76 protein-coding genes (2 of these 76 cut by a window edge) are annotated in these 51,950 nt (G+C 65.0%); 5 read left to right on the top strand and 71 right to left on the bottom strand.

Annotation, left to right across the window (positions count from 1 at the left end; all coding sequences use genetic code 11):
* From miv_RS31870 to miv_RS31860, 3 genes are all read left to right on the top strand, one after another.
* Positions 1 to 127, top strand: the final stretch of a protein-coding gene (locus miv_RS31870) for a hypothetical protein (protein WP_207183895.1). The gene continues 1,823 nt to the left of window position 1, outside the view; 127 of the gene's 1,950 nt are visible here — the last part of the coding sequence; its start codon lies off the left edge, out of view; the stop codon is at positions 125 to 127.
* A 78-nt stretch (positions 128 to 205) separates the two neighbouring features.
* A complete protein-coding gene (locus tag miv_RS31865; protein ID WP_244749134.1) occupies positions 206 to 946 on the top strand; it encodes an MT-A70 family methyltransferase in 741 nt (246 codons plus the stop codon).
* Positions 943 to 1,272 carry a hypothetical protein gene (locus tag miv_RS31860; protein ID WP_207183894.1) on the top strand — a complete coding sequence of 110 codons (330 nt, stop codon included), beginning with the start codon at positions 943 to 945 and terminating at the stop codon, positions 1,270 to 1,272. The genes miv_RS31865 and miv_RS31860 overlap by 4 nt, the downstream gene beginning before the upstream one ends.
* Here the strand turns inward: miv_RS31860 and miv_RS31855 are convergent.
* From miv_RS31855 to miv_RS31635, 46 genes are all read right to left on the bottom strand, one after another.
* On the bottom strand, positions 1,241 to 1,495 hold the full coding sequence (locus miv_RS31855; protein ID WP_207183893.1) for a hypothetical protein: 255 nt from the start codon (positions 1,493 to 1,495) through the stop codon (positions 1,241 to 1,243). The genes miv_RS31860 and miv_RS31855 overlap by 32 nt on opposite strands.
* On the bottom strand, positions 1,496 to 1,702 hold the full coding sequence (locus miv_RS31850; protein ID WP_207183892.1) for a DUF7220 family protein: 207 nt from the start codon (positions 1,700 to 1,702) through the stop codon (positions 1,496 to 1,498).
* Entirely contained in the window at positions 1,699 to 1,977 is a 279-nt protein-coding gene (locus miv_RS31845) for a hypothetical protein (protein ID WP_207183891.1), read from the bottom strand. Before miv_RS31845 ends, miv_RS31850 begins: the two co-directional genes overlap by 4 nt.
* Complete coding sequence (locus miv_RS31840; protein WP_207183890.1) at positions 1,974 to 2,624, bottom strand: nucleoside/nucleotide kinase family protein; 651 nt, start codon at positions 2,622 to 2,624, stop codon at positions 1,974 to 1,976. Before miv_RS31840 ends, miv_RS31845 begins: the two co-directional genes overlap by 4 nt.
* Positions 2,621 to 3,055 carry a hypothetical protein gene (locus tag miv_RS31835; RefSeq protein WP_207183889.1) on the bottom strand — a complete coding sequence of 145 codons (435 nt, stop codon included), beginning with the start codon at positions 3,053 to 3,055 and terminating at the stop codon, positions 2,621 to 2,623. Before miv_RS31835 ends, miv_RS31840 begins: the two co-directional genes overlap by 4 nt.
* Positions 3,052 to 3,519, bottom strand: coding sequence for a dCTP deaminase (locus miv_RS31830; protein ID WP_207183888.1), 468 nt, complete (start codon positions 3,517 to 3,519; stop codon positions 3,052 to 3,054). Before miv_RS31830 ends, miv_RS31835 begins: the two co-directional genes overlap by 4 nt.
* A gap of 82 nt (positions 3,520 to 3,601) precedes the next feature.
* Complete coding sequence (locus miv_RS31825) at positions 3,602 to 4,288, bottom strand: hypothetical protein (RefSeq protein WP_207183887.1); 687 nt, start codon at positions 4,286 to 4,288, stop codon at positions 3,602 to 3,604.
* A complete protein-coding gene (locus tag miv_RS31820) occupies positions 4,243 to 4,623 on the bottom strand; it encodes a DUF2493 domain-containing protein (protein ID WP_207183886.1) in 381 nt (126 codons plus the stop codon). The genes miv_RS31825 and miv_RS31820 overlap by 46 nt, the downstream gene beginning before the upstream one ends.
* Positions 4,623 to 4,862 carry a hypothetical protein gene (locus miv_RS31815; RefSeq protein ID WP_207183885.1) on the bottom strand — a complete coding sequence of 80 codons (240 nt, stop codon included), beginning with the start codon at positions 4,860 to 4,862 and terminating at the stop codon, positions 4,623 to 4,625. Before miv_RS31815 ends, miv_RS31820 begins: the two co-directional genes overlap by 1 nt.
* Positions 4,859 to 5,164 carry a hypothetical protein gene (locus tag miv_RS31810; protein ID WP_207183884.1) on the bottom strand — a complete coding sequence of 102 codons (306 nt, stop codon included), beginning with the start codon at positions 5,162 to 5,164 and terminating at the stop codon, positions 4,859 to 4,861. The genes miv_RS31815 and miv_RS31810 overlap by 4 nt, the downstream gene beginning before the upstream one ends.
* A gap of 289 nt (positions 5,165 to 5,453) precedes the next feature.
* The gene (locus tag miv_RS31805; RefSeq protein ID WP_207183883.1) at positions 5,454 to 5,750 is read right to left on the bottom strand and encodes a hypothetical protein; all 297 of its coding nucleotides are present in this window, start codon (positions 5,748 to 5,750) and stop codon (positions 5,454 to 5,456) included.
* A complete protein-coding gene (locus miv_RS31800) occupies positions 5,747 to 6,079 on the bottom strand; it encodes a hypothetical protein (RefSeq protein ID WP_207183882.1) in 333 nt (110 codons plus the stop codon). The genes miv_RS31805 and miv_RS31800 overlap by 4 nt, the downstream gene beginning before the upstream one ends.
* A gap of 12 nt (positions 6,080 to 6,091) precedes the next feature.
* Positions 6,092 to 7,246 carry a hypothetical protein gene (locus tag miv_RS31795; protein ID WP_207183881.1) on the bottom strand — a complete coding sequence of 385 codons (1,155 nt, stop codon included), beginning with the start codon at positions 7,244 to 7,246 and terminating at the stop codon, positions 6,092 to 6,094.
* An 11-nt stretch (positions 7,247 to 7,257) separates the two neighbouring features.
* Complete coding sequence (locus miv_RS31790; RefSeq protein WP_207183880.1) at positions 7,258 to 7,740, bottom strand: lytic transglycosylase domain-containing protein; 483 nt, start codon at positions 7,738 to 7,740, stop codon at positions 7,258 to 7,260.
* A 39-nt stretch (positions 7,741 to 7,779) separates the two neighbouring features.
* The gene (thyA, locus tag miv_RS31785) at positions 7,780 to 8,730 is read right to left on the bottom strand and encodes a thymidylate synthase (RefSeq protein WP_207183879.1); all 951 of its coding nucleotides are present in this window, start codon (positions 8,728 to 8,730) and stop codon (positions 7,780 to 7,782) included.
* On the bottom strand, positions 8,727 to 9,074 hold the full coding sequence (locus miv_RS31780; protein WP_207183878.1) for a hypothetical protein: 348 nt from the start codon (positions 9,072 to 9,074) through the stop codon (positions 8,727 to 8,729). Before miv_RS31780 ends, thyA begins: the two co-directional genes overlap by 4 nt.
* On the bottom strand, positions 9,071 to 9,487 hold the full coding sequence (locus miv_RS31775) for a dihydrofolate reductase (RefSeq protein ID WP_207183877.1): 417 nt from the start codon (positions 9,485 to 9,487) through the stop codon (positions 9,071 to 9,073). Before miv_RS31775 ends, miv_RS31780 begins: the two co-directional genes overlap by 4 nt.
* A gap of 162 nt (positions 9,488 to 9,649) precedes the next feature.
* On the bottom strand, positions 9,650 to 10,438 hold the full coding sequence (locus tag miv_RS31770) for a hypothetical protein (protein ID WP_207183876.1): 789 nt from the start codon (positions 10,436 to 10,438) through the stop codon (positions 9,650 to 9,652).
* 3 nt (positions 10,439 to 10,441) lie between these two features.
* On the bottom strand, positions 10,442 to 11,194 hold the full coding sequence (locus miv_RS31765; protein ID WP_207183875.1) for a TerC family protein: 753 nt from the start codon (positions 11,192 to 11,194) through the stop codon (positions 10,442 to 10,444).
* Positions 11,195 to 11,251: 57 nt separating this feature from the next.
* Positions 11,252 to 11,686, bottom strand: coding sequence for a tellurite resistance TerB family protein (locus tag miv_RS31760; RefSeq protein ID WP_207183874.1), 435 nt, complete (start codon positions 11,684 to 11,686; stop codon positions 11,252 to 11,254).
* Positions 11,687 to 11,757: 71 nt separating this feature from the next.
* Positions 11,758 to 12,681, bottom strand: coding sequence for a hypothetical protein (locus tag miv_RS31755; protein ID WP_207183873.1), 924 nt, complete (start codon positions 12,679 to 12,681; stop codon positions 11,758 to 11,760).
* 11 nt (positions 12,682 to 12,692) lie between these two features.
* Positions 12,693 to 12,818: a hypothetical protein gene (locus tag miv_RS33800; protein WP_280529477.1), complete on the bottom strand. Its 126-nt coding sequence runs from the start codon at positions 12,816 to 12,818 to the stop codon at positions 12,693 to 12,695.
* Positions 12,819 to 12,822: 4 nt separating this feature from the next.
* On the bottom strand, positions 12,823 to 12,972 hold the full coding sequence (locus miv_RS31750; protein ID WP_207183872.1) for a hypothetical protein: 150 nt from the start codon (positions 12,970 to 12,972) through the stop codon (positions 12,823 to 12,825).
* Positions 12,972 to 13,538, bottom strand: coding sequence for a nucleoside triphosphate pyrophosphohydrolase family protein (locus tag miv_RS31745; RefSeq protein WP_207183871.1), 567 nt, complete (start codon positions 13,536 to 13,538; stop codon positions 12,972 to 12,974). The genes miv_RS31750 and miv_RS31745 overlap by 1 nt, the downstream gene beginning before the upstream one ends.
* A gap of 53 nt (positions 13,539 to 13,591) precedes the next feature.
* The gene (locus miv_RS31740; RefSeq protein ID WP_207183870.1) at positions 13,592 to 16,960 is read right to left on the bottom strand and encodes an adenosylcobalamin-dependent ribonucleoside-diphosphate reductase; all 3,369 of its coding nucleotides are present in this window, start codon (positions 16,958 to 16,960) and stop codon (positions 13,592 to 13,594) included.
* Positions 16,961 to 17,029: 69 nt separating this feature from the next.
* On the bottom strand, positions 17,030 to 17,236 hold the full coding sequence (locus tag miv_RS31735; RefSeq protein WP_207183869.1) for a hypothetical protein: 207 nt from the start codon (positions 17,234 to 17,236) through the stop codon (positions 17,030 to 17,032).
* 4 nt (positions 17,237 to 17,240) lie between these two features.
* The gene (locus miv_RS31730) at positions 17,241 to 17,597 is read right to left on the bottom strand and encodes a hypothetical protein (RefSeq protein ID WP_207183868.1); all 357 of its coding nucleotides are present in this window, start codon (positions 17,595 to 17,597) and stop codon (positions 17,241 to 17,243) included.
* Positions 17,598 to 17,651: 54 nt separating this feature from the next.
* A complete protein-coding gene (locus miv_RS31725) occupies positions 17,652 to 18,980 on the bottom strand; it encodes a hypothetical protein (RefSeq protein WP_207183867.1) in 1,329 nt (442 codons plus the stop codon).
* Positions 18,981 to 18,991: 11 nt separating this feature from the next.
* Complete coding sequence (locus miv_RS31720; RefSeq protein ID WP_207183866.1) at positions 18,992 to 19,522, bottom strand: hypothetical protein; 531 nt, start codon at positions 19,520 to 19,522, stop codon at positions 18,992 to 18,994.
* Positions 19,522 to 20,814 carry an AAA family ATPase gene (locus tag miv_RS31715; RefSeq protein WP_207183865.1) on the bottom strand — a complete coding sequence of 431 codons (1,293 nt, stop codon included), beginning with the start codon at positions 20,812 to 20,814 and terminating at the stop codon, positions 19,522 to 19,524. Before miv_RS31715 ends, miv_RS31720 begins: the two co-directional genes overlap by 1 nt.
* Positions 20,815 to 20,932: 118 nt before the next feature.
* The gene (locus miv_RS31710; RefSeq protein WP_207183864.1) at positions 20,933 to 22,057 is read right to left on the bottom strand and encodes an ATP-dependent DNA helicase; all 1,125 of its coding nucleotides are present in this window, start codon (positions 22,055 to 22,057) and stop codon (positions 20,933 to 20,935) included.
* A complete protein-coding gene (locus miv_RS31705) occupies positions 22,057 to 22,509 on the bottom strand; it encodes a hypothetical protein (RefSeq protein WP_207183863.1) in 453 nt (150 codons plus the stop codon). The genes miv_RS31710 and miv_RS31705 overlap by 1 nt, the downstream gene beginning before the upstream one ends.
* A gap of 5 nt (positions 22,510 to 22,514) precedes the next feature.
* Positions 22,515 to 22,721 (bottom strand): hypothetical protein, encoded by a 207-nt coding sequence (locus miv_RS31700; RefSeq protein ID WP_207183862.1) that lies wholly within the window; start codon positions 22,719 to 22,721, stop codon positions 22,515 to 22,517.
* A complete protein-coding gene (locus miv_RS31695) occupies positions 22,721 to 23,476 on the bottom strand; it encodes a trna delta -isopentenylpyrophosphate transferase (protein ID WP_207183861.1) in 756 nt (251 codons plus the stop codon). Before miv_RS31695 ends, miv_RS31700 begins: the two co-directional genes overlap by 1 nt.
* 20 nt (positions 23,477 to 23,496) lie before the next feature.
* The gene (locus miv_RS31690; protein WP_207183860.1) at positions 23,497 to 24,366 is read right to left on the bottom strand and encodes a YqaJ viral recombinase family protein; all 870 of its coding nucleotides are present in this window, start codon (positions 24,364 to 24,366) and stop codon (positions 23,497 to 23,499) included.
* Between the two features lie 43 nt (positions 24,367 to 24,409).
* Complete coding sequence (dnaQ, locus tag miv_RS31685; protein WP_207183859.1) at positions 24,410 to 25,108, bottom strand: DNA polymerase III subunit epsilon; 699 nt, start codon at positions 25,106 to 25,108, stop codon at positions 24,410 to 24,412.
* A 3-nt stretch (positions 25,109 to 25,111) separates the two neighbouring features.
* Positions 25,112 to 25,444 (bottom strand): hypothetical protein, encoded by a 333-nt coding sequence (locus tag miv_RS31680; RefSeq protein ID WP_207183858.1) that lies wholly within the window; start codon positions 25,442 to 25,444, stop codon positions 25,112 to 25,114.
* Positions 25,441 to 25,686 carry a hypothetical protein gene (locus miv_RS31675; RefSeq protein WP_207183857.1) on the bottom strand — a complete coding sequence of 82 codons (246 nt, stop codon included), beginning with the start codon at positions 25,684 to 25,686 and terminating at the stop codon, positions 25,441 to 25,443. Before miv_RS31675 ends, miv_RS31680 begins: the two co-directional genes overlap by 4 nt.
* Complete coding sequence (locus tag miv_RS31670) at positions 25,683 to 26,294, bottom strand: hypothetical protein (protein ID WP_207183856.1); 612 nt, start codon at positions 26,292 to 26,294, stop codon at positions 25,683 to 25,685. Before miv_RS31670 ends, miv_RS31675 begins: the two co-directional genes overlap by 4 nt.
* Positions 26,272 to 26,628 carry a hypothetical protein gene (locus miv_RS31665; RefSeq protein ID WP_207183855.1) on the bottom strand — a complete coding sequence of 119 codons (357 nt, stop codon included), beginning with the start codon at positions 26,626 to 26,628 and terminating at the stop codon, positions 26,272 to 26,274. Before miv_RS31665 ends, miv_RS31670 begins: the two co-directional genes overlap by 23 nt.
* 5 nt (positions 26,629 to 26,633) lie before the next feature.
* The gene (locus tag miv_RS31660; protein ID WP_207183854.1) at positions 26,634 to 26,864 is read right to left on the bottom strand and encodes a hypothetical protein; all 231 of its coding nucleotides are present in this window, start codon (positions 26,862 to 26,864) and stop codon (positions 26,634 to 26,636) included.
* A gap of 129 nt (positions 26,865 to 26,993) precedes the next feature.
* Positions 26,994 to 27,455, bottom strand: a complete 462-nt coding sequence (locus miv_RS31655) for a single-stranded DNA-binding protein (protein ID WP_207183853.1) — start codon at positions 27,453 to 27,455, stop codon at positions 26,994 to 26,996.
* 43 nt (positions 27,456 to 27,498) lie between these two features.
* On the bottom strand, positions 27,499 to 28,437 hold the full coding sequence (locus miv_RS31650) for a DUF7146 domain-containing protein (RefSeq protein ID WP_207183852.1): 939 nt from the start codon (positions 28,435 to 28,437) through the stop codon (positions 27,499 to 27,501).
* Entirely contained in the window at positions 28,421 to 29,941 is a 1,521-nt protein-coding gene (locus miv_RS31645) for a DEAD/DEAH box helicase (RefSeq protein ID WP_207183851.1), read from the bottom strand. Before miv_RS31645 ends, miv_RS31650 begins: the two co-directional genes overlap by 17 nt.
* Positions 29,942 to 30,349: 408 nt before the next feature.
* On the bottom strand, positions 30,350 to 30,727 hold the full coding sequence (locus tag miv_RS31640) for a DUF1376 domain-containing protein (protein ID WP_207183850.1): 378 nt from the start codon (positions 30,725 to 30,727) through the stop codon (positions 30,350 to 30,352).
* Positions 30,728 to 30,763: 36 nt separating this feature from the next.
* Positions 30,764 to 31,300, bottom strand: a complete 537-nt coding sequence (locus tag miv_RS31635) for a RusA family crossover junction endodeoxyribonuclease (protein WP_207183849.1) — start codon at positions 31,298 to 31,300, stop codon at positions 30,764 to 30,766.
* 308 nt (positions 31,301 to 31,608) lie between these two features.
* Here miv_RS31635 and miv_RS31630 point away from each other — a divergent pair, with 308 nt between their 5' ends.
* Positions 31,609 to 32,487 (top strand): hypothetical protein, encoded by an 879-nt coding sequence (locus miv_RS31630; RefSeq protein WP_207183848.1) that lies wholly within the window; start codon positions 31,609 to 31,611, stop codon positions 32,485 to 32,487.
* A gap of 390 nt (positions 32,488 to 32,877) precedes the next feature.
* Here the strand turns inward: miv_RS31630 and miv_RS31625 are convergent, their stop codons facing one another.
* From miv_RS31625 to miv_RS31530, 20 genes are all read right to left on the bottom strand, one after another.
* A complete protein-coding gene (locus tag miv_RS31625; RefSeq protein WP_207183847.1) occupies positions 32,878 to 33,069 on the bottom strand; it encodes a hypothetical protein in 192 nt (63 codons plus the stop codon).
* Entirely contained in the window at positions 33,066 to 33,353 is a 288-nt protein-coding gene (locus miv_RS31620) for a hypothetical protein (RefSeq protein WP_207183846.1), read from the bottom strand. Before miv_RS31620 ends, miv_RS31625 begins: the two co-directional genes overlap by 4 nt.
* Positions 33,350 to 33,586, bottom strand: a complete 237-nt coding sequence (locus tag miv_RS31615; RefSeq protein WP_207183845.1) for a hypothetical protein — start codon at positions 33,584 to 33,586, stop codon at positions 33,350 to 33,352. Before miv_RS31615 ends, miv_RS31620 begins: the two co-directional genes overlap by 4 nt.
* Positions 33,583 to 33,876: a hypothetical protein gene (locus miv_RS31610; protein WP_207183844.1), complete on the bottom strand. Its 294-nt coding sequence runs from the start codon at positions 33,874 to 33,876 to the stop codon at positions 33,583 to 33,585. The genes miv_RS31615 and miv_RS31610 overlap by 4 nt, the downstream gene beginning before the upstream one ends.
* A gap of 68 nt (positions 33,877 to 33,944) precedes the next feature.
* Entirely contained in the window at positions 33,945 to 34,205 is a 261-nt protein-coding gene (locus miv_RS31605; protein ID WP_207183843.1) for a hypothetical protein, read from the bottom strand.
* Positions 34,202 to 34,453, bottom strand: a complete 252-nt coding sequence (locus tag miv_RS31600; protein ID WP_207183842.1) for a hypothetical protein — start codon at positions 34,451 to 34,453, stop codon at positions 34,202 to 34,204. Before miv_RS31600 ends, miv_RS31605 begins: the two co-directional genes overlap by 4 nt.
* Positions 34,450 to 34,698, bottom strand: a complete 249-nt coding sequence (locus tag miv_RS31595; RefSeq protein WP_207183841.1) for a hypothetical protein — start codon at positions 34,696 to 34,698, stop codon at positions 34,450 to 34,452. Before miv_RS31595 ends, miv_RS31600 begins: the two co-directional genes overlap by 4 nt.
* Before the next feature lie 4 nt (positions 34,699 to 34,702).
* Entirely contained in the window at positions 34,703 to 35,635 is a 933-nt protein-coding gene (locus tag miv_RS31590) for a glutamate--tRNA ligase (protein ID WP_207183840.1), read from the bottom strand.
* 8 nt (positions 35,636 to 35,643) lie between these two features.
* Positions 35,644 to 35,826, bottom strand: a complete 183-nt coding sequence (locus miv_RS31585; protein WP_207183839.1) for a hypothetical protein — start codon at positions 35,824 to 35,826, stop codon at positions 35,644 to 35,646.
* Positions 35,827 to 36,006: 180 nt separating this feature from the next.
* A complete protein-coding gene (locus tag miv_RS31580; protein WP_207183838.1) occupies positions 36,007 to 36,396 on the bottom strand; it encodes a hypothetical protein in 390 nt (129 codons plus the stop codon).
* Positions 36,397 to 36,399: 3 nt separating this feature from the next.
* Entirely contained in the window at positions 36,400 to 36,600 is a 201-nt protein-coding gene (locus miv_RS31575) for a hypothetical protein (RefSeq protein WP_207183837.1), read from the bottom strand.
* The gene (locus miv_RS31570; RefSeq protein WP_207183836.1) at positions 36,597 to 37,031 is read right to left on the bottom strand and encodes a ProQ/FINO family protein; all 435 of its coding nucleotides are present in this window, start codon (positions 37,029 to 37,031) and stop codon (positions 36,597 to 36,599) included. Before miv_RS31570 ends, miv_RS31575 begins: the two co-directional genes overlap by 4 nt.
* Positions 37,032 to 37,055: 24 nt before the next feature.
* On the bottom strand, positions 37,056 to 37,820 hold the full coding sequence (locus miv_RS31565) for a hypothetical protein (RefSeq protein WP_207183835.1): 765 nt from the start codon (positions 37,818 to 37,820) through the stop codon (positions 37,056 to 37,058).
* Positions 37,821 to 38,079: 259 nt separating this feature from the next.
* Entirely contained in the window at positions 38,080 to 38,463 is a 384-nt protein-coding gene (locus miv_RS31560; protein ID WP_207183834.1) for a hypothetical protein, read from the bottom strand.
* A gap of 9 nt (positions 38,464 to 38,472) precedes the next feature.
* Complete coding sequence (locus miv_RS31555) at positions 38,473 to 40,137, bottom strand: hypothetical protein (RefSeq protein WP_207183833.1); 1,665 nt, start codon at positions 40,135 to 40,137, stop codon at positions 38,473 to 38,475.
* A 76-nt stretch (positions 40,138 to 40,213) separates the two neighbouring features.
* Positions 40,214 to 41,761, bottom strand: a complete 1,548-nt coding sequence (locus miv_RS31550) for a hypothetical protein (RefSeq protein WP_207183832.1) — start codon at positions 41,759 to 41,761, stop codon at positions 40,214 to 40,216.
* Between the two features lie 111 nt (positions 41,762 to 41,872).
* Positions 41,873 to 42,271 (bottom strand): hypothetical protein, encoded by a 399-nt coding sequence (locus miv_RS31545; RefSeq protein ID WP_207183831.1) that lies wholly within the window; start codon positions 42,269 to 42,271, stop codon positions 41,873 to 41,875.
* A gap of 236 nt (positions 42,272 to 42,507) precedes the next feature.
* On the bottom strand, positions 42,508 to 43,995 hold the full coding sequence (locus miv_RS31540) for a hypothetical protein (protein ID WP_207183830.1): 1,488 nt from the start codon (positions 43,993 to 43,995) through the stop codon (positions 42,508 to 42,510).
* Positions 43,996 to 44,079: 84 nt separating this feature from the next.
* A complete protein-coding gene (locus tag miv_RS31535) occupies positions 44,080 to 46,038 on the bottom strand; it encodes a hypothetical protein (protein WP_207184006.1) in 1,959 nt (652 codons plus the stop codon).
* 63 nt (positions 46,039 to 46,101) lie between these two features.
* Positions 46,102 to 47,718, bottom strand: coding sequence for a hypothetical protein (locus miv_RS31530; protein ID WP_207184005.1), 1,617 nt, complete (start codon positions 47,716 to 47,718; stop codon positions 46,102 to 46,104).
* A 206-nt stretch (positions 47,719 to 47,924) separates the two neighbouring features.
* On the opposite strand from miv_RS31530, the gene miv_RS31525 reads away from it, so the two are divergent.
* Entirely contained in the window at positions 47,925 to 48,365 is a 441-nt protein-coding gene (locus miv_RS31525) for a hypothetical protein (RefSeq protein WP_207184004.1), read from the top strand.
* Here miv_RS31525 and miv_RS31520 read toward each other — a convergent pair.
* The 5 genes from miv_RS31520 to miv_RS31500 form a co-directional block, all read right to left on the bottom strand.
* Positions 48,362 to 48,649 (bottom strand): hypothetical protein, encoded by a 288-nt coding sequence (locus miv_RS31520; RefSeq protein ID WP_207184003.1) that lies wholly within the window; start codon positions 48,647 to 48,649, stop codon positions 48,362 to 48,364. The genes miv_RS31525 and miv_RS31520 overlap by 4 nt on opposite strands.
* Positions 48,650 to 48,664: 15 nt before the next feature.
* Positions 48,665 to 49,078 (bottom strand): DUF7831 domain-containing protein, encoded by a 414-nt coding sequence (locus miv_RS31515; protein ID WP_207184002.1) that lies wholly within the window; start codon positions 49,076 to 49,078, stop codon positions 48,665 to 48,667.
* A gap of 85 nt (positions 49,079 to 49,163) precedes the next feature.
* Positions 49,164 to 49,430: a hypothetical protein gene (locus tag miv_RS31510; RefSeq protein ID WP_207184001.1), complete on the bottom strand. Its 267-nt coding sequence runs from the start codon at positions 49,428 to 49,430 to the stop codon at positions 49,164 to 49,166.
* 11 nt (positions 49,431 to 49,441) lie between these two features.
* The gene (locus tag miv_RS31505; protein WP_207184000.1) at positions 49,442 to 50,767 is read right to left on the bottom strand and encodes a radical SAM protein; all 1,326 of its coding nucleotides are present in this window, start codon (positions 50,765 to 50,767) and stop codon (positions 49,442 to 49,444) included.
* 89 nt (positions 50,768 to 50,856) lie between these two features.
* A protein-coding gene (locus miv_RS31500; RefSeq protein WP_207183999.1) for an ATP-binding protein crosses the window boundary here: on the bottom strand, positions 50,857 to 51,950 show its 3' portion. 706 nt of this gene lie beyond the right edge of the window; 1,094 of the gene's 1,800 nt are visible here — the last part of the coding sequence; its start codon lies off the right edge, out of view — the gene reads right to left on this strand; its stop codon occupies positions 50,857 to 50,859.

Genomic DNA, 51,950 nt, shown 5'->3' with positions numbered 1-51,950 from the left:
CAACCGAGGTCCGTCTACCTGGGCGGTCAGCCATATCGTTCAGTATGCTGACGGCTCACGCTCTATCATCACGCTTCAGCGTGGCCGTTGGCGTGCCGAAAAGCCCCGCATTAGGGTGAAGGCATGATGATGAGACGGGAGGCAAACCGTGTGATGGGTAGCGATGCCCCGTGTGGCCAGCCCGTCTCACCAACCTGAAACTCGCATGGACAGCGATGAAACTCAAGAACTGTTTTGCATGAAAGCCAATCCTGATCCGAACGATGCTGATCGTCCTGTTGCTCTGCCTGATCTCGCGCCGGTGCTGAACCCGGCCGAGCCGATCATCGTGCCGAACGCGCCCGAGTGGCCGCTCGCACCCCTCGAGTACGGGGCCTATCGGATGATCATGTGCGACCCGCCCTGGTCCTGGGCGGCCTATTCCGATCGGGGACTGGGACGCTCGCCCCAGTCGCACTATTCCTGCATGAGCCTCGACGACATCAAGGCCCTGCCGATCTCGAGCCTGGCGCATCCCGACGGCGCATGGTTGTGGCTGTGGGCGACCGCGCCCATGTACGACTTCGCCCGCGAGTGCGTGGACGCATGGGGCGCCACCTACAGCACTCAAGGCGTATGGGTCAAAACCACGAAAGCAGGGCTTCCCGCCTTCGGCATGGGCCACGTCCTACGCAACGCCCACGAGCCCTACATCATTGCCCGCTTCGGCCGGCCCAAGGTGATGAGCCGCTCGATCCGCTCCGTGATCATGGAGCAGCGGCGTGAGCACTCGAGGAAGCCCGAGGCCGCCTACCGTGATGCCGAACGCCTGGTGGGACCAGGTGCTCGCATGGCCGACGTGTTCGCCCGCCAGCTCAGGCTCGGCTGGGACGCCTTCGGTCTCGAGGCCGACAAGTTCGGCTCCGTCCAACCCGACCTCCCCTTCAACCAGGACATCATCCAGTGAACCCCGTCCCAGTGAACGTCGAGCACCTCGTCAGCGTCGCCAACCGCATGAACCGCAAGCTCCAGGCGTTCGTCGATCAGCCCGTCACCGTCGCCATGCAGCCGGCGATCGAGCGCGTGCTGCTCGACTACTGCCGCGAGCTGCGCGCCCTCTACGGCCTCGAGCTGAAGCCCGACGTCTCGATCGAGGTGATCGACAACGAGGGCCGGCCCTACGTTACCTCGCGGGTCGAGGTCGTCGACAAGGTCGAGGGCTCCGGCGACCGCCAGCGCCTCAACGACATGTACGCGGCGCTCACCCGCGAGATTGAGCCTCAAGAAGCCTGACCTGCTCGTCGAGCAGGGCCAGGAGCTGCGGCGGGTAAGCCCATTCCCCGCCGCGGCCACGCCAGCGCCGCCTCGAGCGACGCGACAGCTTCAGGCCGGGCGGCACATGGCGCATCGCCCTCATGATCGAGAGGATGCGGCGCACGTTGAACTTGCGCCACATCAGATCCTCGGCCGCGGTCGGCGGCTTGTCCCATAGTGGCGGATGGCCCCAGATGATCATCTACATCCTCGAGAAGAACCGGCGGATGGCGTAGCCCCGCACTAGGCTCAAGGCCGTGAACATGAGGGTGACGCCGACGTTCTGCATCGGCGTCGCCTTGATCCCCACCAAGGGATTGAACACGAAGGAACCGGCGAGCGAGATCACGAAGGCGATGCTCGTGTTGGCCAGGACCTCCAGGGCGCTCATGGCGCGGGTCTGACTCACGGCTTCAAGACCCGACGGGGAGCTTCCTCCCTGTAGCGCTGGAATGGCATCTTCTCGCGACCGGTCACCGGCGGGTTGTCGAGGAGATTGATGGCGGCGAGGAAGTTCGCCCGCTCCGCCTTGCTCAGGGCCCGTGCCTCGGTGAATGACAGGCCGAGAACCCGCATCAGGATGATGATCTCGGTCGCTGCCGTCACCGGGCCGCTCTCCGCCGGCCGATCGGGCGGCAGCACGACCTCATCGCTCGTGCTCGAGATGATGTCGTCGGGGTTCATGCCGCGAGCTTCCGGGTCGGGATGATGACGACGCCGTCGATCCAGCGGTCGTTCTTCGCCCGCGCGATCACCTCGTCGACCTGGGCGTAGAGCTGCTCGATGGTGCCGTCGTTGACGATCCGGTAGCCCGGGTTGAGCCGGTCGAGGCGCTCGGAGGGGTGGACGCCCCACATGTTGCCGGTGAGCTGGTAGAGGAGCCGGCCGAAGCGCGAGGTGAACTTGATCGGCCCGAGGCCAGGCCGCTCGATCATCAGGGTGATACCGCCGAGGCCCTTGATCGCCTCCTCCTCGTTGGGGAAGCGGACCGAGTCGTTCATCGCCCCCTTCCACGACTTGACGGTGTGGGTCCAGGCCATCACCCACAGATCCTCGGAGACGTACTCGCGGCCCCACTCGGTGCCGAGCGTGATCTGGAGGTGGCGGCCGGAGACGCCGAGCCCCGGGATGATCTCCTCCTTCTTCTTGCCCTCGAGGTGCTCGTAGATGTCTTCCGCCGAGTAGCCGAGCGAATCGAGCAGCACCGAGCACATCTCGCGCAGGGGCGTCGCGATGTGGTGGCGGCGGTAGCCGTGGACCTGCTCGAGGTAGTTGGCGACGGTGGTCTTGCCGGAGTTGGCAAAGCCGCTCAAACCGATGGCGGGGATCACGCTGCTTGCTCCATGGTTTTGAAGTAGTTGACCCCGTGCTCGACGGGCCAGTGGAAGGTGAGACCGCCCTCGACGCGCCAGGCGTAGGACGGAACCTCGTCGAGGTTCAGGTCGAGCCACATCGCCCAGTCCGACATGAAGGACGATGGGATCACGTAGTGGTGACCGTCATTGTCAGATACGGTCCGAAACGAGGTCCGGTTGCGGGCATCGCGAATTCCCTTCTCGACGTCGAAGCCGGAGATCAGCGCGTAGCGCAGGCCATCGCGGGTGAGCTGGGTGTAGCCGTCATCGCGCTCGGCGAGGCCCATCAGGATGACCTCGTTGCGAGCCTGCTTCGAGATGATGTCGCCGTCCCAGGTCGGTCCGTCGAGAAAGAGCTGGCGCAGGATCTCTGCCTGCACCGGGGTGGGTGCGTTGATGCTGGTCAACCGACGTTCTCCAGGGTTGCAGGAATGGCGGGCTGGGGGCCGGCGGCCTGATTCTGGTACCGGCCCTCGTAGGGCTGCTCGGTCGGCTCCTCGAGCCGCTCGAAGATGATCTGGGCGATCGGCGTGCCAGCCTTGATCTTGACCGGCCAAGGCAGGAAGCGGGTCAACTCAAGGGTCAAGAAACCCTTCCATCCCGGCTCGGCCACGGTGTTCTGCACCATGATGAACTTGCGGGCGTTCGAGCTCTTGTCGCAGACCCGGGCGAGCACGTCGGTCGGGATGTCGAAGTGCTCGATCGTCGAGGCGAGGCGGCCCCAGAACGGCCACAGCCAGATGTCCTGGGCGATGCGGACGTCGTAGCCGGCCGAGGACAGGCCGTAGCTGCGGCCCTCGAACACGCTGCGCTCGACGAAGGGGTAGATCGGGCGGATCGCCCTGATCGTCTGGGCGGGAAGGATCGCCATCAGGCGAGCCCCTCGGGGGTGATGATCATTTGCAGGAACTCCTGTCCTTTGCATTAATGCAAAACGGAGTCCGTGGAAAGCCCTATGCGGCGATCGACAGGACCTTGTCGACGTAGGTCTCGCTGCGGCGCACGGCCCGTCCGATCCAGGCAGACGGCTGGCGCGGGAAGGCCTGGTGGAGGTGCCTGATCGCCCGATGACGCACGGGGGCAAGTGCGAGCTGATCGTCCTCGCCGCGGATCGCCTCGACGGTCGTTCCGGCCTCGGCCGCGATCTCGGCGAGCACCGGCTCGGCCATGGCGACGGAGAGATTGCGCTGGCGGGGCGAAGGCGGCGTGATGCCCAAGGCCTCGCGACGCATCTCGAGGTCGAGACCCATCCGGCGCAGGCGCTCGCCGAGCGAGTGAACCGTGATCCCGAACACCTTGGCGATGTCGCCGACCTTCTCGCCGGAGAGAACCCGACGCTCGATCTCGGCCCGCTCCTCTTCCCGCCGTATCCAGTGGCCGGTCGACTTCTTGCTCCTCCAGGCCGAATAGGACCCCATGACACGATCCTTGGTGCTGTGGAAACAGGCGGCGATCTCTTCCCAGCTCACCCCGTGGGCGCGCATCAGCTCCATCGTCTCGAACTCTTCCTGACGCCAGGGATTGCCGGTGTGACGCCGGATCACGGCACCCATCTGTCGATCCTCCATATCTTGGCTTTCATGCAAAGCGCCGGTCAAATGAAGTCGCGCCAATTCCAGATCGGGATGACGCCCCAGCACTGGGTCGTCATATCGGCGGTTCCAGGCCCTCCTGGAAACGGCAGCAGCACGTCGGGCGAGCACTCGTGGAGCATCTGGTGGTTGCGCCGGTAGCCGGCTGCCTTGCCGTAGCGATCCCAGTCGGCGGGGATAGACCAGTTCGGCACGCCGCGACGGCGGGCCCATGAGCCCGCCAGGTGGTCGAGACCGATGAAACGTTTCTGCTCTTTGTCCCAACGTTTCTGACCTCCCTCGATCAGGACGTCGATGCAATGAGCAAAATCGATCCTCTCAAGGACCTTCTCGAGGGTTTCGACGTCGTCGTAGGTGCGGCCACCACTGACGAGAAGTCGCATCAGAATTTCGTTTTGCAGCCGGAACCGGACGACACCGTGCCGTAAGGGCACGTCGCGCCACGCGGCTTGTAGACGGCGGGCGGGCTGTCGGAGGACTTCGGCCGGCAGAACGAGCCGCTGCGGGTGTATCCGTCCGGGCAAGCGCGGCGCGGATCACCGGGAATCGGCTGCGCCTGCGCCAGAGCACCGGTAACCCCGATCAGGCTCGCAATGACGCTGGTGACGATGATCTCTCTCATTGGTCTTCCTCCTCGACTTCCTGGCGACGACGCGGTGCCGTCTGCTTCTTGTTGTCCTCGATGAGCTGATCGTGAAGGTCAAGCATCGACACGGTCGGAAACCGCGCCGTATCCGTCCGCCTCACCATCATGCTCTTGATGCACATTTTGTTCGGACCAAAGTGCAGGATGTCCACGAGCTGGGCCGGATCGTCGAGGTAGAACTCGACCTCCGTGTCGCTCGAACCACCTTCGCGTCCCGCTTCGTCCGGCGTCTGCTCGATACCGGTATCATACGTGACGGTTGCAACCCACTCCTTCATGGCGGACGACCTTGGCTTGTGCTCTGGGAGGGGGAACAGGGACTGGACTTCTTTCCTAACGAAGACAGTCAGCCCCAGGTTCATTCATTTGGAATTCATGCAAGGCTTACCCAGGCGGGCTGCCAAGTCGCTGTGATCCAACGCATTTCTTGGTACGCGGAAGCGTTCTAACGCAACCGCTCGGTGCATGCAACGCGCGACCTGCCCCATGGTCCAGACAAATCTTGTGGTGCCCTGGCATTTGTGCAAGGCGTGTCGCGCAAACCACGCCGGCTAATGCACCTTCTGGTTAGTTGGTGAAGCGAGAGAATACCGCGTCGGCCTCGCTCTGAGTCGGCGCCGGAGAAACATTCCGTCGCTCGGTCGCGGCGCGGACGGACTGCATCCTGGACCGGTTGAGGGTGTCGATCAGCGCGCGGTGGGCAGCGAGGTCGGCCTCGATCTCGCTGGTGAACAGTTTATGCCGGCCCTGGTCCATGACGAAGCAGGCGACCTTCTGGCCGGCGGGGGCGTAGCAGGCGAGGAAGCCGCCCGGGATGTCCCGGTGCGGAATCGCCGCCGCGTAGTGCATATCAGATTTCTTCATGGGGATTTTAATAGTCGCTGCATTGGCACAAGATGTCGCTTAAGAGAAAGGATCTGATCCTTGAATTTATTAAGTGCATCATATGCCGGTTGATCGGGATGGTGGTCGTCCGGCTGAAAAGGCTTCAACCTCTTTTCCAGTCTTTCTATCGGGTCTTTGAATATCGAGGCCGCAGCCTCGATACCCTCGTTGAAAGAAGTATCACGCACGATCTTCAAAAGCTCTGTCAGATACTTAGCGTCATGCGCGACAGTTTCCTGATCCCAATCGTTGTTGGACTGCCAGACGACGAATTGGTGCGCTCTCGATTTCAATTCATCGTCGGTCATGAAAGACTCCTCTTAGAAGCCAAGACCCCGCGAACGCGAGCCCTGCCTCAGCCTCATATCATAATCGGCGATGAGAGCGTCAGTGGGGATACGATCGTTGAGGTAGAACTGGTGGGTGGTCGCATCCGCCGGCCAGGGCTCGACGACTGCGCGCAGCTGAGGGAACCGCTCGTTGATGGCATCGAAGATCTCGATCGCCTCGTTGTAGCTGGTCGCCGCGATGTGCCGGCCCTCGGAGCGGATGTAGACGCCCCACAGGATGCTATTCGCCGATCCCTGCACCCAGGTCGGCTCCGGCTTCGGCTCCTCCTTGGTGTGGGTCTTGATCAGGCGCTGGATCGACATCGCCTCGTTGCGGAACAGCTGCCACACCCGCATGCCGTGGTTGCCGGGCAGATCGGTGGTGCCGTCGGGGTTGAGGTTGTAGCTCGACGCCATCTGGCGGGCGATCATCTCGACCGAGGGACGGCTCATCGCCTGGACGGGGATCTTGGCGCCCTCGAGCGCTTTCGCCATCCGGATCGAGATGTCGTCCTTGCCGATGTCGAACGGCTCGGCGCCATGCTGGGCGATATTCTGGTAGTCGTCGAGGACTTCCTGCATCAGCGCGTTCATGGCGCCGATCTTGTCGTTCAGCTCCTTGATCGTCTTCTTCGGGTCGCTGGCGCTGTCGGACTTGCCCGACTTGGCGAACCGGGGAGACTTCATCTCGAAGGAAACGTCGGCGAAAGACGGCATGGGATGATCCACGATCTGATCGAAGAGGGGGCGGGCGGCGTCGGTGAAATTGATGCTCTCGATGACCGGCGATGAAGAAGCGACGGCCGGACTGCTGATCCACCAGTCGGCGGCGCCCTGTTGGATCTCGTCGAGAACGACGTAGGTGGGTTGGATCGTTCCCAGAGGGCCTTGGACCGGGATTCCGCGATCGTTGACGGCCACGGGCTGGAAGCCGTCCTCGGGCTGCGGCTCGCCGTTCTGGCCAGGGACACCCGGATCTCCGACCGGACCTGTCGGCTCTGTTGGACCGTCAGCAGATCCGTTCGGCCCGGCGGGGGCAGGCGTCATCACGCCGCCGGTGTCGGTGTAATCGGGGCGGATCTCGGCCTCCCGCAACAACCTGGAGCGGAAGGCCTCGACCGCCTGTGAGATCGTTATTCTTGGCATGCGGTATTCCTTTAGCGAGTGGCGAAGCGAACCACCTGGCGCCCGTAGGCGCTGCAGCCGCGGCCAGATCCGCGGTTATAGGCGGTCGCTGCCTGGCAGGCGTTGCCGCCGAACTGGTGGTAGAACCGGGCGAGGTAGCGGGCCGCGCCGTCGGCGTTCTCGTGGCAGGAGCGGGGGTTGCGCACCCCGAGCGACCGGGCGGTGCCGGGCATCAGCTGCCCGAGACCGGTGGCACCAGATCGGTTGCGCGCGTTGCAGTTGTAGTTGCTCTCGACACGGATCACCCCGTGCAGCAAGGCCGGCGGAATGCGGTGGCGAACCGCGGCTTGCGTCACGATGGCATAGACCGAACCCGCCTCACCCCGGCGGGGCGGAAGAGGGACACGGCCATGGTGCGTCATCATCACGATGCCCTCGCCGTCGAAATCCTGCGCGATGGCAGGGGTGGCAGCGATCACCGCGAGGGCGGCAATGAGGTGGCGCAACTTGGTCATGTCTTATCCTTTGGCTTTCATGCAAAACTCGGGACGCGCCTAAACGGCGACCGGTGCCAGGATCGCGGGATGGGGGTCGTAGTTGTCGACCCTGATATCGTCCATGGTGTAGCTGAAGAGGTCGGTGACCTCGGGGTTGAGCCAGAGCTTCGGCAGCGGCCGGAAGTCTCGCCCGAGCTGCTCTGTAGCCTGTTCGACGTGGTTTGCATAGAGGTGCAGGTCGCCGAACGTATGGACGAACTTGCCCGGTTCCATCCCAACCTGCGCTGCGACCATATGAGTCAACAATGCGTAGGAGGCGATATTGAAGGGCACGCCGAGGAACACGTCGGCCGAGCGCTGGTAGAGCTGGCAGTCGAGATAGCGCCTCGGCACACCCATCTCGTCGAATTCGGCGTGGATGAACTCATCCTTCCCCAAATTCAGAGCGTCGATATAGGCGTGAGTGGGGACGCCAGCATCCTCAGCCCGCTCATGGACGGTCATCAGCCGGGTATTGAACTGGAACAGGCAGTGGCAGGGCGCCAGCGCCATGTCGGGAAGGTCTGCGACGTTCCAGGCCGAGACCACCAGGCGCCGGCTGTCCGGGTTGGTGCGCAGCTCGTTGAGCAGCCATGAGATCTGATCGATCGGAGCCTTGACCGTATTTCCAGCACCATCGGCGTACTCAACGAAAACCGTTTTGCTCCAGCTTCGCCATTGGCGCCCGTATATCGGCCCGAGGTCGCCGCTCGGCCGGGCCCACTCGCGCCAGATCGTGACGCCCATGTCCTCGAGGTCGTTGTTGTTCGTCGACCCCGAGAGGAACCATAGCAGTTCACCCACGATCGACTTCAGGTGCAGCCGCTTCGTGGTCACCAGCGGGAAGCCGTCGGCGAGGTTGAACACCGCCTGGTGCCCGAACACCGACAGCGTGCCGGTGCCGGTGCGGTCGTCCTTGCGCACGCCTTCCGACAGGATGCGCTGGATCATGTCATGATACTGTTTCATGCCGCCCTCTTGATGTGGTCGTAGATTTCGTTGCGGACCTCGAGGTCGAGGCCCATGCGAATCATCCGGTCGGACAGGTTGGTCGGGTTCCAACCCTGTTCCCGGGCGATCTGGCATGGCCTCTTGCCCGCCCAGACTTCGCGTTCGATCAGCGCGCGTTCCTCCCGCCAGCGCAGGCGGGTGGTGGAGACGAAGCCGCGCCGGTAGCGCGACACCGTCATCTTGAGGGACTCGACCGGGCGGCCGAGGGCTTCGGCGACTTCCTTCCACCGCATGCCCTTGGCCTTCATCAGAACGGCCCGCTCGAGCTCCTCCGGTGTGTAGAGGGGCCCGCGCTGGGTCATGACACCGCCTGGAACCGGCCGGGGGTGCCGCAGTCGGTCTGCCGCCAGATCGGAGGCATGAAGGTGTCAGCCGGACCGTCGTAGTCGACACGGGTGATGTGACAGGTCCGCACGAACGGCAGGAACGCCTGATAGGTACGGGCGCCTCCGGCGATGAAGATCATCTTGTCGGGGTTCTTCTCGACCAGGCTCGCCACCATCTGGCCGGGGTCGATCTCGCGGCCCCAGCCGAACACGGCCCGGCCGGGCAACGGCGGCAACAGCTCGAGAGTCTTCGAGCCGACGATCAGGACCTGGCCCATGGTCACATGGCGGAACCACCTGAGGTCTTCGCCGTCGTACCAGGGCAGAACGCCGTTCATGCCGATCTGACCGGATCGGCCGACGGCAGCGATGATGGCAACGTTGTTCATGCAGCATCCTCCAGAAGCTGAATCGAGACGGGGGCGAGGGTGGGAGCCGGACGCTGACGCTGAGCATCACGGCAGCGCTCGAACTGAACGCGACGACGCAGGCGAAGCACGCGCTTCTCCTGCTCGGTGAGCGGAAGGCGTTGACGCATCAAGAAATCCAGATCAGGCGGCGAGCGGAAGATCGATGGTTCGGGGCGCGCGGTAGTGGCCGGCCTTGTGCAGGGCCCTTGAGACCGACTGGGGATGGCGATTCATCACCCGGGCAATCCAGGTGACCGGCCGGTCGGGGAAGGTCTCGGCGAGCTCGACGACCAGGTGGACGCGGGCCTCGGCGAGCCAGTCGTCGAAGGTCTTGCCACGCAGCTCATCGAGCGTGACGCCGAAACGGTGGACGTTCTGCTCCAGGTAGGTGAGACCCGGCTCGATGCTTCGCTTCTCGCGCTTTTCCCGCGCTCGAGCGAAATCCGCCTCGTCGCGAGCCTTGGCCGCAGCCTTGCGCTTCTCGCGACGCGCCCGGATCTCGTCGAAGGCCCGCTGCTCGGCCGCCTGGCGCCTGGCCTCGCGAGCCTCCTCGGCCCAGCGCCGCTTGAGCTTCTTCGAGGGCGCAAGAAGACCCTCCTCCTGAAGCCGCATCCGAAGGGCCGAGAGCCTCTCCCGGTCGTAGCCGAGGGAGGCGTAGTGCTTCGAGACCGCGCTCTCGCACATACCGAGCTGCCGGGCCGTGTCGATCCGGCGCTCACCGGCGAGCAGGCGCTTCTCGATCTCGGCCGAGAGCTCCTGCATCCGGGTGACGCTGTCCTTGCGCTGGCCGCGCAGGTAGTAGACCACGGCCGACGACAAGGTCGAATGGTTGACGTCGAGCATCTCGGAGATCGCCATCCAGGTGACACCGCTCCGCTTGAGAGCGATGGCACCCCGAATGGTCTCGTTGCTGAGGTTCGGGGCGCGCATGGGTTACTCCGCGGGTGAGTGGACGGGATCGAGCCCGATCTCGTCGGGGCGCGAAAGGAGGTGGTTGATGAAGCCGGCGGCGAGAACGAAGATCACGCCAAAGACTCCGAACAGGTACTCGAAGAAATGAGGGAGGAAGGCGTGATGGAAGGTCGTCCCCCAGATCGGGTCTTTCACGATCATCTCACCGGCGATCCAGCCGAGCAGCGCCGCGCCGAGCCAGATCACCCAGGGCAGCCGGTCGATGAGACGCTGGACCAGGGTCGCGCCGAACACGACCAGCGGGATCGACATCAGAAGGCCGAACACCATCAGGGCGACGTCGCCCTTCGCCAGCGCCGCGATGGCCACGACGTTGTCGAAGGACATCGACAGGTCGGCGATGGTGATCATCACGACGGCCTGGAACAGCGATGTGGCGGCATCCTCCTCCTCGGCGACGTCGTCGGACGCATCCTTCAGCATTTTGAAAGCGATGTAGAGAAGCGCGAGACCACCGAGCACGTAGAGGCCGGCGAGCCAGTCGATGATCCAGGCGAGCGCGAAAGCGAAACCGATTCGCATTCCGACGGCGGCGAGCGCACCGAGGATGACGCCGGCCATGCGCTGGCGCTTGGGCAGGCCACGGGTCACCATCCCGATGACGATGGCATTGTCACCCGAGAGCAGGAGGTCGACGAGCAGGATACCGAGCGCGGCACCGAGAAACGGCAGGACGTGCGAGAGTTGGAAGCTGGCGAGCAGAGCGTCGATCATTGGGATTGGCTTTCATGCAAGAGAAAGGGCGGCCCGAAGGCCGCCCCGTGAGGTCGATCAGGCCGCGAGCAGCTTGGCCTTGTCGACGCCGAGAGCCTTGGCGATGTTCTCGAGCGCGACTTGCTCCTGCTCGCCGATGCCGCCCTGGTCGGCGACGTCCGCCGCGATCAGGAAGATGCCCTGGCGGATCTCCTCTGGCTTGGTGACGAGCGCCGCGATGGCGGTGTTGTTCTCGTTGCGGCCGAAGCGCGACTTGGCCTGGCGCAGCGCGTCACCGACGGCCTTCTCGATCTGGGCCGGGGTGAAGGACTTCAGCGAGGGGTGCGCGACCATGCCGTTGACGGCGGCATCCATCTCGGCGTCCTCGATCTGGCCGTCGGCCGCGATCACGTTGGCGACGGCGGCGGCGACGCCGTTCAGGGTCGCCGGAGCGCCGTCGATGGCGGCGACGGTCTTGCGGGCGGTCGAGAAGATGGAAGCGAGAAACGACATGTTGTACTCTCCAGATGTTCGCGAGGACATGACCCGGTCCTGCATTCGGGAACTTGCGGCCTCGCCCTTGATCAGGGGAGGATCTCGGGAATCTTGCCCAGCACCTTCACGAAGGACACCTGAGCCACCGACGTGCGGTTGTTCCACGCCCGGATCACCAGCTCGGCGACGTGATCCTCGTGCAGGGGCGCGCGACTGATGCGCGACTGCATCAGGCGGTTGCGGACCTGGAAGATCGGGCTGTGCTGATGCAGGCTGTCGCCCTGCAAGAGACTGCGGAAGAACTCGTTGACCTGGTCCTGGTCGGACGCCGCCATGCTGATGCGAACGTGCAGGGCGCCGAGCAGACCGGGGCTGCCGAGGAGCTTCGCACTCTGACGGTTGATGTTCTCGATCGCCGTCTCGATCTGCGTCAGGTAGCGATGAGCGACCTCGGTCGACTCCTTGCTCGAGGAGTTGTTCGGACGCCAGCTGCGGCCGGTCTCGACCATCGCCAGCACCGAGGCGATGCGCGAGACGTAACCAGAGTTCGGGATGCCGTTCATGGTCAGGCGGTCGCTCGGCGAGCGGCCGGACTGGTTGGTGTCGACGGTCATCCGGCTCTCGCGCTCGACGCCGAAGGCCATGTTGGCGATCACCGGAACCTTCGCCAGCACGATGGCGCTCAGCCGGTTCTGGCCGTCGTTGAGAAGGCCCTCGCGCGACACGATGATCGTCTCGCCGTTGCACTTCCACTTTCCCGCGAGAATGTCGTCGCGGATGCTGCGGACCAGCACCCGCTTCATCTTGCGATTGTCGGGGTTGTTGGCGAGAAGAAACCGCGCGATGGCCGGGGTGACCTTGACCGCTCTCGAGAAGAACCCGACCCGTCCGCGCTCGATCAGCTTCTTGAACTCGCTGAGTTCGGGCGAGTCGTCACCGACGCCGCGCGCCATCACCTGGCGCACGGGAGCGCGCGGCTCGCCGAGGATCGCGTCGAAAGCATTCAGTTGCATAGTCTCAACTCCTACCAGAACCAACGAAGAAACGGATAACCCTTGGCAGCCTTGACGGCGAACGACACGATCCAGACGATCCCGAGAAGATCGAGGAGGTGGTTGCCCATCAGACCGAGGAACGTGCCGCCGATCATAAGACTAACTCTCCTTATAGAACTCGGCGCAGGCTGCACCGACGACGACGCAGAAGGCGAACGCGAGCACCCAACCCCATTGAGGATTGTCGGTTTTCGTCATCGCCATGGCATATCCGGCGAGAACGCCGCCGAATACGTAGAGGGCTGCCATTATCGATCATCTCCATCTCCGAGGATCGTCCCGCGAGCCATGCGACCGCGCAACTCCTCGGTGTTGATCCGGAAGATGTCCTCGACCGAGTAGCCGAGCACCGCGGCGAGACGGACGAAGTACCAGGCGGTGCCGCCGAGTTCCTTAGCCAGCATCAGACGCCGCGCCTCGGAGATCTCGCCGCCCTCGGTGAGTTGGGCGTAGTAGATCTTCTCAGCGATCTCGCCGGCCTCGCCGATCAGGCCGAGCGTTAGGAACACGATGTGCGCTCCCGTCGGCATCGTCTGCTCGGGAACCTTGACCTGATCCTCCGGCGACATCTTGATGAAGTTGATCAGCGCTTCGAGACCGCTGATCGCATCCTCGGCATGGTTGAGAATGCTGTCACCGCGCTTGCCGGTGATGTGCCCTCCGTCGTCGCGGTAGATCTTCTTGACCTGGTTGGCGAGGCTGGCGGCTGCCGCCACGATCTCCAGGGTATCCATCGCGGCCGAGGCGTTGCGCTCGATCACGACCGGGTACTCATCCCGCTGTTCGCAGAATGTAGCGTACTCATTGGCATTCATGCAATAGGCTCCCCGCAAAAAGGCGGGGGAGAGTCACCCCTCCCCCGTTGGTGTCAGCTACAGCCGGTGGTCGCGCCGCAGGTGTCGCACTTCAAACAAGTCCCGTTCCGGACCAGGGTGAAGTTCTGGCATTCGGGGCAAGCCTCGCCCACGTAGCCCTTGAGCTTAGAGATCGCCCGCGCATCGGGAGCGGGCGCCGGCATCGTCAGGACCGCCGCCGTGGTGGTGGGGGCGGCGTTGACCGCGGCCTTCTCGATCTCGATCTCGGCCTTGACCGGGGTGACGTGCGCGAGGTCGTCACGACCGTCGTAGTGGATGGCGAGATCACGGAACACGTAGTCGAGGATCGAGGTCGCCGACTTCACCCGGTCGTGCCCCTGGACAAAGCCAGCCGGCTCGAACTTGAAGAAGGTGAAGGCCTCGACGTACTCGTCGAGAGGCACGCCATACTGGAAACCGATCGAGACCGCAATGGCCAGAGCGTTCATCACCGCACCGAACGCCGCCCCTTGCTTGGCGACATCGATGAAGATCTCGCCGAGCCGGCCGTCGGCGTACTCACCCGTGCGCAGGTAGACGGTCTGACCGCCGACGACCGCCTTCTGGGTGATCCCCGTGCGCCGCGCCGGCATCCGCTCGCGGGCCCGGATGTGACGCTCGACGATCCGCGCGACCTCGGCCACCGACTTCGGCGCCTCGATCACCTCGTCCTCGGCGACGTCCGGCACCAGCGCGGCCGAGAGCGGCTGGGACAGCTTCGAGCCGTCGCGGTAGATCGCGTTGGCCTTGAGCCCCAGGGTCCAGGAGAGCAGGTAGGCGGCCTTGACGTCCTCGACCGTCGCCTCGTTCGGCATGTTGATGGTCTTGGAGATCGCGCCCGACAGGAACGGCTGGGCCGCCGCCATCATGCGGATGTGGCCCTCGGCCGAGATCGTGCGCGTCCCCTTCGAGCCGCACTTCGCCGCGCAGTCGAACACGGCGTAGTGCTCCGCCCTCAGGTGCGGCGCGCCCTCGAGCGTCATCGTCCCGCAGGTGTAGATCTCCGCCCGTTCGATCTCCTCGTCGGTGAAGCCGAGCGCCTTCCAGTCGGCCAGGAACCTGATCGAGAAGGCCGTCTTGACCTGCTCGGGCGTGATCGTGTCGACCGCGGCCATCCCAAACTCGTTCGGCAGCAGACCATGGCCGGTCGCGTAGGTGATGATCTCCTCGATCTGGGCGTCGGAGTAGCCGAGCTTCGACAGGGCCGGCGGCACTGACTGGTTGATAATCTTGAAGTAGCCACCGCCCGCGAGCTTCTTGAACTTCACGAGAGCGAAGTCGGGCTCGATGCCGGTGGTATCGCAATCCATCACGAGACCGATCGTGCCGGTCGGCGCGATGACCGAGACCTGCGCGTTGCGGTAGCCGTGCTCGTCGCCGAGGCGGATCGCCTCGTCCCATACGCGGACGGCCGCCTTGTGCAGCTTGCCCGGGACGTGGTCGCGGTTGAGCCGCGGCGGCTCGATCGCCAGACCCTGGAAGGTGTCCTGGTTGCTCGTGGCAGCCGCGTGGTTGAGCAGCACCCGGCGCATGTCGGCGGCGTTCGCGGCGTATTCCGGGAACGGACCGATCTCGGCAGCGATCTCGGCCGAGGTGCGGTAGGCCACACCCGTCATGATCGCCGTGAGCGCGCCGGCCCAGCCGCGGCCCTCGTCAGAGTCGTAGGGCAGACCCATCTGCATCAGGAGGCCGCCCAGGTTGGCGTAGCCGATCCCGAGAGTCCGGTACTGCCAGGAGCGCAGGGCGATCTCACGGCTCGGGAACTGCGCCATCGCCACCGAGATCTCGAGCACCAGCGTGAACAGCCGGCAGAGGTGCTCGTAGCCCTGGACGTCGAAGCGACCGGTCTCGGCGTCGTAGAGCGTGATCAGGTTGGCCGATGCCAGGTTGCAGGCGGTGTCGTCGAGAAACATGTACTCCGAGCACGGGTTCGACCCGCGGATCGGACCGGCCGACGGGCAAGTGTGCCAGTCGTTCATCGTGGTGTTGAAGTGCAGGCCCGGATCGGCCGACTGCCAGGCGGCGTAGGCGATCAGGTCCCAGAGCTCGCGCGCCTTGACGGTCTTCATGACCTGGGCGTGGGTGCGGCCGATCAGGTCCCAGTCGCCGTCGGCCTCGACCGCGCGCAGGAACGCATCCGTCACCGAGACGGTGTTGTTGGCGTTCTGGCCCGAGACGGTCTCGTAGGCGGCCGACTGCCAGTCCACGTCGAGGACGGGGAAGTCCGGCACCGTGATGCCCTGCTCGGCGAGCTGGAGCACGCGCTTGATGTAGGTGTCGGGCACCATGGCGGCCCGCGCCGCCCGGATGGCGGTCGTGAGCTTGCCGTTCAGCTCGAGGTCGAAGCGGTCCTTGTCGCCGTCGCGATACAGGCTCTCGGGGAAGCTGTTGGCCGCGTCCAGGATCGCCTTGAGGTGCTTGTGGATCGCCTTCGAGCCGGCGGCGAGTGCGGCGACCTTCTGCTCCTCACCGACCTTCCAGTTGATGAAGGCCTCGACGTCCGGGTGATCGACGTCGACAACGACCATCTTGGCCGCGCGGCGCGTCGTGCCGCCCGACTTGATCGCGCCGGCCGCCCGGTCACCGATCTTCAGGAACGAGAGCAGGCCCGAGGACTTGCCGCCGCCGGCAAGCTTCTCGTTCTCACCGCGCAGGCGGGAGAAGTTCGAGCCGGTGCCCGAGCCGTACTTGAACAAGCGGGCTTCGCGGACCCATAGGTCCATGATGCCGCCGTCGTTGACGAGGTCGTCGGCAACAGACTGGATGAAGCAGGCGTGGGGCTGCGGGTGCTCGTAGGCCGAATTCGACTGGACCAGGACCGGTCCGAACTTCTCGCTCTCCTCGACGTAGAAGTGACCCTGACCCGGGCTGTCGATACCGTAGGCCCAATGCAGGCCGGTGTTGAACCATTGCGGCGAGTTCGGCGCGATCATCTGGTTGGCCAGCATGAACCGCAGCTCGTCGTAGAAGGCCCTCGCGTTCTCGACGGCTTCAAAGCTGCGCTCGTCGCCCGGATCGGTGACCCCGAAGTAGCCGCCCTTCCAGCCCCAGTAGGTCCAGCAGCCGGCCAGGCGATCGAACACCTGCTTGGCGCTGGTCTCGCCGCCGATCCCGGAGTCCTGGGCCGCCTGGTGGCGCAGCAGGAACTCCGGCACGCCATCCTCGGAGACCGGAGCAAGGGCCTTCGGCACGCCCGCCTTGCGGAAATATTTCTGGGCCAACACGTCGGTCGCGACCTGGCTCCACTTCTCGGGGATGTCGATCCCATCGAGGCGGAACACCACGGTGCCGTCGGGCTGGCGGATCTCGCTCGTGGCCTTCCGGAACGGGATCAGGTCGTAGGGGTCCCGACCCGCCGTCGTGTAGAGGCGAGGAATTTGCATTTGTGCCAATCTCTGCGGATGGAAAAGCCGGCCAGAGGGATCAGGCCGGCGGGGCGGAGGGTGGTTGGGCTACTTGGCCCAGGATTCGACCGTGTAGGCGCAGCCCGACAGGGTCGTGTATGTGTCGCCGTCCTGGGAGACGATGCGTGAGGTGAAGATCTGGTGGCCGTCCTCGAAGTAGGACCGGCTGTCGCTATAGACCTTGCCGGACAGAACCAGTCCGAGTCGGTCGACGATGATCCTCGCGTCCCGCAAGATCGCGGTGCTCGAGATCATGACGTCACTCCGCGGCGAGAGCCAGGGGAGCCTGTGCCGCACGGCGACGCATCTGCTTGGCGTTGATCGGGCGCTTCTTGACCTCGGCGAGCACCTCACCCTGATAGCGCGAAGTATCCTTGCGCACCAGGGAGAAGGTCGCCACGCCCTTGACCTTGTTCCTCGGAAGCGTGTCGAGCTCGTTGGCCTTGACGAGCTCGAGCTGCTCGGCCGTCAACGTAGAGCGGGCGACCTTGAGCTTCTGAACGTACCCGGTCGGGATGCGCTCGTACTTGCCCTTGGTCGGCCGCGGGTTGTTGGTCGCGTTGATGAGGAGACCCATGGCACGCGCCATGATCTCGGCCTGAGGATGCAGGGTCACGAAAGTCCGCCCGGTTTTTGCTGATGTCCGAGCGGTTTAGCCGATGTTTGGCATTCATGCAAGGCCCGCGAGGGGGCCGGTGCGGAACCTTTTCTTGAGATGCTTCATCAGGTTCGCGCGGCCCCGCTCCTCGTACCAGGGCAGCACCAGGTGGCGGGCGAACATGTTGACACGGCCCGATCCGTACTTCAGCGGCGCCTTCTCGATCTCGACGCCCTCACGGTAGTGGTAGTGCTCGAGGCCCATCCGCACGAGGCCCGAGAACGCCCGGTCGATCTTCACCTTGCGCCGGTCGATGCCGATGATGTCGTAGACCTGCTGGATCGTCACCCGCTCGATCTGGGGCTCGGGCGGCGCCACCTCGACCGTCGGCCGCTCGGCCGGGACAGGCAGCTCCATCTCGGCCTGGCGCGGTGGCTCGACGGGCTTCTGGGTACGGGTGCTCGCCACGACGCCGATGATCGTGCGTCGCGCCGTCTCGATCTGGTCACCGAGCGCGTGGATGCGGTGCTCCTGATCCTGGAGGGCCCGGCTCATCAGGAGAAGCGTCTCGTCGCGTCGCGCCAGCTCGTTGTGCATGTCGTTGAGCTTGCCGCGCTGCCAGTAGAACAGGTCCTCGAGCATCTTGCGCGCATCGGCCGCCATCACCGGCCGGTCGCCCGCGCTCGTGTCGAAACGGACGAGCTCACGATTGCCCATCGCCTGGACGACAGCCTGGGTGATCGCCTCGATCGCCGTACCGTTGGCCAGGATCTCGGACTCGACCGGGGCCGGCAGGCACGGGGCTTGCGGCTCGGCGTGACCGTTCTTCCACTCGAGGAAGATCTCGATCAGGCGCCGGCGCACGGTGGCGGCGGCAGGAGCGTCCGAGAACATCGTGAGGAGCAGGGACTGGGCCTCGTTGAAGAACAGCCTCTGCCCCGGCCGGCCGCCGCGCTCGGTGGTCGGCACCGCCTCGGACACGATCGGACCGAAGGACTCGATCTCGTCGCGGCGACGCTGCACGATGGCGCGCATGCCGCCCTTGGTCCGGGTGTAACCCAGGACGCCGCCGAGGGTGACCTCGTCGACCCGCGGCTCGCCATCGAAGTCGCGGATCGACTCGATGGTCATCGTGGGGGAATGGATCTGAACGATCGTCGCTGTGGCACTCATCTCGTCCTCCTGCCGGGTAATGGTGCGCTCGACACGGCGCACGGTTGGGATGATGTCGTAGAACCCACCGCTGATCCGCTTGTTGTGGAGCGGAACGCGATGGGTCTGGTTGTTGTGCTTGTACTCGATGTGAGGGTGTTTTCCGCTGTCGTTGATCGTGTACGGAACCTCGTGCCGATCAAGAACTTCTGTCACCTTGCGGGTGACCTGCAAAGCATGGCTGTGCATGGGACAATCCCTCAGTTGATGGTCTTCTGCCTTTTTGGAAACGGCCTTTTGGGCCACTCACGCTTTTTCTTCTTCTTGTCGGGAACCGGAACCTCGATCGGCTCGTCGCCCGAAGCGAGCAACCGCTCGCGAAACGCCTTGATCTCCGCCTCACGCGCGAGACGCGCCTTCTCGAGGCGGCGGGTCTTGTTGATCTCGGCGATATCGCCACCACGCCGCGACAGCTTGCTGTCCCCCAGGCGGCCGGTGGTCTTTCTCTCATGACAATCCGCGTGGGCGGCCGTCAGGTAGTCGGGGTCGTTGGCGGCCGGGATGGTGTCACCGGCCTCAGGGTCCCAGGCCCGCAACTGGATCGCCGGAACGTGGTCCCACTCGGTTCCCTTCCACTCGCCGAGACGCTCGCCGCACAGCGCGCAGCGGCTGTCCTGGCGCATCGCGACCGTGAACTTGACCTGGACTGGGATCGCCGGCCGGTAGCCCTTCGGTGGTGCTTGGGACAGGTCGGCGGCAGGCTGCCCTGCCGCCGGTGCTTCCTCGATCATCAGTGGCGCAGATCCACGACGTCGCCCTTGTCATCGAGGGCGTAGCGCCCCTCCTTCGGGGGAGAGGCCTGCATCCACTTCAGGCGGTTGCGCTCAGCGAACTCGGCGAGAGCGAACGACTGGTCGGTGCCGCGCGCCTCGCGGGCGAGACCCTCGACCACCTCGAACACGTCCTCGCGCGAGATCCCGGAGCGGACACCGGTCTCGAGATCGCGCTTGAACGCCCGGGTCTTCGAGCGTTCGACCAGGCCTTCCAGCATCGCGCCGTTGGCGATGTCGGCGAGCGTCAGCACGCGGTCGCCCTTGTTGGTCTTGAGCGCGTAGACCACCGTGAAGCCCGAGAACATGGCTTGCGCCGCGTAGTCGGCGAGGCCTTCCGCCCCCTCCCCTTCCGCAAGCGGCGCCGACGACAGGAGCTTCGTCAGGAGCACTGTGGCGGCAGCCTGGTCTGGACGCTCGACCCGGATGCGATGATCGACCCGGCCATCGCGCAGGATCGCGGCGTCGATCGCCTGGGGGCGGTTCGTCGCCAACACCACGAGGGCGCCGGAGGACTCGAGCCCGTCCATCTCGGAGAGGAAGGTCGCGACCACCGCCTCCTCCCATCCGGCGAGCTGGCGCCCGCTGTCGCGCGATGGCAGCAGCGCGTCGGCCTCGTCGATGAACATGACGATCGGCCGGCCGTGGAGCTGGTGGAACACCCGGGCGTACTCGAACATCGAGCGGATCTTCTGCTCCGTCACCCCCACGTAGGGGCTCTGGATCGAGGTCGCTTTGATGTAGAGCATCACCGGCTGATCGGAACCGTGGAGGCGCGCGAGCGCGGTCGCGGTGGCACGCCCCAACATGGTCTTTCCGCAGCCCGGCGGACCGTAGAGCAGCACGCCCTTGGGTGCTTTCCTCCCGTAGAAGGCGTAGAGTTCCTGATTGACCATCGGCTGCTCGACCGCCTCGTAGAGCGATGACTTGGCCGCCTCGTTGCCGACGACATCCTCCCAGGCGACGGGGCGCGCATCCTTGAGGAAGAACTCGTCGAGGCGCGAGCGCATCTCGGCCTCGCGGGCGGCGAGGATCGCCTTCGGATCGTCAGGCTCGTCGTTCGACGGCATCGTGCCGAACCCGCTCCCACCGAGCTGGACCACGCGCACGTCGGCACCGACGCCGGTCATCCGCTCGATGAAGCTGCGCAGCTCCGGCGGCATCTCGGGACGCTTGGCGGGCTTGCCCGTCTTGCGCTCCTCCTGGCAGGCCGGGCAATCGCACGCCTGATCAAGTGTGCGGGGTTTCTTCATCCGCTCCCGGTCGGACGAACGCGCGTCGTCCGACGCCATGTCAGGGGCGGTGTTCCGATCTTGAGACATTTCGCACCTTTGCATTCATGACAGGAAATAGTCAAGCGCCGGGTTGGTTTCAGCGCACGAGAATGATTTTTTCCGAAGCGCGAGTGATTGCGGTGTAGAGCCACCGTCCAGCGTCCTGGCCGAACACCCGCGACTCGTCGAACACCATGACATCTTCCCACTGCGAACCCTGGCTCTTGTGGCAGGTGAGCGCGTATCCGTAGGTGAATTCTTGCGTACCGCGCTTCTTTTTGAATTCGAGACGGTCCTCTGCGCGGTGGAAGAACTCCCTGCGCACCAGTGCTGAAGCAGGAGCCCTCTCCGGCACATCTTCCGATTGAACCACCAAGCTATAACACTCGTCGGCCAGGGGCTCGCCCCAACCGGCCAAGTTCCATAGCCCGCCGTTCAGAAACCCCTTGTCGTGGTCGTTCTTCAGGCACACCAGCTTGTCGCCCACCTGGGGCTTTGCGGGATCGAGGTCCTTCATCTCCCGAAGCCTGGCATTATAGTTCTGGCGCGTTCGATTCATGCCAACCAGAATTTGATCTGCGTTAATCACCTGCTCCGGGTCGAGGTCGCTGCGGTCGAGCACCAGGCTATCGCCATAGGTACCCGTGGGGAGTTCATCACCGGCCCGGATGCGCATCGACATCCTGATGATGGGGTTGCCTTCCGCCTGCCGATGCACCTCGGTGAGCATTACGTCCGGCTCACGGCTGGTGAAGAAGCCAGCCCCCTTGACGGGCGGCAGCTGCGCCGGGTCGCCCAAGACCAGGACCTTCTTGCCGAACGAGAGAAGATCGCGCCCCAACTCTTCGCCCACCATCGAGCACTCGTCGACGATGACGAGGTCGGTCTCGCGGATGCGGCTCAAGGGGTTGATCTCGAACTCGAGGTCGCCGGTGTCGATCACCGGATCGCCGTTGCGGTCGCGCTTGGCCGGCTTCTTGCGGTAGATGAGCGAGTGCAGGGTCGAGGCGCCCTCGCACCCCTTCTTCTGCATCACTAGCGCGGCCTTGCCGGTGAACGCTCCGAACTCGACCTTCTTGACGTCGCGGGCCATCTCGATGGCGAGAGTTGTCTTCCCCGTTCCAGCAAATCCAGCCAGATAGAACACCTGGTCGCCGTACTTCTCGTTGCGCCAGGCCGAGACAGCCTTGAGCGCCGCCTCCTGCTGCGGTGACCAGGCCATCAGGCGGCCTCCTCGTACTTGGTGTAGGCCCGCCCCTCGGCAAACAGCGCGTCGAGGTCGAGGCCGGGACAGATCCGGGTGGTGAGGACGAGCATCGCCTGATCGAAGTACGGCTTGAACACGTCCTCGGTCTTCATCTCGTCGAACGCCGTCGAGGACGGGATCAGGACGAACTCGCCCTCGGGCGTGACGAACGGCTCGACGACGCCACAGCACGAGAGCAGGAACTTGTGCAGGGATTCCTTGGTGGCGAACGGCGTGTTCTCGACCACGCGACCAAGGATGCCCCAGTAGTAGCGGTGGCGCGACAGCGAGCGGAACCGCTCGACGTCGACCCGGACCGGCGTGCCGATCTTGACCGTCTGCATCGCCTCGAGATCGGCCGGGGCGTAGGGGACGAGCGCACGCCCGTCCCACACCATGATGATCTCGAGGCCCTTCTTGGTCGCCATGGGTCTTAAGCTCCTCTGATCTCCCGCTTGCGCAGGGTCTCCAGGTGCTGGCGCACCGACTGGACCAGATCCGCCACATGGACCTCGGTGAGGTCGTAGCGGCGGCGGGTCTCAGCGTTGATGCGCCAGAGATCCTCGACGTCCTCACGGCTGTGCGTGAAGACGAGGGCCGCCTTGAACAGGCGGCAATAGGCGGCAGCCTCCGTCTCCATCACGCCGCCTGCGGCTCAGTCTTCTTGCCCCAACCGAAATCCTGCTTGAGACGCTTGGTGGCAAAGGCGCGCAAGCCCTGGCGGGCCTCCTCGGTCATCGCCGCGAGCGCTTCTTGCGTCTTGGGATCGAGCATCAGATCGGTGATCTTGTTGATCGAATCCGCCGCCGTGATCCTGCCGTGAAGATCGGCGTAGACCGGATCGACCTCGCCGGTCTCAGGATCGGACGGGGTCGCGTCCGCGGTCGCCGGAGCCTCGTCCTGAGGCGCCTCGGCGGTGTTGGCGGCCGGCGGCGGCTGACGGTTGGCAGACCCCTTGTCGTTCTGCGCAGCGAGCCGGATCGAGTCCGCCTTGAACTCGTCGGCCTCGTCCTCCGAGTAGAGCCCGTAGAGCCCGGCGAGCTTGAGGATCACGCGGTCCTTGGCGCGCTTCTCCACCATCGCCCAGGGGTAGCCGGCCTGCTTGCCCGAGACGCGGTAGTTCGCGCCCTCGCGGCCCATCGAGACCTCGCCGATCGACCACTCGGTGCGGACCTGGTCGTTGCCCATCGGGCGATAGCCGCGGACGAACATCACCAGGCTGTCGTCCTTCTGAACCATCATCTTCGGGTCGTCGAAGGTGATCTTCAGGGCGCCGGCCAGGCGCTCGAGCGCCTTGTGCTTGACGACGTAGGTCTGCTGAACCTTCCAGTAGTCATCGTTGCTGAACGGAACGCTGTGATCCTGGAAAACCTTCTTGATCTCAGATGCGTCCATGGTCGTCTCCTTGGGAATGGTCAGAACGACTCGACGCGAGCGCGGGCATCGGCCAGGGCCTGATCATCGAGCTTGAACGAGATCGCGCCGTTCTTGGCGCGCTTGAGGGTGACGCCGTGGCCCGACGCTTCCTTCGCGTCCTTGGGCATGACGAGCTTGATGGCCTTCTTCGCCGCGTCGTGGCGATCGAGGTGGAGGCTCGTCTCGAGGAGGTCGGCGGCGTGCGCCGCCCACTCGTTCGAGCCGGTCATGTCGAGGACCCGGGTCGGGAGAACCGGATCGGGAAGCGGCTCCGGCGTGATCGGGTTGACCCCCGACACGACGCAGTCCCAGAACGCCTGCTCGGCCTGGAGCAGCCGGATCTGGTAGAACGGATCGGCCTCGACACGATCGTAGACGTGCTGGGCCGCACCCGTCAGCACGGTAAACCAGCAGTAATCCTCGCCAGTCACCATCATGTTGTGCTGGAGCTGCGGCCAGTATTTGACGATCGCAGCCGGCAACGACCAATGGTAGGGCATCATGAACTTCGCCTCGAGGATACCGAGGCTCGGTCCGCCGATGCTCTTGAACACGCGCCCGTCGAGCGTGCAGCGGGCGATCTCCCAGTCGGGATAGACGCACGTCTCCTGCTCGTTCGACACGATCAGACCGGAGGTCTTCTCGAACCAGTCGAGGTTCAGGTCCTCCATGACCGTTCCCATGTGGGCGATCAGGATCTCCTCCGAGTCCCAGAGCGGAGCCTCGCCCCGCTTCTCGGCCCAGAGCTTCTCGATCGCCCGATCGTCACCCGACATCAGGATCTTGGCGTCGGAACCACCGATGCCGTGGCGCCGCCGCTGACGGGCGTCCTCGGTCATGCCGAGGTGCCCGGTGCGTTTCCGGGGCATGGATGGGGTCTCTCAGGGTATGGGTTTGGCTTTAATGCAAAACTCAGTCCGAGACAAGTTGGAAATCATGCCAAATTGCGTCGGCCTTGAGGGTGGCGACGAAGAACAGGTGGTTGGCCCGCTCGGCGTCGGTAATGCGCGACCTGAACACCCGGGGACCGTAGGGGCTCACAGGGTCGGCGACCGCGACCTCGGCAACCCCAGCTTCCGCCCCTGGCAGGGCAAGACCCATCTGCCGCCCGCCCATCAGGGCGAGATAGACCCCGGCGAGCAGGCGGGCATCGATCAGCGCCCCGTGCTTGTCGCGAACCGTGAGGTCGACGTCGTAGAAGCGGCACAGCGTGTCGAGGCTATGGCCGCCCATGCCGGCGCGGACACGACGCGAGATCTCGAGGGTGTCCTTGACCTCGTTCGTCAGGGGTGGGCGATCGAGCCGGGCGAGCTCGGCGTTGAGGAAGCCCATGTCGAAGGCGGCGTTGTGGGCGATGATCGGCGCATCGCCCACGAACTCGAGGAAGGCCGGCAGGATCTGCCGGAACACCGGCTTGCCGGCAAGGAAGGATTCGGAGAGCCCGTGGACGTCGTAGGCCGCCTTCGGCATCGAGCGCTTGGGGTCGATGTAGGTGTGGAAGGTGCGGCCGGTCGGCAGCAGGTTGACCAGCTCGACCGCACCGATCTCGACCACGCGGTCCTCGCTCGGGCTCAGTCCCGTGGTTTCGGTGTCGAGGGCGATCTCGCGCACGGCTCAGTCCCCCGGAAGGGTCAGCGGGCCGCGCTCCTTCTGCACACGGGCGATCTCCGTCTCGATCCTGGCATCGACCGCATCGAAGGCGGCATCGAACACCCGCTGGCTCGGGTTGAAGTGGCCGCACCACTCGTCGCGCCCTACCGGAGGGAAGGCCGCGCCGTAACCAAGGGCAACCTCCCACATCCGCGTCGGCGGGTTGATACGGCACAAGCCGCTCTGACCGAGATTACGCATCCTCTCGGCATTGTCGGAGCTCAAGCCGACGAGAGTCGCCTCGTCCGGCGCAGTGAAGGGCTCGAAGAACTCGCAGTTCTTGCAGGCGCGGGTCATGATGCGTGTCTCCGTTCGGGGTCGATCCCCATGTTGCGTAGTCGGATGCGGGCCAGGGTCTCGTGCATGTCGAGCACCGCCTCGAAGGCAGAGATCGCGTTGATGCGGGCGCACTCGCGGTCCTGGGGCGGCGAGGTGAACAGGTGCGCCATGAACTCCTCGACCTTGGCCGAGAACATCTTGTCGGCCGCGGCTGCCCGCAGCTCGAGCTGCACCAGGTCCTGCTCGCTGGTCTTCCTCATGCCCGCGCCTCCGGGTGGGTGATGCGGAAGGCGTCACCGTCGGGCACGATGCCGAGGTCGCGCTTGAGGCCGGCGAGGACATGGCCGTAGATCGTGGTGCGGAACTGCGATACGGCCTGGCGGCTGACGCGCTTTCCCGTGACGCCCTCCCAGATCCGATGAAAGGCCTCGCTGTCGCCGCCGCGGGCGAGAGCCAGCGTCGCACGCACGATCTGGTCGACCGGCCGGCGGGTCGCGACGTACATGCCGATCCAGCGCAGGAACAGCATCACGTCGAAGGCGCGGTCGCCTGCGCTGCGCTCGATCACCCGGCCGCTCGGCCCGTCGTAGGGCTTCATCGCCGAGAGAAGGCGCAGGCGCTCGAGCTCGCGAGCCTCGGCCCCGGTCAGCCCGACAGAGGACCAACCGCCCGAGCGGGTGCCGGAGGTGAGCCATGACCGTTCCTGGTCCGGCATCCGGTCGAAGGTCTCGAGCGCTTCCGTGATCAGGCACCAGATCGCGTCAGATGTCGTCGCGCGCTCGCCCTTGAGGGCCGAGGCGAGCTCGAGGCCGTGGCGCAGGTGGCCGAGCACGCGCTCGGCGTCGTCAGGCCGGAAGCCGCTCTGCATCGCTCTGCTCGTTGGCCTGGTCGGCGCGGGCCTGGCGCATGTTCACCCGATGGGCGCGGTACTCGTAGAGGTTCGGGCCGATCCGGCGCTGGGTCAGGGTGACGATGCCGGCGCGGGCGTCGTCCGAGACCCGGTCGGCGAGGGCGTCGAGAAGGCAGACCCGCAGTCGCTGGCCCTCCTCGGACTTCGATGACCCGGTCGGGAACTCCTGGGCGCGGTCGAACTGAAGGTCGCCGTTGTAGTAGATCAGCATGTCGCCGTGGCGGGCGGACTGGAGCCAGGTGTAATAGTCCGAGATCGCGCCGGGACCGAGGTGAAGCGTCGTCTTCTGCATCGGCGTTATCCCGGAAAGAACTCGTCCTGCGCCATGCGGGCGAGGAGAGCGGTGGCGATCGAGAGGTTCTCGGCGGCGTTCGAGAGCGTGGCGACGACCTCGCGGCGCTGGCGCACCAGGCCCGATTCGCGCTGCGGCATGGGGGAGCCGAACAGCTCGGTCACCATCCCGCCGAGCGGGAAACCGTCGAAGGCGTTGTCGGACCCGTCCGGGTCGCCGCCCATTTCCTGGGGCATCAGTCCCTTGTCCATTTCTTGGTCCTCGCCGGTGGCGTTTGGCATTTGTGCAAAAACGTGGTCACGAAAAAGGGCCCCCCGCTCCCCTTGTGCTTTTGGCGGGAGGCCCTCGGTCAGGGCTGCTCTACTCTAGAAAGGGATGTCATCGTCTATCGGCTTGGGGTCCGGACTACCAACATAGGTCCGAGTGCCACCGCCGCTGCCACGGCTGCCGCTCGAGCGATCATCGCCCTTCCCCTGCTCGCCCTTGGTGGTCAGCAGCTGGAAGTTGCCGCCGAACCGCTCGATCACCAGCTCGGTGATCATCTTCTCGTTACCGGACTGGTCGGTCCACTTGCGCGTGGCCCACTTGCCCTGAACCTGAACCGGGTCGCCCTTCTTGGCGTACTCGACGATCTTCTGGATACCTTCGTTCCAGATGACGACCGGGACCCACTCGGTCTTCTCTTCGTACTCGCCGGTCTGCTTGCTTTTCCAGCGCTCGGACACGGCGAGAGAGAAGCTGGCAACCTTGCCGCTGCCAACGGAGCGGAACTCGGGATCGCGTCCGAGGCGACCCATCATGGTCACCTGGTTGAATGAGAAAGCCATCGATGTCTCCTTGGCGATCCTGGCAATAGCCGATGTTTGGCATTCATGCAAGGGTCTGGTCGAAAAGAGCTTTCACCCGCTCCCCGATCCAGACGTCGTTGAAGTCGTCCCCCACGGCCTCGGGGAGGAAGACCCGGGCCCCGACCCGGCGCGCCACCATGCGCCGGGCGAGCGTGTAGGCCGCCGCCTGACCGGCGAAGCCCTCGTCGTTGTCGCCGTAGATCATCAGCTGCTCGACCCCATCGGGCGGGGTGAACTCGGCCAAGTTGCCGGCATTGATGAGCGACCAGACGGGGAGCCCCGTCATCAGGTGGACGGCGAGCGCCGTCTCGATCCCCTCCGCCACCGCCATGACGCGGGCGTGGGGAAACAGCCGGATCGCGCAGCCCTTGGGCTGGCTCCCCGGCATCACCCGGCGCGGCGCCTTGACGTTCGCCTTCTCGCCGTCCGGTGTGAGGTAGGTCCGGTGCAGGGTGTGGGCCTGGCCGTCCGGATCGTGGACGATGGCGAGCATGCCCGGATGGTAGGTCGGCTCGTCGTCGTCGTAGCGCAGGTTCGGGTGGTAGCGCAGGTTGCCCGAGATCCTGACCGGGCCGAGCCGGCGCGCGAGGAAACGGCCGGCGGCGTCGGCATCGGTGATGGGGCGGGCCTCGCCCCACATCGTGTTGAGGAGGCGGCGCGGCGCCTCGTACTTCGCCTTGACGCGCTCGAGCGGCTCGGAGCCCACGATCTTCTCGATCTCCCTGGCGGCGGTCGCGAAGTCCCAGCCGTTGTGCTTCATCACCATGTCGGCGCCCGATCCCGGCCCGCAGGCCGAGCAGAAGTAGGTGCCGTCACCCTCGCGATTGTCCCACCGGAACCGGTCCTCGCCGCCGCAGAACGGGCAGGGACCGTGGCGCCCCGACAGGTGGCGGTGATCGATACCGAACTGGGGCAGGATGGTGCGCCAGCGTCCCCTCGCCCGTTCACGCAGCCCGCTCATGCTGCCTCCCCTTGGCGCGCTTGATCTGGCGGTGCTTGATGAAGGCGAGGATGTCGGGGGTGGGCTCGACCGGGTGATCGGCCATGCCACGCGGCCAGACGCCGAACTTCTCCTTGTAGGTGTGGGCCACCCAGCCAGGGTTGCGGTTCTGCTGGCGCTGGATGTGCAGGATGCCGGAGTACCAGCGCTGCTTCTCCTCGCGCGTCGCCTCGAGCTTCTTGGCCTTCTCGCCGGTGAGCTCGACGAGCTCGCCCTCGGCGCACACGATGTCGGAGCGCGGCGTCGGCTTGAACCCGCAATGGGGACAGACCGGGGTCGCCGGAGGCTTCATCATCTTGCAGCTCGGGCACTCCTTGGGCAGCCGCTCCGGCTTGACCTCGCCCGGCTTCTTCGCGTCCTTCTTCGCCCGCGTACCGTCATCGAGCTGGTTGAAGTGGATGTCGGTGACGAGGCCCAGCGTCTCGGTGGTATCAGAGTGGTCGAAGATCAGGGCGTAGTCCTTGCGACCGAGCCGGGTCTCGGGGCCGGCGATGCGAAGCGCCCGTCCGATGATCTGGACGTAGCGCATCCAGGACTTCGTCGGACGGGCAAGGATCAGGCAGCGCACATCCCAGTCGACACCGGTGGTGAGCACGTCGACGTTGCACACGACCTCGATCGAGCCGTCGGCAAAGCCCTGCTGCAGGAGGCGGCGATCCTCCTTCGAGGTATAGGCATCGACGTAGCCTGCCGAGACCCCGGCCTTTTGGAAGTGGGCCTGCAGCTCGGCGGCGTGCTTGCGGTTCACGCAGAAGCACAAGGTCGGCCGGCCCTCGCCGTGCTTCAGCCAGTTCTCGACCACGTCGGCGGTGATGTGCGGCTGGCTCATCGCCTCGGCAAGCGCATTCTCGTCGTAGTCGCCGGCAACGATCGGGACGTTCGAGAGATCGGCGCGGGAGGGCACGAACACCCGGAACTCCGAGAGCATGCCCTGGTCGATCAGCTCCTGCATGGTGATCGGCAGGATCAGGTCGTCGTAGTGCCGGCCCAGCCCCTTGGTGCCTGGGGTAGCCGAGAGCCCGATGAACGGGATGCGGCGCCATCCCTCCGAGCCCATCCAGGACGACATGTAGTCGAAGTGATTGTGGGCCTCATCGACGATAACGAGGTTTGAGCGCGGGACGAGGTCAGGGTCCTTGTAGCGGACCCGCAGCGTCTGCACCGAGGCGATCTGCACCGGCGCGAAGGGGTTCCTCATCGGGTGGTCGGCCTGGATCACCCCGACATCGGTGATGCCGTCCTCGGCGAAGCGGTCGACGGTCTGGTCGATCAGCGCGATGGCCGGGACGCAGAAGGTGACAGAGTTGCCGCGGGCGAGAACGTTCTGGGCGAGCGCCGAGGCGACCACCGTCTTGCCTGCCCCGGTCGGCAGGTTGAGGAGCGGCCGGCGGCGACCCGAACGAAGGGAATCCCGCAGCATCTCGATCGAACGGTTCTGATGGGGACGCAGGATCTTCGGGGCCATGGCGGCGATCAGGTCTCCTGGAGCGAGGACGGGCCCGGCGGCACGAAGGGCACCAGCCAGGGAGTAGGGTTTCGCAGAGATTTGGAGAAAACCCCTGGGACCGGCGATGACGCTTGGTCAGGGTTTGCAATTCATGCCAAACCCATTCCACGAGTCGGGCCGGGGAGTCAAGCGGCCTAGTCCGGGTGACCGGATGGCGTTCGGCTCGTCGAGGGGTAGGTGGGGGTCCTAGGAGTCATACCCTGAACCCTTGGGTGTGTAACAGTTAGGGGTTTGGTGAATCAATCTTAGGGATTCTACCCCTTGGTAGGGAATCTTATAGATCAACAATTAGAATTACATCCACAATCACACTGCGGTGGTCGACTTGCGTTCAACGGGTGTTCAAGTCATTGAACCGTCAGGGTTTTAACGGCTTGCGCGAGCGGTGCGGGTGCGCTTTTTTCCCGCATTCTCACGGGCCTGGGCGCTTGCGATACCCGCTTTGCGAGCGCGTGTTATACGGTCCTCGTAGGCTTTGGTTGAACTCTGGCGCACCCCGTCGAGACGGGGGTGGGTCCATTCGGGGGTGAAGAGGTGAGCGAACCCAATCTTGATGCGCGCGAACTCGTCGGGCGTGACGTGCCCGATGCGCGCCAGGGCGCTCTCGTCGGTCGGCAGCGCCCCGTGGCGCCAGTAGTAGTCGATCAGGAAGCCGTACACCCCGGCCTCGAGGGCGGTCATCGTGGTCTTCTCGATGATCGCCTCGTTGACGTCGTAGGGGTACCAGAACAGGTCGCTGGCCATCGCATTGCCCTCCAATTAAGGGCCATGAAGCCCTGGTCACGAATGAAGCGGTATCGGTGTTCTCTGCCTGGACGCGAAGTCAGCCACAGGAATTATGCCGACCGCATCGGGTTCCTCGACCGGCGCGACCGGGGTCAGCCGCAACCTAGCACCCATCGGGGCATGGCCCCACTGGATCACGACCTTATTCTGGAACCGGTCGTCCTCGATCAGTCCGGCGCGCTTGGCCCAGTCCATCACCGACTTGGTGCGGTTGTCGAGGTCGCTCTTGAAGCGCTTGTGCCAATCGATCGTCAGCACGACGTTGAAGGGACCATAGATAGGCTCGGGGAGTATCGCTCCGATCGCATCGAGCTGGTCCTGGAGAGCAGCGTCAGCCCGCAGCTTCCACTTTTGGTAGGACGGCGCGGGGTAGACCATCACCTTTTTGCCGATCCTCCTCGAGCGCCAGATGCGGTTCGTCGACACCGGCAAGGGCAGCTCGAGCTCGATCGCCTCGTCGATGATCTCGAACAGTTCGGCCGGATCAGGCTTAGCCGCTTTAGATTTCGTGGCCTTCCTCGGGGTCTTCATGCGACAGCGCTAAGCTCATCGTTAATTACTTCGACGAAGATCGCCTCGAAAGTATCTTTGGCATCGTCTACGAGTCCCTCTTTTCTGAGGGCGATTCCGGCAGCAGCAATGGCTGCATTACTATACACTATTAAGAGATCTGGGTCGCTTTTCGACATTGTCTCTAGCAGGTTAATGAAGTGTAAAGTGGCCTTTCGCGCGCCCTGGTTCACCATCACGGCCTCTGATCAAAAGAAAGACTGCGCATTCCTGCAAAAATTTGTTGCATTCGTTCCGCACCCGAATTACGGTATCCGCACATGAGACGGATGCGCTCATCGAAGGGAACCAATCGCATCAAGCGCCGTTATGGGTACGCATTGCATGAAAGCAAAAGCGTGATAGGGGCGCGCGAATCGGCTGTCAAATCAGCCGAGGAGCTGAAGGCTGGTTCGCGCAAGCACAACGGGGATAACACCATGAACACGGCGACGATCGGGAGCTCGCAGGCGCGGGTGAAGGACGCGGTCGTGTCCTGGCTGCAGGACATTCTTGACCGTACCGAGTGGTCGGCGACGCACCTGTCCAACAAGGCGAATGTGTCGCCTTCTACGACTCTGCGAATTCTGAAGAAGAAGAACGACTTCGTTCCTTCGTTCAAGACGCTTGCCAAGCTCTCGGCGGCTGCGAATGCCCGCATCCCGCGCGACATTCTCGACGCCTTCGAGATGAGCAACGTCGAGGAGGGCGACGAGAAGATGCCCGTGCGCCAGTCGGTGCTCAGGGCGCTCGAGAGCCTCGAGGACGAGGAGATCGGGGCTCAGCTCACGATCCCCTTGAAGCCGGTCTCGGCCTTTCCTCGTGGGATGGCGATGGCCAAGACCACGCGGCTTGGGCGCGAGCGGGTCCGGTGCCCGCCGGTGCTCGAGGACGACCGGACGGCGTTCGCCTTCCAGATGCCGGACGACAGCCTGTCGCCCTGGATCATACGCGGAGCTCTGCTCTACGCGACGGAGGAAGGCGAGCCGAAGGTCGGTGACCTCATCCTGCTCACCAGCGCCGATGGGCGCTCGAAGGTCAGGATGGTGTCGGAGGTCGACGAGACCGGCCTGGTGCTGTCGCGCCCGACGCCCTTCGGGGACGAGGAGCACGTCTCGCACGAGGACGCGCACTACATGGCGATCATCAAGGTGATCGACCGTCCCTAACCACTCGTTAATCAGTAAGCTATGACGGCGCAGGCTCACACCTGCGCCGTTTCGTTTGCGTGATTGCAAAGGACGTGCAAATGCAAGCCGGCACGAATGCAAATCGGTTGGTGCGGTCCATGCCATGTCGGTGCCACCCTTTCTCGACCACCCCGACATAAGCCATTCCGTTCCCGTTTTGTTCCAGCCCAGAGAAAGGTACGCCGGGGAAGGCTTCCTGGCAAGGAGGACCGATGAGAAAAAGCAAAACCCAGGGGATAGAACTCGAACCCCCAAAGCCCCGCTACATCCCCGATCCCCATCGTCGCAGTCGCGTGATCCCTGACAAGACCAAGTACACGAGAAAGGTCAAACCGGAGGAGACGGAGTGACCCATGGCGCGGCGACCGATCAGTCGCTCTGCCTGGCTGGTTGGACGTCCGTGCGCCGCATCAGGGCGTCGGCGACATCGCCTTCGTCGACCTTGCCCTCGAAGTGGTCGACCACCCGCTGCATGACCCATTCCGTCGACTTGTTGTCGTCGTCGAGCAGGTCCCACATTGCAGTGATCTCGGCCTGCGTCGGCCGTTTGCGCCGGCTCATTCGTCGTCGTCCTCCGTCGGCAGATCGGGCGCCGCCCGGAAGAACTCGTTCGGGTCGCCGTCGCCGTCATCAAAGACGTTGACGATGGTCTGCTCCGGGTCGTGCGACCAGATCGCGACCTCGAACCCGATGCCCTGCCGGCCGCCGAAATCCCGGATCGCGTCGATGACGCCTGGAGAGCCTGCCGGAAAGGTGACCTCGCCGCCGTCGGGCAGGCCGCCCGTCGTGTCGACCTTCATGTGGACCTTCTGGCCGGTCCTGAAGCCCTTGTGTTCCTGGATCATTTCTCAACCTCGCAAGGGTGGACAGAAAAGAACTCCTCGCCCCTCTCGCCCATGATGTGGAAGTAGGTCTCACCGATTTCGTTGGGCGGCATCGGCCGCCCCTTCAGCTCGGTGTCCCACCAGCGTTCGGCGATGTCGTCCTTGAGCGCCGCGGCGCCGGCCTCCGTCTTGTGGACGGAGACCTCCTCGCCGTGGCGGTGCTCGTAGATGGCCACGTAGACCTTGTCGCTCATGCGTCATCCTTGTCGTTGAGGGCAGCGCGGATTTCAGTCTTGCCTCGAGCGCGAATGATACGGCTCACGCAGCGCTTGGCATGGCGCCGGCACCAGCGGCCACTGGACGTGGTCTCGCGGGTGTCGTAACCGCGCGGTGCCCCGTTGAAGGCCTGAAAGAGATCCTTGCTGTAGTTGCGGTCGTACTCGTTCAAGAAGCGGTTGCGGCCGACGACGTCGAACCCAACGCTCTTTTCAGCACGACGATAGTTGCGCGCCCAGGCAGGGCAAGCGCGATTGGTGCGGGACATCTGGCTCTCTGGGTAGAGCCGTCTGGATCGACGGCTCTACTGAAATCCCCGCACGGCAATAATAGCCACTAGGCTGCCTCCTTCATCAGGCGAGCCATGACCTCGTCGATGACGTCGCCCTCCTGATAGAAAGATATGGTATACCCGCCCGGGTTGGCGTGGTTGGCCCGGAGATGGGCGTCGGCCGCCTCCTCGCTCGGGAACGGGCCGTAGGCCGTGGCGTATTCGCGCCAATCCCACGCGCCGATCGGGCAGCTCCAGTCCTGGAGGACGTACCACCATTGTCCGGGAGCCACCTCCCGGAACAGACAATTGAGGCCGGTGCTCATTGCTGCTGCCCAGCTTCGACGGTCACGATCGACTCGACGTCGATATAGACCTTCCTCTGGACCCGGACGGCCTGATGGCCGACCCGGTCGACATGCTCGATGAAGATCGCCTCGAGGTTGCCATCGAGGAACGACCAAGGCCCCTCGAACATGAAGCCGGTGACCAGCGAAACCTTGATGACCTCGAGCGACGTTCGACCGCTCTCCTCAAGATCGTCGACGACGTATTTAAAGATATCGGGTTTCATGATTTATCCTTGCATATCTTGCCGACCATGTACTCGTACTGTTTGACCAGTACCTGAGCGGCGAAACGCTCGAGTGGCGTGAAGGCCGGATCACCCATGCACATGCGCAGCTCGAGGTGTTCGATGGCCTTCTCCAGGACGGCGTTGTCGAACCCGGCCACCCAACCTGTCGAATGGAACAGGTTGGTGGCGTTCATCGGGTTGTGGCTCAGGCCGCGCCGGAGATCGATGCGATCCCCCGACATGGCCTCACGCCGCCTTCACCGCAGCCGCGGCGCGGGCCTTCTCGCCCTTGAAGCGGCGATCGAACCAGTCGAGCTTCTGGCCGTCGAAGTTGGCGTTGGCCGCCCGCATGTTGCCGGCGGTCAGGAACATGGTCAGCGCCCGCTCGCGGTTGAGGACACTGTTGGCCTTGTTGTCCTCCTTCGGACCCCAGCCCATACGCAGGAGGAAGTTGAAGATGGCGTCGGGGTCGTAACCGCGGTCACGGTAGTCGAGGAGAGAGGCCGCGCCGTCGCGCTTGCTCATTTTTTTCTTGTTGGCGAAGATCAACCCGACGTGGGCAAACTTCGGCAGCGGGCACGATGCCAGATTGTTTCTGATCCGCGCTTGGTTGATCGCCTCCCAGATGGCGATCTGTTTCGGAGTGTTGGCGATGTGATCCGTTCCGCGGATGATGTAGCTGATATTCATCGCGTAGTCGTCGACGATCGAGGCGAACTGGTAGGTCGCCTGACCAAGCTTGTCGCCGCCGCGCAGCAGCGGCAGGCCGTCGATCAGCTTCATCATGTCGCCGGTGACGTGCATCTCACCGCCGACCTCGTCGCGCCAGGTGCGCGGCATCAGCTCGGGCGGCAGGGCGAGCAGGGTCGCGCCGTTCTCCGCGATGGTCGCTAGTCCGGCATCGACCAGCTCCTGTGCGATGATGGCGTAAGCCTCGGAGCGCTCGCTCTGGCGGTAGAACTCGTCCCAGTTCAGGCCGAGCCACTTGAGGCCGTCGAGGATCGGCTGCACGGCCGCCTCGTTGTTGCGCTCCTGATCGGTGTCGTCGATGCGCAAGACGAAATCCCCGCCGGTGGCCTTGGCTGCCAGCCAGGAGAACAAGGCCGTACGTGCGGTCCCGATATGCATGAACCCCGTCGGCGACGGTGCGATACGAGTGCGGTAGGGTTGGGTCGACATGGGATGCCTCACGAAGGTTTGCGGCGCCGCGGCTTCCACGGGCCAAGGTTGTGCAGGATGGCAGAGAACGCCAGGGCCATGACCCGGCTGCCGCCGCGCTGCTCCAGCAGGCGGACGGCGTTCTCGTGATTGCCGAGCAGGTTGGCGAGCTGGTCCCGGTTCAGACGCGAGGCCTTCATGAAGGCGGTCACGTCCTCCGGCTCCAGGTAGGGTGGCTTGGTACCACGCCCTGCCGCACGCGGCGGCTTCGGTTCGGCTCCGGTTTGGGGAACAGGGGTGCTCATGGCCGGTCCTTCATCGCTGCTCGCGTCTGAGGCCCGGGGGATCGTCGCCGACCCTCCGGGCCCGTCTTGATGTGCTTAAGGCCAGGGTCAGGCCATGTCGTCGGTGATGCCGGTGCCGATCCGGTAGGAGGTGGCGTGGTACCAGAGGTCCTCCATCCCGGTGGTCAGGCCCTTCGGGTCCTCGACGACCTCGAGCGACCAGGCCGGATCGAGCCAGAGCTCACCGGTCGACCAGTCGATCAGGCGATCGGACGACGTCTTGACGACCCGGAAGACGATCGAGCCGTCATTCTTGATCGCCTCCTGGACGTTCTTGAAGTATCCGTAGACCTTCTTGAACCGAAATTCCTTGCCGAGCGCGGCGAGATAGTCGGCGTGGACGCGCGCTTCGACCGCGCGCACGCCGACATAGGCCGGATCGATGCCAGGAAACGGTGTCGGTTCCGGCGTCGGTGGGGTGTCAAGTTCCTGGAGCATGCGTCATCTCCGCAGCTGCACCACGACAGCCGGGGTCGCCGGCTTGGTGCGGGGAATCGTGTAGGTGCGCAGGTAGTGACCGCTCCGCCACATGGCCTCGGCACGCCGGGCGACCTCCCGCCGCGTCAGCGGACGGGAGACCCGGACCCAGGCCTTGTAGGGCGGACCGAAATACGTCACCTCGAGAAGGGGGCCGTCGCTCACGCGGCGATACCCCGCTCGGTGACGAACACGCTGCGGTTGGCGTTGGCCGCCTCGAGCAGCGCCTGGCGCTTCTGGCGGTTCTCGGCCCGGCGCTTGAGCACCGTGGTGAGCCGGCCCTTGGCGTGTCGGGCGTGGCTCTCGTTGACGTGGTCGACGACCGCGCCGGTGAGGTCGACCCGGCCGGCGCCCTCGATCATGCTCTCGAGGTAGGTCGGTCCGCCGGTGTAGGAGCGCAGCGCGAGGGTGATCTCGCGCCGCGTCATGTCCGGGCAGGCCAGCCGCAGGTCGTAGTGGATGTTGATCTTCAGCGGCACCTTGCGGGCGTGGCGGCCCGCGAAGGTGTGTGGGAACCGCTGCACGAGAACGAGACGCAGGGCGTCCGTATCGATGCGTTTGTGCGCCTGGCCCACGCCGGCGCTGGGGGAGTCCATGATGACGATCTCCTTCATGATGTCTCAGGCGTCCAGGGTCTCTGGCACGTTGCGGTGGAAGTAGTTGGCACCGTGACCATGGGCGATGATCGTGACGTCGCCCTTGGTTCCGGTGGATTCGCCTCCGCACAGCATGCACTCGCTGCAGCGAAGGGCGCGGTTCATCTCGTGGGAGCCGGGGCAGATCCCCTCCCCCGCGAGAACGGGCTCGTCCCGCCGCCGGATGCGGAACGTGCGAAACCCAAGCGCGTGAGCGGCGTCGCGCTCGGCCGGGGTGTCGCAGCTCGCCATGCACCAGCGACGCAGCTCCGGGAAGCGTTGCCACTGGTGGGTGTAGCCGGTGACGTCACCGGCCTTGGCGAGCAGGGCCTCGAGCACCGGGTAGGGCACGCAGGCCGGGTCGCCGTAGGAGCCCAGACGCACCAGGCGGCGCGTCAGGGCGCGAGACCCATCGCGCGGACCGACCTCCGGGTAGTTGCCCTTGCGCCAGGCGTCGTAGACCTGGCGCGGACCGTGCGGCAGGAACACGTAGCACTGCCGCTCGACCACCTTGTTGGCCCCCGACGAGCTCTTGACCAGGCGGCCCCGCAAGGGACACGAGCCGCAGATCGCGGCGTCGCGCCCGGCATGGGACGCCTGGAGCGGCGGCATGTCGGCGACCAGGAAGTAGACCTGTGCCATCGGTCCAGTTTTCTGGTTGGGAGAGGGGTGGATCAGACCCGTGACGATCCCGACGATCGGCGATCCGTCGAGTATCGAGGGTCCGTTGTAGAAAACGAATCCCTGCATGAATTCTCCATGCTTGAGGTTATCCTCGTGACGTCGGATCGATGACTCGAGGAAGGGTCTGGACGGTCGAAGATGACCGCCCGGTTTCGGCGCTGGCAAAACCCACTGAAACGCAATGACCCACGGCACGACGGCCGGCTGTCTCGGTTGAACGATGCTTAGACCAAGTCAGTTGCGTTTGGAAACGCAAAATTTCGATCCATGCAAGGAACGACCGAGGCTTTGGCTTTTGTGCATAGGTTTTTGGCGCCGGAGGCTGTCAAGCCGCCTTCTGCGTCGCGACAACCCCGGGATTTTCCGGGGTTGCCGTCACGGCCGGTGCCAGATCAGGGGCGGGAGCGGGCTCCGGCACCGTCTCCGGGACGATCATCCCGAGCGGGAATTGCGGCTCGGCGTCCTCCTCGTCGAAGCGGGTGACGATCAGGCCGTCATCCACTTCAATCGAGACGAGCACCGTGAGCCCGGCATTGCCGGGCCTGAGGCTCAACCCGTCGAGCGTGCCGATCGAGCCCCGAGAGGCCAACCGGCTATGCCCGTCCGCGATGCGTCCGGTACAGGACACGTCCATCCTGACCGGCATGCCCAAGGTGATGGGGAATCCCAACACCTCCTGGGCGTAGGCGATGAGCTGGGCTTCCGTCATGGCGCCACCTCATGCCAACAGCTTCTGGGCCGCGAGCTTGCCCTCCTCGTAGACCTTCTCGCGCTTGGCCCGCTCCTCCTCCGCGGCCTCGGCTTCCGCCGCCCGGATGCCCTCGACGAGCGAGGACAGGGCCGGGGTGATCGGCTCGAGCCGCGTCAGCGTGGCCGGGGCTTTGCTGGCCGGGCCGGCAGGGGGGTGGAGGGCGACGACGTTGCTGCCCGGACCTTGATGCGCGGCTTGGTTGCCGGGGATATGCCGGGGCGCGACGTCTTTCCCGGACCCGGGTGATCGAAACCCAGGGGCAGGGAGCGCCTTCGGCGCGGTTCCGGTGGTCGTCGGGTTGACGGCCGAGCGCGGCAGGGTCGGGTGGACGATCTCGGCTTTCGGAACCGGCCGTCCTTGCAAGGAAGAAGCCAGGCCCGGCTTGCCCTCGCTCGTCGCTCCGACCGGCGGCGTGCCGGTGCGGGTCGAGGTGAGCAGGTTTGTCGTCGCGGTCGCCCCCGTGGCGGGAGCCTTGGCGGCGGGCGCGGCAGCCGCGGCCGAGCTCCCGGGCTTTGCCGGACCGACGGAGGGCTGCTTCACCCCCTCGAGGCCGGTCTTGGGCGGATACCCGAGCTCGCGCGCCACGAGCTCGCGCAGCTCGGCGAAGCTGAAGCCCATCCGGGTGAGCACCGTCGCGGAGGTCGCCGGGAAGTTGAACATCAGGTTCACCATCGACACGCACTTGCGCGGGTCGGCTATCGGCTTCTCGTCCTGCTCCGACCAGGCCGTCTCGAGGTACTCCTCGTAGGCCTTCTCCTTGTCCTTGTCGGCGGCCTTCGCCTTCCAGCCAGTGTAGCCGGCATTGTTGTAGTTGCTGTAGGACTTGTACTCGGGCTTGGTCTTGTCACGCGCGATGACGAGCCGCGCGATGTCGATCTTGACCATCGCGTCGCGCAGCTGGATCAGGTGATCGACGTCGAGGGTCTCGCGCGAGGTGTGCTCGGCGTCGAACCCGACCGAGATGTTGGTGCATTCCGACACGAGCTTGATGTACTGCTTGGTGTCGGTCGAGCGGCCGGTGTCGTCGGTCTTGAAGCCCTTCGGCAGCTGCTCGATCAGCGAGGTCGCGAACTTCTCCGAGCAGGTCCGCTCGGTGCCCATGTGGGTGATCACCGAGTGCGTGCCGCGCCGGTCGAACGCCACCGCGCAGTCGATGCGCGCGAGCAGCTCCGGCCACTTCTCGGCGATGGCGCGCGAGCCGATGCAGCCGTTCTCCTCGCCGTAGTGGAAGACGTAGAGGCCCGGCACCTTGGCCTTGATCATCTCCATCATGATCCACACGCCGGCCGTGCAGTCGGCGCCGAGGCAGCTCGAGTTGGCCTTCTTGTGCAGCTTGATCAGGCCGTCCTGGTAGACGATGCGCTGGAAGCCGTCGGTGCGATGCACGGTGTCGGTGTGGCTCGACCACAGGATGCCCGGGTCATTGCCGACCACCTTGAGCACGTTGCCGAACTTGTCGACGTGGACGCCGAGCGGACCCAGGAACTTGCGGATGAAGTCGTGCTCGGTGATCGAGCCCTTGGGCCGCTTGTAGCGCAGCATCTCCATCAGCTCCGTCACCTCGGGCGAGTAGGTGACTTCCTCGGGAGCGGCGGGAGCGGCAGGCTTGGCGGGATTCGAGGGGGTGTGCATGGCTGAAAATCTCCATACGGAATGGCCAGGGGCTCGAGGATTCGAGCCCCCAGGGGATGGCGATCGGGTCTGGTGATCAGAGGCCGATGGTGACGCCGCCGATGGTCACGCCGGCAGACGGCGCGGTGGCGGAGCGACGGCGCAGGTTGCTCGTCGAGAGCGCCGGGCCGGTGGAAGTGGCAAGGTGCGAGAACACGCCGGTGCCGCCCTTGCGCTTGGTCGCGCGCACCTCGGTCTGAGGCGCCTCGACCGGCGGCAGGGTGATGCCGGAGATCGCCCGCTCCTCGACCCCGCGCTGGATCGCCACGACCGCGTCGTAGTCGGCCCGGGTGATCTTCATCCGCTCGAGCTTGCGGGCATACTCGCGCGAGACCGTGCGGCCGTCGGCGAGCTGCGCGCCCTCGCTGAGCGGCAGCTTCTTGCCGTTACCCGGGCAGGTGAAGCCGTGGGCGTCGAAGTGGCGCTTGGACCACACCTGGCCGTTGTCGAGCCTGATCTGGTTCTTCGAGTTCGCCTCCCAGACTTCCTTCGAACCCTGGCAGGTGAAGCCGTACATGCCGACCGCGTCACGCGACCAGAACAGCGTTCCCTTGCTGGTGCCATGGACCTGTATGAAGGGTCCCTGGTACATGCCGCTCAGCCGCGGGCAGTAGGCGCGGCGGTTGATGCAGGCTCCGGTACCGCCCGACGAGATGAACATCTTGCCGTTATTCTCGAGGCTCGTCACCTCCTCGCTCGTCACGGTGACCCAGGTGCCGTCCGGGTTCTCGCGCACGTACTGGATGTTGTCGAAGTACGGCACCATGAACCACTCGCTGGCCTCGCCCGAGCCCTTGTACTTCGGGTGCGGGATCGGGTTGACCTTGGCGCCGACGAAGGTCGCGGTGGACTTGTAGCCCTGCTCGTGCAGCGCCTGCTTCATCCGGTCGACGTCGCCGTAGATCCGGCCGTAGAGCTTGCGGTCAGGCCACACGACGGCGCGGGCCGAGGCTCGATCCTTGCCCTTGCGCAGGTAGGCGACACCGAGGTCGCACTCGGAGTAGAACTCGGCCGGGTGACGCTTGCTCGAGGTCCAGTTCGAGCTCGACTTCGCCATGCACGAATCCGGACCGTGGGTGTAGACCCATACCACCTCCTCGGCCGTGCGCGCGATCAGGAGCTCGTTCGGCGGGTCGATGATTGCGGTGAGCCGGCGCTTGTCGGCGTCGCCGAGGTGGGGATAGAACTGCTCGAGGTAGCGGCCGACCTTGATCGTCGTGCGCCGATCGAGGATGCCGGACGCACTATCCGCGAAGTACGAGATCATGGGGCTCTGCACGAGCGCGAAGTGGTTCTTGATCGGCTCGAGGTCCCATTCCTTCGGCAGGAGCGTCGTGCGATGGTACTGACCTTCCCGGAAGCGCTGCTCCTCCCGCTTGATCCAGTCGGTGTTCTCGGCGATGCGCCGCGGCTGGACCTTGCAGCCGTGGAACTCGGACGCCTCCTTGGCGGCCTTCGAGGCCTGGGCGCCGGTGTCGTATGGACCGTATCCGGCGAGCGGCTGCTCGCGCAGATGGTAGGAGCCGTCGTCCTTGAGCGGCTTGGTGGGGTCGTTGACGAGCGCGACGAGATGGAACGTGGACATGGATGATCTCCAGTCGAGAAGGGAAGGACAGATTTTCGGGGGAGTTGTTGTGGAAAGGGGCGCCGAAGCGCCCCTTGTCGTCTAGTCGTTACTTCGCCTGTGCTGTGACGATCAGGCGACCGCGCCGGTGAAGACGAGCTTGCGGTTGATCGCCCAGAACGGGGCGCCACCGTTCGTCGGCCGCACCAGGTACGAGCGGGTGTCGTGGTTGCGCACCTTCTCGACCACGCCGCCGCCGCGACGGCGCGACCGGGTCTGCACCACCGGACGGGCGCCGGCCGGGAGCAGCACCTCGCCGTCGCGCACGACCTGCACGGCGGGCTTCTTGTTGGTCAGCTCGTAGCCGCCGTCCTCGGACTCGCCGTCGGCGTCGAAGCGCACGACCACGTCATGGCCGTCCTCGTCGATCGAGGCCAGGATCGGGAAGTCGCCGCGCAGGTCGGTGGCGAGCAGTCGAACCGCGGTGGAGGTGCCGGCGAGGTAGACGGTCTTGCTGGTGTCGATGGCCATGTGACGTTCTCCAGATTTGCATTTGTGCAACAGGCGCGTGGTGTCACCCCGCGGTGAGCGCCTGTGCGTGTCGGTCGAGATGCGGGGTGAAACGTCCTGCCCTTCTGGCTCAATCCTTTTGCATTCGTGCCAAGAGAAAGGCAAGGGGGAAAACCGATGCGGGCTCGAAAAAGCGCCGTCTTTTGGATTTCATGCCAAGGGAAGGGCAGTTGCCCGCCCTCCCCGGTCGTGAAGGATCAGCTCTTGCGGCGCTCGAGGATCATCTCCCAGAGGTCGACGACCTCAATCCCGTAATACTCGAGCAGCACCTCGGCCGCCTCGTCGCCGACCATGTCGAACAGATCGGCCATGGTCTCGGGCGCTTCGGCGTCGATGTTGGGCGGGAACAGGTCGTCGATGCGCGCCGCGTGGCCGCGCTTGCTGGTGCGGCGCCGGCTCGAGCTCCACGACCCGTCGTGGTCGTCGCCCACGTCGTCAGATTCGTCCAGCAGCCCGTAGCGCCCGTATGCGCTGCCGCCGCTCCCGCTTCGATAGCCCCCGTAGAGATCCGAGTTCCGCCCACCGCGTCCTTGGACGAAAGGGCGCTGGTTCGGGTCCCTCGCGATGACCACCTTCTCGACATCGAACGCCACCATGGCTTCCCGCAGGAGCCAGAGCGCGTAGAGGTTGATGCTCTCCGACGAGGAGTGGGCCCCGAAGTAGCCGACCGACAGGTTGGTGCATTCGGGGATCAGGTAGCGGTACGAGTACGAGTCGGTGAAGGACCCGCCATCGTCGGCCTTGTAGCCCTCCGGCAGCATCGTGACGATCGAGTCGACGAAGGCCTGCGAGCAGCAGCGCTGGCCGCACTGGTGGGTGATGACGTCGTAGTAGCCCTTGCGGTCGAAGGCGATGCAGGCCTGGATGTCGGCCACGAACCCGGGGTTCTGGCTGACGATCCACTCCGACCCGATCCGGCCGCACTCCTCGCCCCAGTGGAAGACGTAGAGGCCCGGCACGTTGGCGGCGATCATCTCGAGCATGATCCAGCAGCCGGCGGTGTCGTCGGCGCCCAGGCACGAGGCCCGGGTGTCGCGCGGCAGGCGCAGGAAGTGGTCGAAGGTGATCTCGAGACGCTGGTCGCCGTGACGGCCATGCACGGTATCGGTGTGGCAGGACCACATCACCTTCGGCTTCGGCTCGCCGATGCAGATGTAGCAGTTACCCTTGTCGTCCTGCTGCATGCCCTCGATCGACAGGATGTACTTCTCGACGAAGCCGCGCTCGGTCGACGAGCCCATCGGGCGCATCGTCGAGATCATGTCGAAGAACTTCTGGAAGCCGGGCACGTCAGACCAGGCGATGGCCGAGTGCTTCTCCGGGTCGTATTCCTGGCCGGAGCCGCTCGCCATCACGTAGGGCACGACGACGTTCACGGGCACCTCGCTCGGCTTGACGTCCTTGGCCGAGACTTCACGCGAGGCGTACCGGCCCGAGTATCCGCCGCCGTAGCCCCCCGCGTAGTAGTCGTCGTCGGAGAGATAGCCGCTGCCCTGCCCGAACTGAGCGTCGGAATGGTCCTCGGCCGGGGCGTTCGGGTCGATCTCGACCTCGCCCTTGACGTCGCCCTCGACCACCGCGACCTCGCCGTCGGAGTCGGGGGTGGCGGCCGGCGCCTGGTCCTGGTTGTCGAAGTCGACGTTGCTCTTTGCGGCGACCGCCGTCTCGTGCTGGATCATAGACATGACTAAGGTTCCCGTTAATCGAGAAGGAGAAGGGGTCAGGCAGGATTGCCTGACCTTGATTGTCGTTAGTGATGACGCTGATGATTACGCGGCATCGAGCTGATCGTCCTCGATGTCGTCGTCATCGATATCGAAGTCATCATCGTCATCGCCCTCGTTCTCGAGGGCCTCGAGGATGGCTTCCTCGCGCTGCTTCTCCGCGACTTCCTCAGCCGAAGCCTTGGCCTCGCGGACCCGGCGGGCACCACCGACTTCCTCCAGCACGGCATCGCGGGTCACGCCCTTCTTCGCCGCCATCTCGTCGAGATAGGCGTGCGAGTAGGTCGAACCGTTGCCGGCCAGAGTGTAGCCGTGCTCGGGCAGGACGCACTTGCGGCTGCCCTTACAGATGATGCCGTAGTTGTACCGGAACTCGCGCGGACTGCACTTGCGCCCGTCGATCAGGGTGACCGCCGAGCCCTTGTAGATCATCTCGCCCGAGAGGTCGGAACGCACGGCGTAGCGGTCGATCTGCTCGATGAGAACCGGACCGTGGCCATCGAGCTCGACTGTGCGCTCACGCGGGTAGTAGTATTCGCGGCCCCGATCCTCGTCGTAGAGCAGCACCGCGTACTCGGACACCGCCCGCTCCGACCACTGCTCGACGACGGTGTCGGAGATCTGCACCGGGAAGAAGTGGCCGGGGAAGTACAGGCCGAGCCGCGGGCAGAGCTTCATCGGATGGGCAAACCCGTCCGTGTGGCGCGCCGAGAGCTGACCGTTCCCCTCCTCCGGGATCACCAGGAAGCCCTCGTGCTTGTCCGGTTCGGGGTCGAGCAGGCACTTCTGGTAGTCGATATACGGCGCGATGTAGCGCTTGTAATCTTCGTGCCAGATCTTCACGAGACGCGCGCCGATCAGGGGGCCGTGCTTGTAGCCGGCATCCTGGAGCGCCCGCTCGATCCGGGCGATGTCGCCGTAGGGCCGGCCGTAGAGCTTCCTCTCCGGCCAGGCGAGCGCACGCGCCGTGACCGTGCCGTCGCGCATCAGGTAGGCGACCTGGAGGTCGCCGCCCGCGTAGGGCTTCACCGGATGGATCGGGCGCGATTGGAACTTCTCCGTCGGGTGCGACATGCACGACGAGGGACCGCGGGTGTAGGTCATCACGATGTCGTCGGCCGTGATGGCAAAGTGCAGGCCATCGGGCTTGTCGATCATCGCGATGTAGCGGTTGCGCTCCACCTGCGAGAGGTGCGGGTAGTACCGCTCGAGGTAGCGCCCCGGCGTGACGCGGGTCTGCCGATCGAGCACACCCTTCTCGGGAGACTCGATGAAGGCGAGCTTCGTCGGGTCGTCCCTGGAGGGGTGCAGGAAGTGGTCCTTGATCGGGGCCAGATCCCACTCGGCCGGCATGGCGATATACTCGCCGTTACCGAACCGCACGCGCTCGCGCTCGCGCCATTCGTCGGAGTTGGCGTCGGCCGCGATGCGCCGCGGCTGGACCTTGCAGCCGTACTCCTCCGTCAGACGGCGCGCCATCTCGGCTGCCGCCTTGCCGTTGCCGAAAGTGTAGGTGCCGACCCGCACGACCTTCTTGTTCTGGATCATCACCAGGTAGAAGGCCGGCGGCTCGAGCGCCATGAGCCGGTCGACGTAGCACGTCCACGTCGAGACGGTCTCGTCATCTTCCTCCCGCCAATCGTCGAACTGGACGCTGACGCTGCCGTGGCCGTTGGTGATGACGGTGCCGGTTGCGCCGAGCGGCGGTCCGTTGGGGGAGCTCCCCCCGACCGGGAAGCGGGCGACGCCGACCCGCATCCCCTCGGTCAGGACGTCTTCGTAGGCGTAGGGCTGATCGCCCTCGCCCAGGACGAGCTCGAGCCGGTCGCAGCGCGAGTCCCAGCGCGCGTGCCGCTCCTGCGGAAAGCGAACCCGGACGCTCGATCCGCCATTGCGCAGGACGGTGCCGATCGTGCCGACCGGGGGACCGCCCTCGCCACCGTCGACGGGGGCGCGGATGACCCGCACCTGCTCGCCGGTGATGAAGCCTGAGTTACGAGGCATGGAGACTTCTCCTTTGCATTTGTGCAAAAGTGTTGACGTGCATGCGCGGATGGATGCGGGCGATCAGGCCCGCAGCCGCTCCGGTTCACGCACGAGGTCCTGGTTGGCAGCCACGGGCGCCTCCTCCTTCGGCTTGCCGAAGCGACGGATGAAGTCCTGGCTGTAGTGCTTGCCGCCGATGGTCTCGCCGTCGGTGGTGGCGTAGTTGCGGCCGTTGCCGGCGCAGGTGAAGCCGTGCTTGAGGAAGGCGTCCCGCGACCAGGTCGCACCGTTCGAGAGCACCACCGGCGCCTCGTCGACGAAGGCCTTCTGGCTCGAGGCGCAGATGAACCCGCCGACCTTGCGCAGGTGGTGGAGCGAGACCTGCTTGTCCGCAGCGTCGAGGCCGTTCGGCACGTCCTCGCACACCCACTGACGCGAGCCGGCGCACCGGAACGAGTTCGAGTTGCGGCAGTCGTCGCACCACACCTCGGTCGATCCCGTCACCGACACGACGACGTCGGAGAGGTCGAGATCGGATTCGTCGTAGCCGCAGCGCTGGCAGTCGTAGTTCGGGTCGGGCTCGTTGTCCTCGTCGACCGTGCGATCCACGTTCATGAGGCCGCTGGTCTGCGCGCAGTGGTAGCCCTCGAACCGCTCGCTGATCTCGAAGTGGTCGCCCCGATCGACGACGCACAGCGAGGCCGGCGAGCCGGCGTACGAGTCCGACTTGTCGACGAACGGCAGGATGAAGAAGTCTCGCCGATCGTACATGTGCGTGAGCCGCTGCATCTTGGCGCCGAAGAAGTCGCCCTGGCTGTATCCCTCAGCCCGCAGAAGCGACTTGATCTTAGCGAGATCGCCGTAGGCGCGGGTGTAGAGCTTCTTCTCCGGCCAGATCAGGCAGCGGGCGATGATCTCACCATTGTCCTCGAGGTAGGCGAGAGCGAGATCACCGGCGAAGTAGGCCTCGACCGGGTGATGCTTCTCGCCGTACTGCTTGAACTTGCCCGACATGCACGAGCTCGGGCCGTTCTGGTAGATCTCGACCGCCCGCTTGGGGTCGTCGGTGATCTGCAGCTGACCCTCGTAGCGCAGGCGCGCCTCGTAGAGCTCGACCTCGGAGGGCGACAGCGCGGTGTAGAAGCGGTTAAGGTATGAGCCGGCGGTCACATCGTGGCGCCGGCCGGCGGCCCCATACTCCTCGCTCGGAACGTAGGAGACGCGGCCCTCGTCGTTGAGGTAGGCGTAGTGCTCGGTGATGACCGGCAGGCCGACCTTCTCGACGTCGAAGCGCGAGAACTGGCCGGAGGACAGGCGCTCGGCCTCGACCTCGTGCCAGTTGCTGTTGAGCTTGCGCCGACGCGCCTGGACCTTGTGGCCGAGCTGCTTCGTCAGCACGGCGGCACGCGCCGCGGCATCCGCGCCGTCGTCGAAGCCCTCTCCCGGCACGTCGACGACCTGCCCGCCCTTGATCTCGACGAGGAAGAACGGCTTGAGGTCGGCCGCCGTGATCGGGCGTTCATGCACAACGATCACATCGGGCGGCACCCAGTAGCCGCTGCGCTGGAGGGGCGGCAGGATCGATCCGCCGCCCGGCGCCGCACCATTGCCGGGGTGGCCCCGGTTGAAGCCGCTCTCGGCGAAATCGACGAAGGGCCAGTCGTCGTTGGGATTGGTCTGCAGGACGATGCCGGTCAACCCGATGGACAAAGATCCTATGGTCTGAACGACACGCACACGATCGCCATTGGCGAAGGGCATGGTGAACTCCTCTGGTTGGTTGAGTTGTGCAGAAAAGCCAAGCCAGCGCGTCTGGCGCGGCGTCGTTGCGCCGGATGTGCCGGAGATTTGCATTCATGGCAAGCGGTTTGACAGCGATCACTTTTGCATTTATGCAAAAGATTATGCTTGACAGACCGAAAGCCGTTGAACTCCCGTGGTTTACGGGAAAGAGCGCCTGGGACGCCTACAAGGCGCTCGACGTGGCCTGCGTCTACGCGGTCGGCCCGTCAGCGGGTCGGCCGGTGATGTTCGGCTGGACCCAGCGCCCCCTGTCGCGCTTCGAGAGCTACGCCGAGGGCTACTGGGACGATCTGGTTTTGCATGAAATCACATGGGCGCCCGACAAGGCGCTGGCCAAGCGCCTGGTCGACGAGATGCGCCGCCTGATGCACCTGAAGAACCGCGGCCTTCGCGACCGCTGGTTCGACGTGACGAGCGACTTCGTGCTGCCGCTGTTCCAGGTCGCGGGCGACAACCTGAAGATCCCGACCTTCACCCACGACGCCCTCATCGAGCGCGTCGCCGAGATGGCGGAGCGCAAGGTCAGGGCGAAGATGGGCTAGGCCGCGCTCGAGGCGAGCTTCTCGTGATCCTGACCGAACCGGTTGGCGAGTTCGTCCGGGACGTGAACGTAGACGCCCTCGTAGAACTTGTTCCAGCGGTCGAGCGCTCGCGCGAAGTCCGCCTTGTCATCGAAGTAGTTCGATCGGTTCTCCCAGGTCCTCGTCTCGATGTTGAAGCGGCGATAGAACAGGATGCCGCCCTCGAAGATGCCGCAGCGGTCGTTGTTGTTGTTCGGCGCGCAGGAGCGGCTGGCTTCCTGGTTGCAGTAGGGACAGGTGGGCATGGTGTCCTCGGATGTCTAGCGCGGTTCGATCTCGACCGCATGGTTGGCGAACGATGCCAGCTGCTCGGCGAAAGCTTCCAGCACCAAGGCGATGCGAGGCGCGCGGGTCTTGAGTTCCGCGCGTCCGGTTCCGACCCCGTCCCGGGGCCACACGACGGTTCCGCTCCGCGCCAGGTGGCGACAGAGCCTCTCGAGCACCGGGATCAGCAGCGCCCGGATCTCGTCCTCGTCGTCGTCGGTGAGGTAGGCGCCGTCATCGGTCGCCGGGTAGCGCTTGGTGACGATCCCGACGGCGTTGGGCTCGTCCCGCATCTGTCGGGCCTGGCCGCCACGCCCCCGGCCAGCGAGGTTGTCGCCGAAGCAGTAGAGCCAGTCGGGGTTGTCGCGCAGGTCCTGGCGACGGATGAACTCCTGGAAGATCAGGGGCATCACCGTTCTCCAAATCCGCTGGCCATCGCCACGATGGCGATGACCACCACGGCCGCGCAGAGGAACTCGACCAAGGCGCCCTCCCTTATCCGACGATCCGCGGCATCTCGGCATCCGTGATGTCGGGGCAGTCGTGGCAGATGACGTGGAGCGCATCGACGAAGGCTCTCGCCTGCTCGCGCGCGATCCGCACCCGGTCTCCGGTCGACCCCTCGAGGCCGATGACGAGGTCGCCCTGGTCGTCGAGGTAGGCCTTGCGCGGCCCGATGACCCGGTTGTACCCGGTCGACCGCTCGATCCGCGAGGTCTTCACTTCCTTGCGACGGGTGCGCTTGTAGATTTCGACAGGCATGCTCGTTCTCCTTACCAGCGGGCGAAAGCCTCGGTGATGTGGGCGAGGTCGAGGGGGAGGTAATCCTCCTCGGCGCAGTACGAAGACGGACCCATGATGCCTCGGACAAGGTCGATATACATCGAGAACTTGCCCTCGGGGCTCGAGGTCAGGTAGCCCGGAACGTTGAGACGATCGATCACGTTCGGGAACTGGTCGATGAAGGCGGTGTCGACCGAGAGCGTCAGCGGGTACCAGCCCTTGCCCTCGAACGGTCCGGCGATGGCGTTGTAGAGCTCGTCGTCCGTCACCTTCATCTTCGGGCCCGACGAGCCGCGCGCGACGTTCTTGAAGCCGAGCAGCAGCAGGTTGTCGGTGTAGCGCCCGGTGCGCGCGGCGTGGACGACCTCGGTGATGTCGTTGGTGCCGACCGCGTGCTGGGGCATCAGCCGGCCGGAATAGACCCTCCGGCTCGACAGGTTGTCGCGGATGCGCGTGAGCTTCTCGAAGTCGGCCGCGTTGTGGACCGAGACGCCGATGCCGCCGAGCTTGCTTATCGTAGTCTTGACCCAGTCGCGGGTCGACCACTCGACGCCGTAGGCCGTCACGTTCGGGGTGATGCCGCGCTGGTGGAAGGCGTCGACGATCTCGGGGAATTGCGGGTGCATCATCGGCTCGCCGCCGCCGATCGCCACCTCGAACACGCCGAGTTCGCGCAGCCGCTCGGCGGTCGCGACCACCGACTCGAGCGAGGCGTGGGCGCCCTGCTTCGTCGAGCCCTGGTAGCAGAAGAAGCAGCCGTAGGGGCAGTAGTCGGTGATCTTGACGTCGACGAGCTCGGGCGCCCGCGCCTTGGTGTAGGGCTCGTCGGAGAGACGGATCTTGAAGCCGGAGCTCGGCCAGTACAGAACGCTCGCCGCCCCGTCCTGGCGCTGGCGCATCGGGCCGCTCGGCGCAGGGTCGGCGTTGGGGATCGTGAAGCGATCCTCGTTGTCGTTGCCGCCCAGGATCACGACCTCGGGCCGCATGAGCAGGTCGCGGTCGACAGACGAGCTGGTGCCGGCCGACTCGTGGTCGATGTAGTCGTGCTCGTTCCAGACCGAATCGAGCGTGGCCTGGTCGAGGTAGGGCGCGAACTCGGCGTCGAAGTCCTCGCGCGTGGCGTACCGGCCGCGCGTGTCGACGGCGACGTAGTGCATCTTCGAGCGCACGTCGGACAGGATGAAGTTATCCCAGCCGAAGTCGCCGCCCGAATAGTTGCTCGGGGGCGCCGGGTGGCCGGGCCGCATCATCACGATCGAGTGCGAGGACGACGAGTTGGTGGCGTGACCAATGCGCAGGTTCTGGATGCGAGGCATCGCAACGTGTCCTTCTCTCAGGAGCAAGGATGAAAGGACCCTGCCCAGGGGTGAGACCGGGCGGGGTTGGTGTCAGGTCAGGCGGCCGATTAGGCGGTGAGACGCCGCCAGGTCCGAACGAGCAGGCCGGGGCGCACCCGCTGATGGAACTTCTCCGACATCTCGAGCGGCCGGCGGATGTCGTCGGCGGTGATCGGACGACCTTCGGCACGCGCCAGGGTCTGGCCGATCTTGAGCGCGTTCTTGATCTGCCGCCCATTGATCTTGTGCTTGGACAGCTCGGCGAGCTCGAAGCTCGAGATGTCGCTCGCGATACCAGCGGCCCGGGTCAGGTTCTCCCAGATCTTCAGGAGCTTGGCCTGGCCGGCATCGGGGAACGACAGCGGAATCGAGATGCGCGAGAGGAACGCCGGATCGATGTTGCCCGCCCGGTTGGTGGTCAGGAACAGGATGCCATCGTGGTACTCGAGCAGGCGCAGGAGCACGCCGACCATCGCGTTGCGCTTCACGTCCTTGGTGTCACGCGCCTCGAGGAAGATGTCGGCCTCGTCGAGCAACAGCACCGCATTCCAGATCGACGCGATGTCGAGGATGGTGCGCAGGTTCTTCTCGAGCTGGCCGGGGTCGGTGCCGAGCTCGCCGACCGAGATCGCGTAGAGCGGTTGGCGCGTCATCTCGGCCACCGTCTCGGCGGTGAGGGTCTTGCCGAGGCCCGGCTTGCCTTCCAGGAGGAAGATCGTGCCGCCGCCCTTCTCGTCGACGATATCCTGGAATCCCTGGCCACGGGTCGCGACCAGCGCCTTGATGATGTTCTTCTCGTTGTCGTCCATCACCAGGTAGTCGAAGGCGTCATCCCGCCAATCGATCGGCGAGATGTCGGCGACCCGGAACGTGCCCCACTTCTTCGTGCGGAACGAGAATCCGATCACGAACGGGTATGTCCGCCACAGGTCGTCCTCACCGATCTCGAACGGAGCCACCTTGTCCTCGTTGTTCTCGTCGAACTGGAGGCCGGTGCGCCGGGTCTCGTTGCGGTAACGGTCGCCGTCGATGCGCCGGCACGAACGCGGGTCGACCATGATGCGTCCGTCGGCTCGGAATGAGGTCTTGCCCGACCAGCCGGTCTGGGTCATCTCGCCCTTGTAGCGCATATAGCTGGCGCCCGTGGCGATCCCGGCGAGGA

The sequence above is a fragment of the Methylobacterium indicum genome, assembly GCF_017347565.1.
GTDB classification, from domain to species: Bacteria; Pseudomonadota; Alphaproteobacteria; order Rhizobiales; family Beijerinckiaceae; genus Methylobacterium; species Methylobacterium indicum.
The sequence above is the reverse complement of the archived record's forward strand: the minus strand, read 5'-3'. Positions and strand labels throughout refer to the sequence as shown.

Bases quoted from the DNA above. Each gene is read 5' to 3' on its own strand.
- miv_RS31815 (WP_207183885.1), bottom strand. From the start codon at position 4,862: ATGAGAGAGATCATCGTCACCAGCGTCATTGCGAGCCTGATCGGGGTT.
- miv_RS31505 (WP_207184000.1), bottom strand. From the start codon at position 50,767: ATGCCTCGCATCCAGAACCTGCGCATTGGTCACGCCACCAACTCGTCG.
- miv_RS31760 (WP_207183874.1), bottom strand. From the start codon at position 11,686: ATGTCGTTTCTCGCTTCCATCTTCTCGACCGCCCGCAAGACCGTCGCC.
- miv_RS31690 (WP_207183860.1), bottom strand. From the start codon at position 24,366: ATGCCCCGGAAACGCACCGGGCACCTCGGCATGACCGAGGACGCCCGT.
- miv_RS31565 (WP_207183835.1), bottom strand. From the start codon at position 37,820: ATGCAGGGATTCGTTTTCTACAACGGACCCTCGATACTCGACGGATCG.
- miv_RS31680 (WP_207183858.1), bottom strand. From the start codon at position 25,444: ATGACCCGCGCCTGCAAGAACTGCGAGTTCTTCGAGCCCTTCACTGCG.
- miv_RS31700 (WP_207183862.1), bottom strand. From the start codon at position 22,721: ATGGAGACGGAGGCTGCCGCCTATTGCCGCCTGTTCAAGGCGGCCCTC.
- miv_RS31775 (WP_207183877.1), bottom strand. From the start codon at position 9,487: ATGAACAACGTTGCCATCATCGCTGCCGTCGGCCGATCCGGTCAGATC.
- miv_RS31610 (WP_207183844.1), bottom strand. From the start codon at position 33,876: ATGTCCCGCACCAATCGCGCTTGCCCTGCCTGGGCGCGCAACTATCGT.
- miv_RS31650 (WP_207183852.1), bottom strand. From the start codon at position 28,437: ATGAGCGGGCTGCGTGAACGGGCGAGGGGACGCTGGCGCACCATCCTG.
- miv_RS31855 (WP_207183893.1), bottom strand. From the start codon at position 1,495: ATGATCATCTGGGGCCATCCGCCACTATGGGACAAGCCGCCGACCGCG.
- miv_RS31625 (WP_207183847.1), bottom strand. From the start codon at position 33,069: ATGAGCCGGCGCAAACGGCCGACGCAGGCCGAGATCACTGCAATGTGG.
- miv_RS31755 (WP_207183873.1), bottom strand. From the start codon at position 12,681: ATGCAACTGAATGCTTTCGACGCGATCCTCGGCGAGCCGCGCGCTCCC.
- miv_RS33800 (WP_280529477.1), bottom strand. From the start codon at position 12,818: ATGATCGGCGGCACGTTCCTCGGTCTGATGGGCAACCACCTCCTCGAT.
- miv_RS31580 (WP_207183838.1), bottom strand. From the start codon at position 36,396: ATGCTCCAGGAACTTGACACCCCACCGACGCCGGAACCGACACCGTTT.
- miv_RS31555 (WP_207183833.1), bottom strand. From the start codon at position 40,137: ATGCACACCCCCTCGAATCCCGCCAAGCCTGCCGCTCCCGCCGCTCCC.
- miv_RS31735 (WP_207183869.1), bottom strand. From the start codon at position 17,236: ATGATCTCGAGCACCGCGATCTTGCGGGACGCGAGGATCATCGTCGAC.
- miv_RS31695 (WP_207183861.1), bottom strand. From the start codon at position 23,476: ATGGACGCATCTGAGATCAAGAAGGTTTTCCAGGATCACAGCGTTCCG.
- miv_RS31665 (WP_207183855.1), bottom strand. From the start codon at position 26,628: ATGCAGAAGACGACGCTTCACCTCGGTCCCGGCGCGATCTCGGACTAT.
- miv_RS31595 (WP_207183841.1), bottom strand. From the start codon at position 34,698: ATGTCGGGGGATCGCATCGATCTCCGGCGCGGCCTGAGCCACAACCCG.
- miv_RS31545 (WP_207183831.1), bottom strand. From the start codon at position 42,271: ATGGCCATCGACACCAGCAAGACCGTCTACCTCGCCGGCACCTCCACC.
- miv_RS31540 (WP_207183830.1), bottom strand. From the start codon at position 43,995: ATGTCTATGATCCAGCACGAGACGGCGGTCGCCGCAAAGAGCAACGTC.
- miv_RS31805 (WP_207183883.1), bottom strand. From the start codon at position 5,750: ATGAAGAAATCTGATATGCACTACGCGGCGGCGATTCCGCACCGGGAC.
- miv_RS31720 (WP_207183866.1), bottom strand. From the start codon at position 19,522: ATGATCGAGGAAGCACCGGCGGCAGGGCAGCCTGCCGCCGACCTGTCC.
- miv_RS31675 (WP_207183857.1), bottom strand. From the start codon at position 25,686: ATGAGGAAGACCAGCGAGCAGGACCTGGTGCAGCTCGAGCTGCGGGCA.
- miv_RS31640 (WP_207183850.1), bottom strand. From the start codon at position 30,727: ATGGCCAGCGACCTGTTCTGGTACCCCTACGACGTCAACGAGGCGATC.
- miv_RS31820 (WP_207183886.1), bottom strand. From the start codon at position 4,623: ATGCGACTTCTCGTCAGTGGTGGCCGCACCTACGACGACGTCGAAACC.
- miv_RS31770 (WP_207183876.1), bottom strand. From the start codon at position 10,438: ATGCGCGCCCCGAACCTCAGCAACGAGACCATTCGGGGTGCCATCGCT.
- miv_RS31715 (WP_207183865.1), bottom strand. From the start codon at position 20,814: ATGAAGAAACCCCGCACACTTGATCAGGCGTGCGATTGCCCGGCCTGC.
- miv_RS31550 (WP_207183832.1), bottom strand. From the start codon at position 41,761: ATGTCCACGTTCCATCTCGTCGCGCTCGTCAACGACCCCACCAAGCCG.
- miv_RS31630 (WP_207183848.1), top strand. From the start codon at position 31,609: ATGCGCTCATCGAAGGGAACCAATCGCATCAAGCGCCGTTATGGGTAC.
- miv_RS31515 (WP_207184002.1), bottom strand. From the start codon at position 49,078: ATGCCCCTGATCTTCCAGGAGTTCATCCGTCGCCAGGACCTGCGCGAC.
- miv_RS31725 (WP_207183867.1), bottom strand. From the start codon at position 18,980: ATGCACAGCCATGCTTTGCAGGTCACCCGCAAGGTGACAGAAGTTCTT.
- miv_RS31670 (WP_207183856.1), bottom strand. From the start codon at position 26,294: ATGCAGAGCGGCTTCCGGCCTGACGACGCCGAGCGCGTGCTCGGCCAC.
- miv_RS31865 (WP_244749134.1), top strand. From the start codon at position 206: ATGGACAGCGATGAAACTCAAGAACTGTTTTGCATGAAAGCCAATCCT.
- miv_RS31615 (WP_207183845.1), bottom strand. From the start codon at position 33,586: ATGAGCGACAAGGTCTACGTGGCCATCTACGAGCACCGCCACGGCGAG.
- miv_RS31620 (WP_207183846.1), bottom strand. From the start codon at position 33,353: ATGATCCAGGAACACAAGGGCTTCAGGACCGGCCAGAAGGTCCACATG.
- miv_RS31795 (WP_207183881.1), bottom strand. From the start codon at position 7,246: ATGCCAAGAATAACGATCTCACAGGCGGTCGAGGCCTTCCGCTCCAGG.
- miv_RS31765 (WP_207183875.1), bottom strand. From the start codon at position 11,194: ATGATCGACGCTCTGCTCGCCAGCTTCCAACTCTCGCACGTCCTGCCG.
- miv_RS31745 (WP_207183871.1), bottom strand. From the start codon at position 13,538: ATGAATGCCAATGAGTACGCTACATTCTGCGAACAGCGGGATGAGTAC.
- miv_RS31535 (WP_207184006.1), bottom strand. From the start codon at position 46,038: ATGCCTCGTAACTCAGGCTTCATCACCGGCGAGCAGGTGCGGGTCATC.
- thyA (WP_207183879.1), bottom strand. From the start codon at position 8,730: ATGAAACAGTATCATGACATGATCCAGCGCATCCTGTCGGAAGGCGTG.
- miv_RS31740 (WP_207183870.1), bottom strand. From the start codon at position 16,960: ATGCAAATTCCTCGCCTCTACACGACGGCGGGTCGGGACCCCTACGAC.
- miv_RS31635 (WP_207183849.1), bottom strand. From the start codon at position 31,300: ATGAAGACCCCGAGGAAGGCCACGAAATCTAAAGCGGCTAAGCCTGAT.
- miv_RS31510 (WP_207184001.1), bottom strand. From the start codon at position 49,430: ATGCCTGTCGAAATCTACAAGCGCACCCGTCGCAAGGAAGTGAAGACC.
- miv_RS31800 (WP_207183882.1), bottom strand. From the start codon at position 6,079: ATGACCGACGATGAATTGAAATCGAGAGCGCACCAATTCGTCGTCTGG.
- miv_RS31830 (WP_207183888.1), bottom strand. From the start codon at position 3,519: ATGGCGATCCTTCCCGCCCAGACGATCAGGGCGATCCGCCCGATCTAC.
- miv_RS31520 (WP_207184003.1), bottom strand. From the start codon at position 48,649: ATGCCCACCTGTCCCTACTGCAACCAGGAAGCCAGCCGCTCCTGCGCG.
- miv_RS31590 (WP_207183840.1), bottom strand. From the start codon at position 35,635: ATGTCGACCCAACCCTACCGCACTCGTATCGCACCGTCGCCGACGGGG.
- miv_RS31600 (WP_207183842.1), bottom strand. From the start codon at position 34,453: ATGAAACCCGATATCTTTAAATACGTCGTCGACGATCTTGAGGAGAGC.
- miv_RS31605 (WP_207183843.1), bottom strand. From the start codon at position 34,205: ATGAGCACCGGCCTCAATTGTCTGTTCCGGGAGGTGGCTCCCGGACAA.
- miv_RS31525 (WP_207184004.1), top strand. From the start codon at position 47,925: ATGCTTGACAGACCGAAAGCCGTTGAACTCCCGTGGTTTACGGGAAAG.
- miv_RS31845 (WP_207183891.1), bottom strand. From the start codon at position 1,977: ATGAACCCCGACGACATCATCTCGAGCACGAGCGATGAGGTCGTGCTG.
- miv_RS31655 (WP_207183853.1), bottom strand. From the start codon at position 27,455: ATGGCTTTCTCATTCAACCAGGTGACCATGATGGGTCGCCTCGGACGC.
- miv_RS31705 (WP_207183863.1), bottom strand. From the start codon at position 22,509: ATGGCGACCAAGAAGGGCCTCGAGATCATCATGGTGTGGGACGGGCGT.
- miv_RS31780 (WP_207183878.1), bottom strand. From the start codon at position 9,074: ATGACCCAGCGCGGGCCCCTCTACACACCGGAGGAGCTCGAGCGGGCC.
- miv_RS31570 (WP_207183836.1), bottom strand. From the start codon at position 37,031: ATGGACTCCCCCAGCGCCGGCGTGGGCCAGGCGCACAAACGCATCGAT.
- miv_RS31645 (WP_207183851.1), bottom strand. From the start codon at position 29,941: ATGGCCCCGAAGATCCTGCGTCCCCATCAGAACCGTTCGATCGAGATG.
- miv_RS31710 (WP_207183864.1), bottom strand. From the start codon at position 22,057: ATGGCCTGGTCACCGCAGCAGGAGGCGGCGCTCAAGGCTGTCTCGGCC.
- miv_RS31810 (WP_207183884.1), bottom strand. From the start codon at position 5,164: ATGAAGGAGTGGGTTGCAACCGTCACGTATGATACCGGTATCGAGCAG.
- miv_RS31660 (WP_207183854.1), bottom strand. From the start codon at position 26,864: ATGCCCCAGGAAATGGGCGGCGACCCGGACGGGTCCGACAACGCCTTC.
- miv_RS31560 (WP_207183834.1), bottom strand. From the start codon at position 38,463: ATGACGGAAGCCCAGCTCATCGCCTACGCCCAGGAGGTGTTGGGATTC.
- miv_RS31750 (WP_207183872.1), bottom strand. From the start codon at position 12,972: ATGGCAGCCCTCTACGTATTCGGCGGCGTTCTCGCCGGATATGCCATG.
- miv_RS31790 (WP_207183880.1), bottom strand. From the start codon at position 7,740: ATGACCAAGTTGCGCCACCTCATTGCCGCCCTCGCGGTGATCGCTGCC.